General features: G+C 62.1%; 56 protein-coding genes (1 of these 56 running past the window's edge). 32 read left to right on the top strand and 24 right to left on the bottom strand.

Features of this window, described 5'->3' with window-relative positions; translation table 11 throughout:
- Both BFN67_RS02650 and BFN67_RS02645 read right to left on the bottom strand, forming a co-directional pair.
- Positions 1-586, bottom strand: the 5' end (the start) of a protein-coding gene (locus tag BFN67_RS02650) for an FAD-binding domain (protein WP_080918051.1). The gene continues 617 nt to the left of window position 1, outside the view; the window shows 586 of its 1,203 coding nt (coding positions 1-586); it begins with the start codon at positions 584-586; its stop codon lies beyond the left edge, outside the window.
- 3 nt (positions 587-589) lie between these two features.
- The gene (locus BFN67_RS02645) at positions 590-1,159 is read right to left on the bottom strand and encodes a TetR family transcriptional regulator (protein ID WP_080918050.1); all 570 of its coding nucleotides are present in this window, start codon (positions 1,157-1,159) and stop codon (positions 590-592) included.
- A 210-nt stretch (positions 1,160-1,369) separates the two neighbouring features.
- On the opposite strand from BFN67_RS02645, the gene BFN67_RS02640 reads away from it, so the two are divergent.
- The 7 genes from BFN67_RS02640 (at position 1,370) to BFN67_RS02610 (ending at position 7,116) form a co-directional block, all read left to right on the top strand.
- The gene (locus tag BFN67_RS02640) at positions 1,370-2,539 is read left to right on the top strand and encodes an NAD(P)/FAD-dependent oxidoreductase (RefSeq protein WP_080918049.1); all 1,170 of its coding nucleotides are present in this window, start codon (positions 1,370-1,372) and stop codon (positions 2,537-2,539) included.
- 93 nt (positions 2,540-2,632) lie between these two features.
- Positions 2,633-3,238, top strand: coding sequence for a 3-isopropylmalate dehydratase small subunit (leuD, locus tag BFN67_RS02635; RefSeq protein WP_080918099.1), 606 nt, complete (start codon positions 2,633-2,635; stop codon positions 3,236-3,238).
- A gap of 77 nt (positions 3,239-3,315) precedes the next feature.
- Positions 3,316-4,176 (top strand): hypothetical protein, encoded by an 861-nt coding sequence (locus BFN67_RS02630; RefSeq protein WP_080918048.1) that lies wholly within the window; start codon positions 3,316-3,318, stop codon positions 4,174-4,176.
- 44 nt (positions 4,177-4,220) lie between these two features.
- Entirely contained in the window at positions 4,221-4,613 is a 393-nt protein-coding gene (locus tag BFN67_RS02625) for a RidA family protein (RefSeq protein ID WP_080918047.1), read from the top strand.
- Positions 4,610-4,960 (top strand): VOC family protein, encoded by a 351-nt coding sequence (locus BFN67_RS02620; RefSeq protein ID WP_080918046.1) that lies wholly within the window; start codon positions 4,610-4,612, stop codon positions 4,958-4,960. The genes BFN67_RS02625 and BFN67_RS02620 overlap by 4 nt, the downstream gene beginning before the upstream one ends.
- A 74-nt stretch (positions 4,961-5,034) precedes the next feature.
- On the top strand, positions 5,035-6,138 hold the full coding sequence (gene leuB, locus BFN67_RS02615; protein WP_080918045.1) for a 3-isopropylmalate dehydrogenase: 1,104 nt from the start codon (positions 5,035-5,037) through the stop codon (positions 6,136-6,138).
- 93 nt (positions 6,139-6,231) lie between these two features.
- Complete coding sequence (locus tag BFN67_RS02610) at positions 6,232-7,116, top strand: DMT family transporter (RefSeq protein WP_158083461.1); 885 nt, start codon at positions 6,232-6,234, stop codon at positions 7,114-7,116.
- 5 nt (positions 7,117-7,121) lie between these two features.
- Here BFN67_RS02610 and BFN67_RS02605 read toward each other — a convergent pair whose 3' ends face one another.
- Positions 7,122-8,960, bottom strand: a complete 1,839-nt coding sequence (locus BFN67_RS02605; protein ID WP_080918098.1) for a DEAD/DEAH box helicase — start codon at positions 8,958-8,960, stop codon at positions 7,122-7,124.
- Positions 8,961-9,377: 417 nt separating this feature from the next.
- On the opposite strand from BFN67_RS02605, the gene BFN67_RS02595 reads away from it, so the two are divergent.
- The 3 genes from BFN67_RS02595 (at position 9,378) to BFN67_RS02580 (ending at position 11,510) form a co-directional block, all read left to right on the top strand.
- Entirely contained in the window at positions 9,378-10,412 is a 1,035-nt protein-coding gene (locus BFN67_RS02595; RefSeq protein ID WP_080918042.1) for an aspartate-semialdehyde dehydrogenase, read from the top strand.
- Positions 10,413-10,595: 183 nt separating this feature from the next.
- Positions 10,596-11,051, top strand: coding sequence for a GNAT family N-acetyltransferase (locus BFN67_RS02585; RefSeq protein WP_080918040.1), 456 nt, complete (start codon positions 10,596-10,598; stop codon positions 11,049-11,051).
- Between the two features lie 144 nt (positions 11,052-11,195).
- Complete coding sequence (locus tag BFN67_RS02580; RefSeq protein WP_080918039.1) at positions 11,196-11,510, top strand: glycine zipper domain-containing protein; 315 nt, start codon at positions 11,196-11,198, stop codon at positions 11,508-11,510.
- Between the two features lie 73 nt (positions 11,511-11,583).
- Here the strand turns inward: BFN67_RS02580 and rpsP are convergent, their stop codons facing one another.
- From rpsP to ffh, 3 genes are all read right to left on the bottom strand, one after another.
- Positions 11,584-11,979: a 30S ribosomal protein S16 gene (gene rpsP, locus BFN67_RS02575; protein ID WP_080918038.1), complete on the bottom strand. Its 396-nt coding sequence runs from the start codon at positions 11,977-11,979 to the stop codon at positions 11,584-11,586.
- Between the two features lie 73 nt (positions 11,980-12,052).
- Entirely contained in the window at positions 12,053-12,367 is a 315-nt protein-coding gene (locus tag BFN67_RS02570; protein ID WP_080918037.1) for a chorismate mutase, read from the bottom strand.
- A gap of 7 nt (positions 12,368-12,374) precedes the next feature.
- Positions 12,375-13,967 carry a signal recognition particle protein gene (ffh, locus tag BFN67_RS02565; protein ID WP_080918036.1) on the bottom strand — a complete coding sequence of 531 codons (1,593 nt, stop codon included), beginning with the start codon at positions 13,965-13,967 and terminating at the stop codon, positions 12,375-12,377.
- A gap of 302 nt (positions 13,968-14,269) precedes the next feature.
- Between ffh and BFN67_RS02560 the strand changes: the two genes are divergently transcribed.
- Positions 14,270-14,971 (top strand): DUF2270 domain-containing protein, encoded by a 702-nt coding sequence (locus BFN67_RS02560; protein WP_080918035.1) that lies wholly within the window; start codon positions 14,270-14,272, stop codon positions 14,969-14,971.
- Positions 14,972-14,981: 10 nt separating this feature from the next.
- Here the strand turns inward: BFN67_RS02560 and BFN67_RS02555 are convergent, their stop codons facing one another.
- Together BFN67_RS02555 and BFN67_RS02550 are read right to left on the bottom strand one after the other, a co-directional pair.
- Positions 14,982-15,992: a CPBP family intramembrane glutamic endopeptidase gene (locus tag BFN67_RS02555; protein WP_080918034.1), complete on the bottom strand. Its 1,011-nt coding sequence runs from the start codon at positions 15,990-15,992 to the stop codon at positions 14,982-14,984.
- Between the two features lie 127 nt (positions 15,993-16,119).
- Positions 16,120-16,716 (bottom strand): DUF1236 domain-containing protein, encoded by a 597-nt coding sequence (locus BFN67_RS02550; protein WP_080918033.1) that lies wholly within the window; start codon positions 16,714-16,716, stop codon positions 16,120-16,122.
- A gap of 234 nt (positions 16,717-16,950) precedes the next feature.
- Between BFN67_RS02550 and BFN67_RS02545 the strand changes: the two genes are divergently transcribed.
- Positions 16,951-17,766, top strand: a complete 816-nt coding sequence (locus tag BFN67_RS02545; RefSeq protein WP_080918097.1) for a lytic murein transglycosylase — start codon at positions 16,951-16,953, stop codon at positions 17,764-17,766.
- Between the two features lie 123 nt (positions 17,767-17,889).
- Here BFN67_RS02545 and BFN67_RS02540 read toward each other — a convergent pair whose 3' ends face one another.
- Complete coding sequence (locus tag BFN67_RS02540) at positions 17,890-19,113, bottom strand: argininosuccinate synthase (RefSeq protein ID WP_080918096.1); 1,224 nt, start codon at positions 19,111-19,113, stop codon at positions 17,890-17,892.
- Between the two features lie 278 nt (positions 19,114-19,391).
- Between BFN67_RS02540 and BFN67_RS02535 the strand changes: the two genes are divergently transcribed.
- Both BFN67_RS02535 and BFN67_RS02530 read left to right on the top strand, forming a co-directional pair.
- Complete coding sequence (locus BFN67_RS02535) at positions 19,392-20,657, top strand: Glu/Leu/Phe/Val family dehydrogenase (RefSeq protein WP_080918032.1); 1,266 nt, start codon at positions 19,392-19,394, stop codon at positions 20,655-20,657.
- 157 nt (positions 20,658-20,814) lie between these two features.
- Entirely contained in the window at positions 20,815-21,459 is a 645-nt protein-coding gene (locus tag BFN67_RS02530) for a LysE family translocator (protein ID WP_192856751.1), read from the top strand.
- Here BFN67_RS02530 and BFN67_RS02525 read toward each other — a convergent pair.
- The gene (locus BFN67_RS02525) at positions 21,431-21,919 is read right to left on the bottom strand and encodes a hypothetical protein (RefSeq protein ID WP_080918031.1); all 489 of its coding nucleotides are present in this window, start codon (positions 21,917-21,919) and stop codon (positions 21,431-21,433) included. The two genes, BFN67_RS02530 and BFN67_RS02525, sit on opposite strands and share 29 nt — an antisense overlap.
- Complete coding sequence (gene rlmN, locus BFN67_RS02520; protein WP_080918030.1) at positions 21,919-23,148, bottom strand: dual-specificity RNA methyltransferase RlmN; 1,230 nt, start codon at positions 23,146-23,148, stop codon at positions 21,919-21,921. The genes BFN67_RS02525 and rlmN overlap by 1 nt, the downstream gene beginning before the upstream one ends.
- 181 nt (positions 23,149-23,329) lie before the next feature.
- Between rlmN and BFN67_RS02515 the strand changes: the two genes are divergently transcribed.
- Positions 23,330-24,676, top strand: coding sequence for a chloride channel protein (locus BFN67_RS02515; RefSeq protein ID WP_080918029.1), 1,347 nt, complete (start codon positions 23,330-23,332; stop codon positions 24,674-24,676).
- A gap of 11 nt (positions 24,677-24,687) precedes the next feature.
- Here the strand turns inward: BFN67_RS02515 and BFN67_RS02510 are convergent, their stop codons facing one another.
- From BFN67_RS02510 to thpR, 3 genes are all read right to left on the bottom strand, one after another.
- Positions 24,688-25,191, bottom strand: a complete 504-nt coding sequence (locus BFN67_RS02510; RefSeq protein WP_080918028.1) for an invasion associated locus B family protein — start codon at positions 25,189-25,191, stop codon at positions 24,688-24,690.
- A 237-nt stretch (positions 25,192-25,428) separates the two neighbouring features.
- A complete protein-coding gene (locus tag BFN67_RS02505) occupies positions 25,429-25,788 on the bottom strand; it encodes a YkvA family protein (RefSeq protein WP_080918027.1) in 360 nt (119 codons plus the stop codon).
- Positions 25,789-25,894: 106 nt separating this feature from the next.
- A complete protein-coding gene (gene thpR, locus BFN67_RS02500; RefSeq protein ID WP_080918026.1) occupies positions 25,895-26,491 on the bottom strand; it encodes an RNA 2',3'-cyclic phosphodiesterase in 597 nt (198 codons plus the stop codon).
- Positions 26,492-26,939: 448 nt separating this feature from the next.
- Here thpR and BFN67_RS02495 point away from each other — a divergent pair, with 448 nt between their 5' ends.
- Both BFN67_RS02495 and BFN67_RS02490 read left to right on the top strand, forming a co-directional pair.
- On the top strand, positions 26,940-27,719 hold the full coding sequence (locus tag BFN67_RS02495) for a Bax inhibitor-1/YccA family protein (RefSeq protein ID WP_080918025.1): 780 nt from the start codon (positions 26,940-26,942) through the stop codon (positions 27,717-27,719).
- A gap of 107 nt (positions 27,720-27,826) precedes the next feature.
- Positions 27,827-28,411 (top strand): GNAT family N-acetyltransferase, encoded by a 585-nt coding sequence (locus BFN67_RS02490; protein WP_080918024.1) that lies wholly within the window; start codon positions 27,827-27,829, stop codon positions 28,409-28,411.
- 15 nt (positions 28,412-28,426) lie between these two features.
- Here the strand turns inward: BFN67_RS02490 and BFN67_RS02485 are convergent, their stop codons facing one another.
- Both BFN67_RS02485 and BFN67_RS02480 read right to left on the bottom strand, forming a co-directional pair.
- The gene (locus BFN67_RS02485; RefSeq protein WP_080918023.1) at positions 28,427-28,810 is read right to left on the bottom strand and encodes a DUF2794 domain-containing protein; all 384 of its coding nucleotides are present in this window, start codon (positions 28,808-28,810) and stop codon (positions 28,427-28,429) included.
- 396 nt (positions 28,811-29,206) lie between these two features.
- On the bottom strand, positions 29,207-29,995 hold the full coding sequence (locus tag BFN67_RS02480) for a DUF1223 domain-containing protein (RefSeq protein ID WP_080918022.1): 789 nt from the start codon (positions 29,993-29,995) through the stop codon (positions 29,207-29,209).
- Between the two features lie 165 nt (positions 29,996-30,160).
- Here BFN67_RS02480 and BFN67_RS02475 point away from each other — a divergent pair, with 165 nt between their 5' ends.
- Positions 30,161-30,832, top strand: coding sequence for a hypothetical protein (locus BFN67_RS02475; protein WP_080918021.1), 672 nt, complete (start codon positions 30,161-30,163; stop codon positions 30,830-30,832).
- Between the two features lie 60 nt (positions 30,833-30,892).
- Here BFN67_RS02475 and acnA read toward each other — a convergent pair whose 3' ends face one another.
- Positions 30,893-33,595: an aconitate hydratase AcnA gene (gene acnA / locus BFN67_RS02470; RefSeq protein WP_192856750.1), complete on the bottom strand. Its 2,703-nt coding sequence runs from the start codon at positions 33,593-33,595 to the stop codon at positions 30,893-30,895.
- Between the two features lie 263 nt (positions 33,596-33,858).
- On the opposite strand from acnA, the gene ccmA reads away from it, so the two are divergent.
- The 4 genes from ccmA to BFN67_RS02450 all read left to right on the top strand — a co-directional run bounded on the left by ccmA (position 33,859) and on the right by BFN67_RS02450 (position 36,034).
- A complete protein-coding gene (gene ccmA, locus BFN67_RS02465) occupies positions 33,859-34,500 on the top strand; it encodes a heme ABC exporter ATP-binding protein CcmA (protein WP_080918020.1) in 642 nt (213 codons plus the stop codon).
- Positions 34,494-35,159, top strand: a complete 666-nt coding sequence (gene ccmB / locus BFN67_RS02460; protein WP_080918019.1) for a heme exporter protein CcmB — start codon at positions 34,494-34,496, stop codon at positions 35,157-35,159. The genes ccmA and ccmB overlap by 7 nt, the downstream gene beginning before the upstream one ends.
- A gap of 105 nt (positions 35,160-35,264) precedes the next feature.
- Positions 35,265-35,453 carry a heme exporter protein CcmD gene (gene ccmD, locus BFN67_RS02455; protein WP_080918018.1) on the top strand — a complete coding sequence of 63 codons (189 nt, stop codon included), beginning with the start codon at positions 35,265-35,267 and terminating at the stop codon, positions 35,451-35,453.
- On the top strand, positions 35,450-36,034 hold the full coding sequence (locus BFN67_RS02450) for a DsbE family thiol:disulfide interchange protein (RefSeq protein ID WP_080918017.1): 585 nt from the start codon (positions 35,450-35,452) through the stop codon (positions 36,032-36,034). Before ccmD ends, BFN67_RS02450 begins: the two co-directional genes overlap by 4 nt.
- Before the next feature lie 46 nt (positions 36,035-36,080).
- Here the strand turns inward: BFN67_RS02450 and BFN67_RS24465 are convergent, their stop codons facing one another.
- The 6 genes from BFN67_RS24465 to BFN67_RS02425 form a co-directional block, all read right to left on the bottom strand.
- Entirely contained in the window at positions 36,081-36,245 is a 165-nt protein-coding gene (locus tag BFN67_RS24465) for a DUF1127 domain-containing protein (protein ID WP_139788997.1), read from the bottom strand.
- Between the two features lie 159 nt (positions 36,246-36,404).
- Positions 36,405-37,076 (bottom strand): septation protein A, encoded by a 672-nt coding sequence (locus BFN67_RS02445; protein ID WP_080918016.1) that lies wholly within the window; start codon positions 37,074-37,076, stop codon positions 36,405-36,407.
- Between the two features lie 67 nt (positions 37,077-37,143).
- Positions 37,144-38,622: a signal recognition particle-docking protein FtsY gene (gene ftsY / locus BFN67_RS02440; RefSeq protein ID WP_080918015.1), complete on the bottom strand. Its 1,479-nt coding sequence runs from the start codon at positions 38,620-38,622 to the stop codon at positions 37,144-37,146.
- Positions 38,623-38,635: 13 nt separating this feature from the next.
- Positions 38,636-39,934, bottom strand: coding sequence for a tRNA (N(6)-L-threonylcarbamoyladenosine(37)-C(2))-methylthiotransferase MtaB (gene mtaB, locus BFN67_RS02435; protein ID WP_080918014.1), 1,299 nt, complete (start codon positions 39,932-39,934; stop codon positions 38,636-38,638).
- Positions 39,934-40,815 (bottom strand): diaminopimelate epimerase, encoded by an 882-nt coding sequence (dapF, locus tag BFN67_RS02430; protein WP_080918013.1) that lies wholly within the window; start codon positions 40,813-40,815, stop codon positions 39,934-39,936. Before dapF ends, mtaB begins: the two co-directional genes overlap by 1 nt.
- Positions 40,816-40,897: 82 nt before the next feature.
- On the bottom strand, positions 40,898-41,059 hold the full coding sequence (locus BFN67_RS02425) for a DUF1328 family protein (RefSeq protein WP_080918012.1): 162 nt from the start codon (positions 41,057-41,059) through the stop codon (positions 40,898-40,900).
- A gap of 239 nt (positions 41,060-41,298) precedes the next feature.
- On the opposite strand from BFN67_RS02425, the gene BFN67_RS02420 reads away from it, so the two are divergent.
- The 10 genes from BFN67_RS02420 (at position 41,299) to lpdA (ending at position 53,549) form a co-directional block, all read left to right on the top strand.
- Positions 41,299-41,847, top strand: coding sequence for a protease inhibitor Inh/omp19 family protein (locus BFN67_RS02420; protein ID WP_080918093.1), 549 nt, complete (start codon positions 41,299-41,301; stop codon positions 41,845-41,847).
- 12 nt (positions 41,848-41,859) lie between these two features.
- The gene (gene zapE / locus BFN67_RS02415) at positions 41,860-43,065 is read left to right on the top strand and encodes a cell division protein ZapE (RefSeq protein WP_080918011.1); all 1,206 of its coding nucleotides are present in this window, start codon (positions 41,860-41,862) and stop codon (positions 43,063-43,065) included.
- Positions 43,066-43,404: 339 nt separating this feature from the next.
- The gene (gene mdh / locus BFN67_RS02410) at positions 43,405-44,373 is read left to right on the top strand and encodes a malate dehydrogenase (protein WP_080918010.1); all 969 of its coding nucleotides are present in this window, start codon (positions 43,405-43,407) and stop codon (positions 44,371-44,373) included.
- 12 nt (positions 44,374-44,385) lie between these two features.
- Complete coding sequence (gene sucC / locus BFN67_RS02405; protein ID WP_080918009.1) at positions 44,386-45,582, top strand: ADP-forming succinate--CoA ligase subunit beta; 1,197 nt, start codon at positions 44,386-44,388, stop codon at positions 45,580-45,582.
- A gap of 5 nt (positions 45,583-45,587) precedes the next feature.
- Positions 45,588-46,484: a succinate--CoA ligase subunit alpha gene (gene sucD, locus BFN67_RS02400; RefSeq protein WP_080918008.1), complete on the top strand. Its 897-nt coding sequence runs from the start codon at positions 45,588-45,590 to the stop codon at positions 46,482-46,484.
- Between the two features lie 71 nt (positions 46,485-46,555).
- Entirely contained in the window at positions 46,556-49,546 is a 2,991-nt protein-coding gene (locus tag BFN67_RS02395; RefSeq protein ID WP_080918007.1) for a 2-oxoglutarate dehydrogenase E1 component, read from the top strand.
- A 21-nt stretch (positions 49,547-49,567) separates the two neighbouring features.
- Entirely contained in the window at positions 49,568-50,845 is a 1,278-nt protein-coding gene (odhB, locus tag BFN67_RS02390) for a 2-oxoglutarate dehydrogenase complex dihydrolipoyllysine-residue succinyltransferase (RefSeq protein WP_080918006.1), read from the top strand.
- Between the two features lie 34 nt (positions 50,846-50,879).
- On the top strand, positions 50,880-51,371 hold the full coding sequence (locus BFN67_RS02385; RefSeq protein WP_080918005.1) for a hypothetical protein: 492 nt from the start codon (positions 50,880-50,882) through the stop codon (positions 51,369-51,371).
- Positions 51,368-52,123 (top strand): SDR family oxidoreductase, encoded by a 756-nt coding sequence (locus BFN67_RS02380; protein ID WP_080918004.1) that lies wholly within the window; start codon positions 51,368-51,370, stop codon positions 52,121-52,123. The genes BFN67_RS02385 and BFN67_RS02380 overlap by 4 nt, the downstream gene beginning before the upstream one ends.
- Before the next feature lie 22 nt (positions 52,124-52,145).
- Positions 52,146-53,549, top strand: a complete 1,404-nt coding sequence (gene lpdA / locus BFN67_RS02375; RefSeq protein ID WP_080918003.1) for a dihydrolipoyl dehydrogenase — start codon at positions 52,146-52,148, stop codon at positions 53,547-53,549.
- Between the two features lie 63 nt (positions 53,550-53,612).
- Here the strand turns inward: lpdA and BFN67_RS24460 are convergent, their stop codons facing one another.
- The gene (locus BFN67_RS24460; RefSeq protein WP_192856749.1) at positions 53,613-54,020 is read right to left on the bottom strand and encodes a hypothetical protein; all 408 of its coding nucleotides are present in this window, start codon (positions 54,018-54,020) and stop codon (positions 53,613-53,615) included.
- Positions 54,021-54,083 lie beyond the last annotated feature (63 nt).

Genomic DNA, 54,083 nt, shown 5'->3' with positions numbered 1-54,083 from the left:
TGTAGACAAGTTCGTCGCGGGGCCGGTAGCCGTCCACCTGGAAGGCGGCGACGTGATAGCCGAGATAGGTCTCGAACCTGTCTTCCGGTCCGAAAACGAGGCTGCGCACGCGCGAATGCAGTCCGTCGGCTCCGATCAGAAGGTCGAAATCGCGTGGCTCCCCCTTGTCGAATGAAAGGCGCACGCTGTCGGCGCTCTCCTCGATGCCGGCGACGGAGTCGCCGAACACCGTCTCGACCTTGTCCTTGACCGTGCCGTAAATGGCGGCGGCAAGGCCGCTGCGTTCCAGGCTGACGAGCCTGTCGCCGGCGAAATGATCGATAACGGAGGTGGAAAAGCCGCCCGTGCGGTGGCCCTCGGCGTTGACCAGCCGCCATTCGCCGACCTTGTAGCCGATCTCTTTCAGGTGCGGGACAAGACCCATCCTGTCGGCCACGTCATAGCCGACGCCCCAGAAATCGATGACATAGCCGCCGCTTCGCAGCTTCGGCGCCGTTTCGAACAGAACCGGTTCGTGGCCGTAATGGTGTAGCCAATAGGCCAGTGTCGTGCCGGCGATGCCGGCGCCGTTGATGGCGATTTTCATGGCTTAATTCTCCTGTGGAGCGATGCGATCGACAAAACCGCGCCAGGCGGCGTCCTGCTCGGCGGCGCGCTCGGGAAAGAGGTGGCGATGGACCGCCAGTCCGTCGCCGGCAATCAGGATGAGTGAGGCCAGCGCGGCGGTTTCGGCTGGCGTGAAGCGGCCGGGCGCCAGCGCGGCAATGGCGGCGGCAAAGCCCTGTTCGCCAAGCGCCACGGTTTCGGCCATGCGCCGGCGCAGCCGCTCATCGGTCTGCGCGCGGCTGACAAAGGCGAAATAGGCGCCGGTCAGGCGAGGCTGCGCGTCCATCAATGTCACGGTCTCAACGCCGAGCCCTTCCAGCCATGCGCGCAGGGTCATTTCCGGTTTCGGCGCGAAGGCCTCCATGCCGAGCAGGAATTGCTCGAAGGCGGCCAGCACGACATCGTCGAGCGTGCTGAAATGATGAAAGACATTGGCCTTGCTGACGCCGGCCTCGGTTGCCAGCGCGGCGGCCGTCAGGCCGGAGGCACCCTTTGCGGCCATCAGGCGGATGGCGGCATCGATGATGTTCTGGCGCTTGCCGGCGGGAGGCATGACGATCCCTCTTGCGTTGATCGGCTTATTATACTGACTGATCGATCGGTCAGCAACAGAAATTTGTTGCGATGGCTTTGCGGCACTGGTTGTGTCTGTTGCCGGCTGTGCCCGTCTCTGGTCTTCTCGCCTGTCGAAGCTGGCCCTTGCCGGCTGTTGCCGGTGGGTGGCTCAAGCTGCCGTCTGAAAGAATCGCTGCGGGAACCGACCATGACGCATTACGACATCGTGATTATCGGCGGGGCCATCGTCGGCTCGTCCACCGCCTATTATCTGCGCAAGGAAGGGTTTTCCGGTTCCATCGCGCTGGTCGAGCGCGACTCGCAATTCACCCATTCGGCCACCACCCTGTCGGCGGCTTCGATCCGCCAGCAATTTTCCATTGCTGAAAACATCAGGCTGTCGCAGTTCACGCTCGGCCTGTTCCGGCGGTTGAAGGAGGAATTCGGGGACGATGCCGATATCGGCTTTCGTGAGGGCGGCTACCTGATCCTGGCGAGCGAGGACGGGCTGCCGGTGCTTCAGGCCAATCACAAGGTGCAGGTGGCGGAAGGCGCCGACATCGTGCTGGAGGATGCGGCGGCATTGGAAAAGCGGTTTTCGTGGCTTTCAGGCGAAGGCATCGCCGCCGGCGCCTATGGAGTGAGCGGCGAAGGCTGGTTCGACGCGCATGCCTATCTGCATCTTTTCCGCAAGGCGCTGCGCACCATGGACGTGGACCTCGTCACGGCTGCCGCGACCGGCATCGAGCGGCAGGGTGCGCGCGTGACCGCCGTGACACTGGACAATGGCGAAAGGCTGGAAACGGGCCTGGTCGTCAACGCCGCCGGGCCGAATGGCGGCAAGGTGGCGGCGCTGGCCGGGCTCGACCTGCCGGTGGAGCCGCGCAAACGCAATGTCTTCGTGTTCGAGGCGCGCGAGCGCTATGCGGACATGCCGCTGCTGGTCGACCCCAGCGGCATTTATGTGCGGCCCGAAGGCTCGGTCTATATCACCGGCGGTGCCGAGGTCGAGGAGGGCGAGCAGGCTGCCGATCCCGCCGATTTCGACCCGGACTGGGGGCTGTTCGAAAACGAGATATGGCCAGTTCTGGCCACGCGCATCCCGGCTTTCGAGGCGATCAAGATGACGCGTGCCTGGGTCGGCCATTACGATTACAACGCGCTCGACCAGAACGCGGTGATCGGCCCGCACCCGGAAGTGTCGAATTTCATCTTCGCCAACGGGTTTTCCGGCCATGGGTTGCAGCAGGCGCCGGCGGTCGGCCGGGCGCTGGCCGAACTGGTCGTTCATGGCGGCTATCGCAGCATCGACTGTTCGGCCTTTTCCTATCAGCGCATTGCCGAGGGCAGGCCGTTCAGGGAATTGAACGTCATTTGAAGGCCTCTGATCCGGGTTGAGGCAGCCTTTGATTTCAGCGGCCGCTTTGTGTAAAGCGGGATAAAGCATTCTCCAACCGGAATGGGCAAAGCCATGGACAAGTTCACCAAGCTCACCGGCGTCGCGGCTCCGCTGCCGATCGTCAATGTCGATACCGACATGATCATCCCCAAGGATTATCTCAAGACGATCAAGCGCACAGGCCTCGGCAAGGGGCTTTTCGCCGAGATGCGCTACAACGAGGACGGCTCGGAAAATCCCGATTTCGTGCTCAACAAGCCGGCCTACCGGCAGGCGCAGATCCTGGTGGCCGGCGACAATTTCGGCTGCGGTTCGAGCCGCGAGCATGCGCCGTGGGCGTTGCTCGATTTCGGCATACGCTGCGTGATCTCGACGTCCTTCGCCGACATTTTCTACAACAACTGCTTCAAGAACGGCATCTTGCCGATCACCGTCAGCCACGAAGATCTCGACAAGCTGATGGACGATGCCGAGCGCGGCGCCAATGCGACGATCTCGGTCGACCTGGAAGCGAAGGAAATCCGCGGGCCGGATGGCGGCGTCATCAATTTCGACCTCGACGATTTCAAGCGCCACTGCCTGTTGAACGGCCTCGACGATATCGGGCTGACCATGGAAAAGGCCGGCGCCATTGCCAGCTTCGAGAAGCAGAACGCCGAGAGCCGCCCCTGGGCCTGATTCTGGGGCCTGATATTCCGGGCCTGAACCAGAGATTGGCGTCTGCCAGCCGTCAGCAAACAGCGAGGGAAATCGCCATGCGCGTTCCGTCTGCCGCCATATCCGGAGCCGCCGTTTTCGGCCTCTCGCTGCTGGCCGGATTGGCCTGCGCCCATGCCGACGATGCGGACGGCGGCAAGCAGAAGCCTATCCCCTTCGCCGGTGGCGAGTTCACCATCACGCAAAAGGAAGATTATGGCGAGAAGACGCTGGCCTATGACGGCAAGGCGCTCGCCTCCGATTATTTCGTCAACTACACCGGCACCGTGAAGGTGGAAGGAATCGACGTTGCGATGTTCGATGTCGGCAGCGGCGGCAATGCCTGCGGTCCGGCAGTGGTCATGGCATGGAAGCCGGAAGGCAGCGGCATTGAAAGCGTCAGCGTCGGCGAGGACGAATGCGGCGCGCCGCCCGTCGCCATCAACCAGGATGCTATCTATTTCGTGCCATGGCTGATGCCCGGCGGCACCGCGCCGGTGAGGAAATGGTCGCCGATCCACGGGATGACGCTGGCCGGCAACCTCACCTATATGCCCGATCCCGGCACCGGCTGGAAGGACATCAAGCAAAGCTACGAGTACATTCTCGATGCCTTCCATAACGAAGCCGTCTACAAGGCGGCGACGCAGATGCTGGGTGATCGGCTGACCGAAATGACGACCAGCCTTCTGGTCGGCAGCGGTACGGAGAAGACGGCGTCGGGTGTGGTCTATGGCAGCGGTTGCGTGCCGCACAATTGCGGCGGCAATGACGGCTTCATGGCGATCGATGCCAAGGGCGAAAAGCTCTATTTCGCGCGCCAGGGCGATAACGGCAAAGCCGATGCCTGGCCGGCGCTCGACACATGGCCGGCCGATCTTTCCAAGGCGGTGAACAAGGCATTCGCGCCGCCGCAATAGGTTTTCGTCTCCGCCCGCGCTACTCCAATTTCGCCGAGGTCCGCATGCGCAAGCTGATTTCGACCGGTTCGCCATTCGAAAAGACGGCGGGCTATTCGCGCGCGGTCGTGCAGGGCGACTGGTGTTTCGTTTCCGGCACCACAGGCTATGACTACGCCGCTATGACGATGCCGGACAGTGTCACGGATCAGACGCGCAATGCGCTGGCGACCATCGCCGGCGCACTGGAGCAGGGCGGGTTTTCCATGGCCGATGTGGTGCGCGCGCATTACTACGTCACCGACCGCTCCCATGTGGACATCGTCTTTCCGATCCTCGGCGAGACTTTTGGGGAGATCAGGCCGGCGGCGACGATGATCGTGTGCCAACTCAACAAGCCGGAGATGAAGATCGAGATCGAGGTCACGGCGCTCAGGCGGGGAAGCCAACCGACATGACGGTCCGGCGCATCGTCGCCAATATCGAAACACGGGACATTGCCGCGGCAAGACGCTTTTATGGCGACGTGCTCGGCCTCGATGTCCTGATGGACCATGGCTGGATCGTCACCTACGGTTCGCAAGAGAAAATGACCGTGCAGGTAAGCGTCATGGCGGAAGGCGGCTCCGGCACGCCGGTGCCCGATCTGTCCATCGAGGTCGACGATGTCGACGCTACCCTCGTCGGCATGAAGGAAGCCGGCTTCGCCATCGAATACGGCCCGGCCGACGAGCCATGGGGCGTGCGGCGCTTTTATGTGCGCGATCCGTTCGGCCGGCTGGTCAATATTCTCCGGCATGCGTGACGCGAGCGGGCTTGCCTACGCTGCGTCAGGCGTTTAGCAAGGCCGCGTTCATTAATTCCTCGGGAAACACGCTCATGGCGACGAAAAATCTCTTCCTCCTGCCTGGTGACGGCATTGGTCCTGAAGCGATGGGCGAGGTGAAGAAGCTGATCGCGGCGATGAACGATCAAATGAGCGCCGGCTTCGTCACCGATGAGGGGCTGGTCGGCGGTTCGGCCTATGACGCGCACGGCCAGGCGATCTCCGACGCCGACATGGAAAAGGCGCTTGCGGCGGATGCCGTGCTGTTCGGCGCGGTCGGCGGGCCGAAATGGGACGGCGTGCCCTATGAGGTGCGCCCGGAAGCCGGGCTATTGCGCCTGCGCAAGGATCTGGAGCTGTTCGCCAATCTGCGCCCCGCCATCTGCTATCCCGCGTTGGCCGCATCCTCCTCGCTCAAGCAAGAAGTGGTCGAGGGGCTGGACATATTGATCGTGCGCGAACTGACCGGTGGCGTCTATTTCGGCGAACCGAAGCAGATCATCGACCTCGGCAACGGCCAGAAGCGCGGCATCGACACGCAGGTTTACGACACGTTCGAGATCGAGCGCATTTCCGGCGTGGCCTTTGAGTTGGCGCGCACACGGGCCAACAAGGTCTGCTCGATGGAAAAGAACAATGTGATGAAGTCCGGCGTTCTGTGGAAGGAAGTCGTGGCGCAAACCCACAAGGCCAGCTATGCCGACGTGGAACTGACCCACATGCTGGCCGATGCCGGCGGCATGCAACTGGTGCGCTGGCCCAAGCAGTTCGACGTCATCGTCACCGACAATCTGTTCGGCGACATGCTATCCGACGTTGCAGCCATGCTGACCGGTTCGCTCGGCATGCTGCCCTCGGCATCGCTCGGCGCGCCGGACGCCCGCACGGGCAAGCGCAAGGCGCTCTACGAACCGGTGCATGGCTCGGCGCCCGACATTGCCGGCAAGGGCATCGCCAATCCGATCGCCATGATCGCGTCGTTTGCCATGTGCCTGCGCTATTCGTTCAACATGGTGGCCGAGGCCGACCGGCTGGAGAAAGCGATCGCCGCCGTTCTGGACGAGGGCTATCGCACCGGCGACATCATGTCGGAAGGCAAGACTGAAATCGGCACCGCCGCCATGGGCGACGCCATCATCGCGAAGTTCCTGGCCTAGCTCTTTCACCTTGCCGGCAAGGGGTTTCGGAGTGCAATAGCTCCGGAATCCGAGTGACAGGGCAACGACGAGCGACCAGTTATGGCCATGCCCATGAGCAGCCAGCCTTCTCATTCCGCCATGCTGGGCATCGCCCTGATGGCGGCGGCGATGCTGCTCGTGCCCACGGTGGACGGGATCGCCAAGACGCTGAGCGCGACACATTCGCCGCTCTACATTTCCTGGGCGCGCTACGCCTTTTCCTGCATCTTCGTGCTGCCATGGGCGATTGCGCGCCGTGGCCGGCATTTCCTGCCGCGCGAGCATCTCGGCGCGCATGCCTTGCGCACCTTCTTTGCGGCGGCCTCGATGTGCTTCTTCTTCGCCGCCATATCCTTTTCGCCCTTGGCTGACGTGACCAGCGCCTATTTCGTCGGCCCGATCCTGGCGGCCATCCTGTCGGTGGCGTTTCTGGGCGAGGCGCTGACCTTTCGAAAACTGGCGGCGCTGGTGTTGGGCTTCATCGGTGCGATCATCGTGGTCAATCCTGCCGGCGGGCTGAACGCCGGTCTGTTGCTCGGCGTTGCGGCCGGCGTTTTCTTCGCGCTCTATCTCATCACCACGCGCAAGGCATCGCTGGCCAGCGATCCGGTCAGCACGCTGGCTTTCCAGTGCCTGTTCGGGGCCGCGATGCTGTCGCCCTTGGCCGTCTGGAACTGGTCCGTTCCGGTGGGGCAGGAATTGCTGTTCATGCTGCTGATGGGCGCGATTTCGGCGGCGTGCCATTTCATGACCATCAGCGCCTTTCGCCACGCGGAAGCCTCGATGCTGGCGCCGCTCTCCTATCTGGAACTGCTCGGCTCGGTGATTGTCGGCTATCTGGTTTTCAATGACCTGCCCGGCGCCAGGATCGGTATCGGCGCGGCCCTGATCGTCGCCGGCGGCCTGATCCTCGTCCAGCGCCGCAAGGGAGCCGGAAGAAAAACCCAACCCGTATGAAATCCCTATTCGGGCATCTTCTTTTTCCGGGCCTTTGGCACGCGTGACTTGTCCGATTTCGGCGTGCCCGGCTTTGCCGCCCAGGGCTTCTGCTCGGTAGTGGAAGCGCGTTTCGGGCCTGCTCCGTCCTGGTTGGGCTTGGCGAAGTTTCCCTTGCCGCGATGCGGCTTCTTGCCGTGTTTCGGCGGATTGTAGCCGGCCCGCGAAAGATCGGGCTGGCCGTCGAGCCGCTTGACGAGAATATTGCCCTGAACCTTGTGGTCCGGCCCGATCGCCGCGAAAAACCGGTCGGCGCTGGCGGCGGCGATCTGCACGAAGCTTTCTTCCGGCTGCATCCTGATCGCGCCGATCTCGCGCTTGGTGATGCCGCCGGTGCGGCACAGCATCGGGATCAGCCAGCGTGGCTCGGCGTTCTGCCGGCGCCCGACCGATAGCGAGAACCAGACGCTGTCGCTAAAATCGTCGCGTCGGCGGGGCTTTTCGTCCCGCAATGCGCCTCTTTCGCCCCGCTCCGGCGAAGGCTTGAACGGCACGGGTTCCGCCAGATCCTCCGGTGCCGAGCGGCCGGCGCGGCTCAGCCGCAGGAAAGCTGCCGCGATCTGCTCAGCATCGTGCGTTTCCAGCAAAGTGTCGACGAATGCGCGCTCCTCCTCCCGGATCGGCTGGGCAAAGGCAGGATCGGCGAGCATGCGCTCATTGTCGCGCTGCATGACTTCGTCGGCCGATGGCGGACTTGCCCATGCGGGCGTGATGCCGGCGCTGTGCAACAGCCGTTCGGTGCGCCGGCGCGCGGAATAGGGAATGATCAGCGCGCTGACGCCCTTGCGCCCGGCGCGGCCGGTGCGCCCGCTGCGGTGCAGCAGCGTTTCCGGATTGGTCGGCAGGTCGGCATGGATAACCAATTCGAGATTGGGCAGGTCGATGCCGCGCGCCGCCACGTCCGTGGCGATGCAGACGCGGGCGCGCCCGTCGCGCATCGCCTGCAAGGCATGGCTGCGCTCGTTCTGGCTGAGTTCGCCCGACAGCGCGACCACGGAAAAGTTGCGATTGTTGAAGCGGGCGGTGAGGTGGTTGACGGCGGCGCGCGTGTTGCAGAACACCAGCGCGTTCCTGGCTTCGTAGTAGCGCAGCACGTTGATGATGGCGTTTTCGCGGTCGGCCGGCGCGACGGAAAGCGCCCGGTATTCGATGTCGTGATGCTGCTTGTCCTCGCCGGCGGTGGTGATGCGCACCGCGTCGCGCTGGTAGCCCTTGGCCAGCGTGGCGATGGCGCGCGGCACGGTGGCCGAAAACATCAGCGTGCGGCGCTCCGCCGGCGCGGCGTCGAGAATGAATTCCAGATCCTCGCGAAAGCCGAGGTCGAGCATCTCGTCGGCCTCGTCCAGCACGACCGCCCGCAGGCCCGACATGTCGAGCGCATGGCGGGTGATGTGATCGCGCAGGCGGCCCGGCGTGCCGACGACGATATGTGCGCCGCGCTCCAGCGCCCGCCGCTCGGTGCGCATGTCCATGCCGCCGACACAGGTTGCGATGGCCGCGCCGGTAAATTCGTAGAGCCATTCCAGTTCACGCGCCACTTGCAAGGCGAGTTCGCGTGTCGGCGCAACAGCCAGCGCCAACGGCGCGCCCATATGCGAAAAGCGTTCCTCGCCGCCGAGCAGGGTCGGCGCCAGCGCCAGGCCGAAAGCCACCGTCTTTCCCGAGCCGGTTTGAGCCGACACCAGCGCGTCGGCCTGGCCTATCCCGGAATTCAGAACCGCTTTCTGGACGGCTGTCAGTTCCACGTATCCGTGCTTTTCCAGCGCCTGCGCGAGCGCTGGAACGATACCGTCATATTCTGTCATTTTCGTCTTTCGGAATTCTGCTTTCGCCTGCCGGCCACGGGTCATCCATCGCCACGCAATGCCGGGCCGGACGGGCCGCAGGCCAAACGATCTTTGCCGTTCCTACTTCGCGCCGCCGCCAATGTACAGGGCGCGCCCGATTGACTCTTTCTACAAAGCGCGTAAAAGCCGGCCCGAACAGGTTGCCCTTCCCATGCGCGCCCTCTTGATGGCATTTCTGGCGTACAACGCTCCCGGCATGATGTCGGGGCAGGGTTGCGTGCATTCCCGTTCCACCAAAACCACGGCCAAAAAAACGACCACTACGGTCTGACGTCCCTTGGCCTGCTCACCCTCTCCCGGGTCTGGCCGGGGAGCGGAGCCCGCGGGCCGGCGGGCGTTCCAGCAAATGAGCGGAGAGGGCAGGAGTGATCTGAGATGGTATTCAAGGTAGCAGTTGTCGGCGCCACGGGAAATGTGGGCCGCGAAATGCTCAATATTCTGGACGAGCGCGGTTTTCCGGTCAGCGAAATCGTGGCGCTCGCCTCGCGCCGCAGCCAGGGCACGGAAGTGTCGTTCGGCGACAAGACGCTCAAGGTCAAGGCGCTCGACACCTATGATTTCTCCGACACCGACATCGCCATCATGTCGGCTGGCGGCAACGTCTCGAAGGAATGGTCGCCGAAGATCGGCAAGCAGGGCTGCGTCGTCATCGACAATTCCTCAGCCTTCCGCACCGATCCGGACGTGCCGCTGATCGTGCCGGAGGTGAATCCGGACGCCGTCGAGGGGTTCACGAAGAAGAACATCATCGCCAACCCCAACTGCTCCACCGCCCAACTCCTGGTGGCGCTGAAGCCGCTGCATGATGCGGCCACCATCAAGCGCATCGTCGTTTCCACCTATCAGTCGGTGTCTGGCGCCGGCAAGGAAGGCATGGACGAGCTGTTCACGCAGACACGCGCCGTGTTCGTCGCCGATCCGGTCGAAGCCAAGAAGTTCACCAAGCGCATCGCCTTCAACGTCATCCCGCATATCGACGTCTTCATGGAAGATGGTTCGACCAAGGAAGAGTGGAAGATGGTGGCCGAGACCAAGAAGATGCTCGACCCCAAGATCAAGCTCACCGCCACCTGCGTGCGCGTGCCGGTGTTCATCGGCCATTCCGAGGCCGTCAACATCGAGTTCGAAAAGCCGATCACCGCCGACGAGGCGCGTGAGATATTGCGCGAAGCGCCCGGCTGCCTAGTCATCGACAAGCATGAGGATGGCGGCTACATCACGCCGATCGAAAGCGCCGGCGAAGACGCCACTTATATTTCGCGCATCCGCGAGGACCAGACGATCGACAACGGCCTCAATCTGTGGATCGTTTCGGACAATCTGCGCAAGGGCGCTGCGCTCAATGCGGTGCAGATCGCCGAGTTGCTGATCGCGCGCGGCCTGATCCAGCCCAAGAAGCAGGCGGCTTGATCTGTCCTCACGCTGTCGCCGCTTCGCGGCTCGCTCCGGACGGGGCGCGACGCGCGGTCGCGGTTGCGGCCTTTGGCGGTTTTCAGCTCACGGCCGAGCGCGCGCTCTGCTCGCTGATCTCCGCGCGGGCGCCGGATAAGCGGCGGTCCGCGCTTGCGGGCTTTGCCTTCGGCCGTTCTGTCGATGGCCGATAGCAAGTCTGCCGAAATCCGCTTTCGTGCGGCCGGGGCAGCCGATGCCGAGGCAATCGCGGGGGTGCTGCGGGCCTCGCTGTCCTCGCATGGCTGGATGCCTGTCCTTCACACACCGCAGGAGGATCTGGCCTTCATCCGCGACATTGTCCTGCCGCATCAGGCGGTGACGGTCGCGGAAGCCGAGGGTGCCATCGTCGGCTTTATCGCCGTCAAGGAAAGCTGGATCGACCAGTTTTATCTGGCGCCGGACTGGACGGACCAGGGCATCGGCAGTCGACTGCTGGAACAGGCGACGGGAGGCATGGGCGAGGCGAAGCTCTATTGTTTCCAGGCAAATGCCGGCGCGCGGCGGTTCTACGAGCGCCACGGCTTTCGCGTCGCGGCCTCAAGAAGCGGCCTAGCCAATGAGGAAGGATTGCCGGACCTTCTCTATGTGCGCCGATAGGCGCCGCGTGCCTGCACCGGCCCCGCGATCCGGGCGGCTGTCAGTTCGTTATTCGATAATGGTTTCGCTTCGTGGATCGAAAAACGATTTCGTTCGTTATTCGACGGCGGGCGGTTTGCACACCCCGCTTTCGGAGGAGCGACAATGAAGAAATTTGTCATATTGGCGGCATTGTTGTTGCCGCTTGGCGCGTGTTCGCAAACCGAACAGGGCGCGGCAATCGGTGGTCTTGGCGGCGCTGCCATCGGCAGCGCAGTGGCCGGAGATCCAGTGGAAGGCGCGGTGATCGGCGGTGCGATCGGCGCCGTCGGCGGTGCGCTTATCGGCAATGCCAGCGAGCGGGGCGAATGCCGCTATCGTGATCGGCGTGGACGAATCTATGAGGCCCGTTGCCCGCGTCACTACGACAGAAGCCGTTATTATCGCCGTCACCATCGTGATCGCTACTATCGCTACTGAATAGCGAAAACAAAAGACGCCCAGGCGGGTGCGCCGGGCGTCTTCCTTCTCAATCAGCGGAGCCGTAGCGGCCTTATTCCGAGGCGGGCGCCTCTTCCACCGGCGCCGACGCGGCCGCGATGGCGGCTGCGGCGTCTTCCTGTGCCTTCTTCACAAGGGCGGCACGCTCCTGCGCCTTCTTGCCGGGCTCTGCCTTCTTCGGGTTCGAGCGGGCTTCGCGCTTGGCGAGACCGGCGGCATCGAGGAAGCGCAGTACGCGATCGGTCGGCTGGGCGCCGTGGCCGAGCCAATGCTTGACGCGATCCTCATCGACCTTGACGCGCTCGCCATCCTTCGGAAGCTGCGGGTTCCAGAAACCGATCTGCTCGATGAAGCGGCCGTCACGCGGCGAGCGCGAGTCGGCCACGACGATCTGATAGTAAGGGCGCTTCTTGGAGCCCGCGCGGGCCAGTCTGATCTTCAATGCCATTTTGTATCTCCTGGATTTCCATGATTGGGGGGTTGGTATTGCCGGCTTTCATCGGTTTGAGCCGGCGTTTCGTTCATCCGCCGTTTTCGGCGGCGATCTGCTCGTGGTGCCGGATCACTTCCTTGACCACGAAGTTGAGGAATTTCTCCGCAAAGTCCGGATCGAGATGGGCGTCGTGCGCGAGCTTGCGCAGCCGCTCGATCTGCTGGGCTTCTCTGGACGGGTCGGCAGGCGGCAGGCCGTGCGTGGCCTTCAACAGGCCGACCGCCTTGGTGCAGCGAAAACGCTCGGCCAGCATGTGAATGAGGGCGGCGTCGATATTGTCGATCGAGGCGCGATAGCCGGCAAGAACCGATTTCGCGGCTTCCATGTCCTTCACTTCGTCCATTCGCCTCTCACTTCTTCTTGCCCGGTCTCGGCAGGCCGCCGCCAAGGCCGGGAAGCTTCATGCCGCCGGGCAAACCGGGAAGCCCTCCGCTCCCCAGGCTCGGAAGACCGCCCGGCAAGCCATTGCCAAGGCCTGCCGCTTCGGCCTGCTTCTTCAGCGCCTCAAGCTGCTTGGGATCCATCCTGGAAAGGTCGGGCATTCCTCCACCCATTGGACCGCCCATCGCACCACCAAGACCGCCCATGCCCATCTTCGAAGCAAGGCCGCCCATCATGGATCGCATCATGCCGCCGCCTTTGCCCTTGCCGCCCATGGCTTTCATCATGTCGGCCATGCCGCGGTGCATCTTGAGCAGCTTGTTGATCTCGGCGGCATCGGTGCCGGAGCCGGCGGCGATGCGCTTCTTGCGGCTGTGCTTCAGAATGTCGGGGTTGGCCCGCTCCTTCTTCGTCATCGAGGAGATGATGGCGAGTTGGCGGCCGAACATCTTGTCGTCCAACCCGGCGGCGGCCATCTGGTCCTTCATCTTGCCCATGCCGGGCATCAGACCCATGATGCCGCCCATGCCGCCCATCTTCTGCATCTGGCCAAGCTGGTCGGCAAGGTCGTTCAGGTCGAACTTGCCCGACTGCATCTTCTTCGCCATCGCCGCGGCTTTTTCCGCGTCGATGGTTTCGGCGGCCTTCTCGACCAGCGAGACGATGTCGCCCATGCCGAGGATGCGGTCGGCGATGCGCTTGGGGTGGAATTCCTCCAGCGCGTCCATCTTTTCGCCGGTGCCGATCAGCTTGATCGGCTTGCCGGTGACGGCGCGCATCGAAAGCGCCGCACCGCCGCGGCCATCGCCATCCATGCGGGTGAGCACGAGGCCGCTGATGCCGACGCGCTCATCGAAATTGCGGGCCAGGTTCACCGCGTCCTGGCCGGTCAGGCTGTCGGCGACCAGCAGGATCTCATGCGGGTTCGAGGCCGCCTTGATTTCGGCCATCTCGACCATCAGCGGCTCGTCGATATGGGTGCGGCCGGCGGTGTCGAGGATGACGACGTCATGGCCGCCGAGCTTCGCCGCCTGGACAGAGCGTTTGGCGATATCCACCGGCGACTGTCCGGCGACGATGGGAAGCGTGGCGACACTCACCTGCTCGCCGAGCTGACGCAACTGCTCCTGCGCGGCAGGCCGCCGCGTGTCGAGCGAGGCCATCAGCACCTTCTTGCCCTGGCGCTCGACAAGGCGTTTGGCGATCTTGGCGCTGGTGGTGGTCTTGCCGGAGCCCTGCAGGCCGACCATCATCAAAACAACCGGAGACGGCGCATTGAGGTCGATCGCCACACCTTCCTCGCCGAGCATGGAAACAAGCTCGTCATGGACGATCTTGACCACCATCTGGCCGGGCTTGATCGACTTCAGAACAGCCGCGCCAACGGCTTTCTCACGCACCTTGTCGGTGAAGGCGCGCACGACCTCCAGCGCCACGTCGGCTTCCAGAAGCGCACGACGCACTTCGCGCAATGCCGCAGAGACATCCGCCTCCGACAACGCGCCACGGCCGGTCAGGCCGTTCAATATGGAGCCTAGGCGTTCCTGTAAGCTCTCGAACATTCGTCTTCCTTCATTCTCGAACCGTCAGGCCCGAGACGTAGTGCCTTTGCGCCGAAGGTCCAAGCAAAAGCCGCATGGGCAATGCCCAAAGCCGAAAAGCACCCGGGGGCGCATGGCGCTGCCGGGTGTTGGCCTCCGGGATCGATTTACACCTCTAGGGGTCCCGGTCAGCGTGCTCGGAGTTCAACTCGTCGCGAGAATTCGCGGCTTCTAGACAGGAAATGCATGAAAGAGTCAAGGCAAACCGGCGAAAAAGCATGGATCGGGCGTATAGTGGAGCCATTGAAGCAAAGGGTCGCGCCATGCCGGGGAGCAAAGCCGAAATCCTGAAGTCGCCGATGCCGGAAAGCCACTCCGAGACGGTCACCGCGGTGGTTCACTATTACCGCGCCGAACTGGCGCGCATGGCCGGCTGGCGCGACCGCATCGACCGCACGTCGAACTGGGCGATCACCGTTGTCGCGGCACTGCTGTCGGTGTCGCTATCCTCGTCGTCGGCGCATCATGGCGTGCTTCTGTTCGCCATGCTGCTGATCTATCTGCTGCTGATGATCGAGGCGCGGCGCTACCGCTTCTTCGACGTCTATCGCTTCCGTGTGCGCCAGCTCGAACGGCATTATTTCGCGCAGATATTTTCTCCGGCCGAGGATTTTTCCGCCAACTGGACGCATGTGCTCGGCCAGAACCTGCGCGAGCCCAATTTCTTCATCTCCTATGGCGAGGCGCTGTCGCGGCGGCTGAAACGCAATTATATCTGGCTGTTCCTGATCCTGCTGCTTGCCTGGGGACTGAAGATCTCGACGCCGAAATCGCAGCAGGAAGGCAGCAGCCTTTCCATAGCCCAATCACTGCATGAGGCGGTGTCGAACGCCAATCTCGGCTCGATCCCCGGCTGGGCGGTGCTGGCGGTCGTGACGGCGTTTTATCTCTGGCTACTGTTTGCTGCGCTGCATGCGCATAGGGGCGACGACGATGAAAGCGGTTTCGGCCAGGTGCATGTGTGACGAGCCGGCTTCAGGCCGCGGCCGAGGACGAGATGACCTCATCCGGCGCCCGGCAATCTTGCCGGCCGCGATCCGGGGTCAGCCTCAATGGCGAGCGCGGATGCAGCAGAAGCAATGCCGTCAAAAGGCAGGAGGCAAGGCCGATGCCGGAGATGACCACGGCGTCGGAGAGTGACCAGCCGGCACTTTCCAGCGGCCGGGCACTGAACAGGGCGAAGGCGTTATAGTTTTCCTGATGCGAGATCAGCAGGAAGCCGAACAGATTGTTGCCGAGATGCGCGCCGAAGGCGGCGCCGAGATTGCCGGTGGCATAAACGGTCAGCGTCAGAACAAGCGCGAAAGCCGCAATGGATAAAATCACGCTGGCATTGATTGCCAGGCTCGAGGACGGACTCCAGTGCAGCACGGCAAATGCCAGAAGCGGCAGCAGGCCCCAGACGAGCGGGTTGCGGCAGCGGGCGGCGAGACCCCGCGTCAGGTAGCCGCGAAACAGGAGTTCCTCCGCCGAGGTCTGCAGGAGGACCAGAGCGGCGACGGGAACCAGCATGGCCACCCAAACCGAAAAGTCGATCGTGCCGCGCTCGATCTCGGGCTCCATGGCATAGAACAGCAATTCGGAAAACAGCGACGTGATGAACACCGCTGCCAATCCCTTGAAAAAACCGGTCCAGGCGATGCGGCGGCCATTGCCGAAGAGCACGTCAAGAGGCGTGCGGTAAAGTCCGCGCATGACGATCCATGTGCCGACCCAGATGCCGGCAAAGGAAAGCAGGGCAGTGAGAATGCCGACGGGCGAGGCGATGAAGGTGTGTATGTCCTGTGGCCGACCGCCGCCAGCCAGAACCCAGTCATCCGGCACCCAGCGGCTCGAGACGGCATAGACACCGCCGAACAGCACGGCCACCGTCGCGACCGCCCAGAAGGCGACGATGACGGCCGTGCCGGTCAACAGGCGCGGCAAGCCGGACCTGCCGGGCAGTGCCTTCCGATAATTTTCAAAAGCGGCCGCGTCGATTTTCATTGCCTGTCCCCGTTCGCCAGCAGGACATAACTATGAAACCGCGCGCCGACCCGCAATCGCGGCGAACAATCTGGGTAAACGTCTTCCGCCGTCAGGCCGCAGCGGGTCTGACGGCGGAATCGGCCGCTCAACGCATCACGTAGACGATGCGCCGTGTCGCCGGATCGATCACGGCCGGCTGACCGTTCACATAGACATAGCGATAGTCGTAATCAGGAATTTCCTGGAGATCGACCGTGTCGGGCAGAATGGCTCCAGAGACGACTTCGCCTTCAAGGTAAACCGGTTCAAGGCGATGGCTGGTGACATATGTGCGCACGGCGGTCGGCGGTTCGGGAAATACCTCGGCCGGGCTTCCCGGTTCGATGGCGCCGGTATAGACCGCGTCGGTTTGAAACTCGGCCGGCGGCTGGACGATGGCGATATCGGCATCGGAGGGGCGCTCGGTCAGAACGATGGTTCTGCCGCCGAAATCAGCGGTGAGATAGTCGGAGTAAACCCATCCCTGGCCATCGGCTTCGGCAATGGTGCACCATTTCGAATTTTCCAGGCAGCCGCTCAATGTTGCCGACTGACCGGCAGTCAATACGCCGATAACCGGATATTGCGGACCTGGACCGGCGCGGACGTTAAGGTCGGCGGTTGCCGATACAGGTGTTTCGGCAAGAGCGGTGCCACCCATGAGGACCAGGGCTCCAGCCATGGCCGACAATAGAAGTTTCATCGTCTTTCTCCCTTTTCTGCTTCTTCGCATGTGAAAACGAGAAGGCGAGCCGCCCGTTCCCGACATGTGCTCACGATTTGTTCCAGAACCGCGCAATCCCGGCACCCCCCATGCGGTCTTCGTGCGGCGGCGGCGTTTGCCAGCACGGCCTGGAGCGTGTAAACGGCGATGACAAATGCGGCATGCGCTGGCAAATGCGCGGCAAGGCCGTCTCGAGGCAACCAGGAGAACAGAATGGCATTTCCCGCCAAGGCAAAGATCTTCGCGGCCGTGCTTGTGACGGCATTTGCAACGGCCACGGCGGCACAGGCGGCCGGCAAGTGTGGCAATGACAGCAGCGGTTTTCCCGCATGGCTGGAAGCCTACAAGGCCAATGCCGAGGCGCGCGGCATCGACACCGGTCCGCTGGCCGGCGTCAAATACGACCGGGGCACCATCCGTATCGATCGCGGCCAGCACAAGGCCTTCCGTGGTACGGTTGAGCAGTTCATGCAGCGCCGCGCGCCGGCTTCCTATGTCCGCAAAGCCAAGGGTTATATGAAATCGCAGGCATCGTTGCTGCGGCGCATCGAATCCCGCTATGGCGTGCAGCCGGAAGTGCTGCTCGCGATCTGGGGGATGGAGACCGGTTTCGGCGCCAATTCAGGCAATAAGGGCGTGTTCGCCCCGCTGGCAACACTTGCCTATGACTGCCGCCGCTCGGCCTTTTTCACCAATGAGCTGGATTCGGCGCTGGAGATTGCGCAGAAGGGCTATATTTCCGCCTCGAAAATGCGCGGCGCCGGCTTCGGCGAGCTTGGCCAGACGCAGTTCCTGCCGTCGAAATATCTGCAATTCGCCGTCGATTTCGACGGAGACGGCCGCCGCGACCTGATCCATTCGCGCGCCGACGTGTTGGCTTCGACGGCCAATTTCCTGCGTGGTCACGGCTGGAGGCCGGGCGGCGGTTACGGTCCGGGCGAGGTCAATTACCCCGTCTGGAACGACTGGAACCGCGCGTCGATCTATCAGAAGGCGTTGGCCGAGTTCGCCCGCCGCATCGCGAATTGATCGTTTCGGTTTCTGCTACGAGCGCAAAACCCGGCCTTGCGCCGGGTTTTTTGACGAGGCGCACGGCCTTGGAACACCCTTTGATGGATAACCCGAAAACCGGGTTCCGTTTTTGGGTCCGATTTAGCGGCCCCGATTGCGAGCCGCCAGCGTGCGCAAACGCAGCGCGTTGAGCTTGATGAAGCCTGCCGCGTCCTTCTGGTCGTAGGCGCCCTGGTCGTCCTCGAAGGTGACGAGTTTGTCGGAATAAAGCGACTTTTCCGATTCCCGGCCCGTGACGATGACATTGCCCTTGTAGAGCTTGAGCGTGACTTCACCCTCAACATGGCGCTGGCTCAGATCAATGGCGGCTTGCAGCATTTCGCGTTCCGGCGAGAACCAGAAACCGTAATAGATCAGCTCCGCATAGCGCGGCATCAGCTCGTCTTTCAGGTGCGCTGCGCCGCGATCGAGCGTGATCGATTCGATGGCGCGATGCGCGGCGAGCAGGATCGTGCCGCCGGGCGTTTCATAGACGCCGCGCGACTTCATGCCGACGAAGCGGTTTTCCACCAGATCGAGACGGCCGATGCCATTGTCGCGGCCATAATCATTGAGCTTTGCCAGCAGCGTTGCCGGGGAAAGACGCTCGCCATTGATCGAGACGGCATCGCCCTTCTCGAAGCCGATCTTGATGATGGTCGGCTTGTCGGGGGCGTTTTCCGGCGAGATCGTGCGCATATGCACATATTCGGGCGCTTCCAGGGCAGGATCTTCCAGAACCTTGCCCTCGGAAGACGAGTGCAGCAGATTGGCATCGACGGAGAAGGGGGCCTCGCCCTTCTTGTCCTTGGCGACCGGGATCTGGTGCTGTTCGGCGAATTCCAGCAGATGGGTGCGGCTCTTGAACGACCAGTCGCGCCACGGGGCGATGATCTTGATGTCCGGGTTCAGCGCATAGGCCGAAAGCTCGAAGCGGACCTGATCGTTGCCCTTGCCGGTCGCGCCGTGCGCAATGGCGTCGGCGCCGGTCTTTTCGGCGATTTCGATCAGGTGCTTGGAGATCAGCGGACGGGCGATCGAGGTGCCGAGCAGATAGACGCCTTCGTAGACGGCATTGGCGCGGAACATCGGAAAGACGAAATCGCGAACGAATTCCTCACGCAGATCCTCGATGAAGATTTCCTTGATGCCCAGCATCTCCGCCTTCCTGCGGGCCGGCTCAAGCTCCTCACCCTGGCCGAGATCGGCGGTGAAGGTCACCACTTCGGCGTTCAGTTCCGTCTGGAGCCATTTCAGGATGATCGAGGTGTCGAGGCCGCCGGAATAGGCGAGAACGACTTTCTTGACGTCTTTGGGTGCGGGCATCGGTGTTTCCGTTGGCATTCGGTGCTTGGAATTAAGCGCACTCATAAGCAGGAAAGCGCCGAACGACAAGCGCCGCAAGATTCACTTCCGGCGCGGGCCGCCTGCTCCGAAAATTTCGGTGCCAGGGACACATGACGCCAGAAAATTTCACGTCTGATCTCTCAAGCCCGATTCCGGCATTGTTATATGGTCCGGTTTTGTGCAATTCAGTGCCGGGCCGCCTGGCCCCTCCCGCGACTCCCCGCCACAAAAAGCAGGTAATTCATAAAGGAACTCTGATGCCGGAAGACAACCTTCTCGATAGCGCCCTCACTCGTCTCGACGATGCGGCCAAGCACATCAATGTCGACGCGGACGTGATCGAGAAACTGAAATTTCCGCGAGAGACCACCAAGGTCCGGCTGATGATCCGCATGGATGACGGTTCGCGCAAATCCTTCCTGGCGTGGCGATGCCGCTATGACGACACGCGCGGGCCGACCAAGGGCGGCATCCGCTACCATCCCGACGCCACCGCCGAGGAGGTCGAGGTGCTGGCCTTCTGGATGACCTTCAAATGCGCGGTCATGAATCTGCCTTATGGTGGCGGCAAGGGTGCGGTTCAGGTTGATCCGCGCACGCTCTCAAAGGCCGAACTGGAACGTCTGTCGCGCGCCTATATGCAGGCCTTTTCGCGCATCATCGGGCCGGATCGCGACATCCCGGCACCCGACGTCTACACTAACGCCATGATCATGGGCTGGATGGCCGACGAATACAGCCAGATCGTCGGCCAGGCTTCGCCTGCTGTCATCACCGGCAAGCCCATCGCGCTTGGCGGCTCGCTCGGGCGCGGCGACGCGACGGCGCGCGGCGGCTATTATCTGGTGCGGCACCTTGCCAGGGATCTCGGCATGGACGGCCGGCTTCGGGTCGCCATCCAGGGTTTCGGCAATGCCGGGCAGTATATCGCCTCGCTGCTGGCCAGCGACGGTCATAAAATCGTCGCGGTTTCCGATTCAGGCGGCGCGGTGCAGGCTGCCGAAGGCCTCGACCTTGAGGCCTTGCAGGCCGCCAAGAGCGACGGCCATTCGGTGGTCGTCACCGCAGGCAAGAACGGTCATGAGGCGATTCCGGCGGAGGATCTGGTCGGCGTCGATTGTGACCTGCTGGTGCCGGCGGCGTTGGAAAACATGATCCACAGGGGCAATGCCGCCTCGCTCAAGGCTCGGCTGGTGCTGGAACTCGCCAATGGACCGGTGACGCCCGAAGCCGACGACATATTGGCGCAGCGCAACGTCGTCGTGCTTCCCGACATTCTGGCCAATGCCGGCGGCGTTACCGTCTCCTATTTCGAATGGGTGCAGAACAAGCAGGGCTATTACTGGGAGATTGAGGAGATTCACGCCAAGCTGCGCACCATCATGGAGCGCGAGGGCCGCGCGATCTGGAAACTGGCGCAGGAGCGCGACGTCACCATGCGCACGGCCGCCTATGTGCATGCCCTGAGCCGGCTGGCGGAAGCCATCGAAGCGCACGGCACCCAGGCCGACTTCATTTCCTGATCGAAAGCCGACACCTGGATCGAGCATCGGAATAACCGAAAACCGATTTCCATTTTTCGGTCCGATGCTCCGGCGGCGCATGAAACGGGTTGCCAAGGCTTCTGCCAAGGCGGATCATGCGCCGCGTTCCATTTCAAATTTTCATCCGAGGCCGATCATGTTGCCTTTCGTCCCAGACGTCAGCACGCTGTTGCAGTTCGCCGTCGCGACTTTCATTCTGGCGATCACGCCCGGCCCCGACATGACGTTGTTCGTCGGCCGAGCCCTCTCCGAAGGGCGGGCCGCAGGCTTCGCCTGCATGTCCGGCGCACTGAGCGGCATCGTCATTCACACCAGCCTTGTGGCACTTGGTCTGTCGGCACTGATCGTCGCCTCCCCGCAGGCCTTCATGGCGCTCAAGATTGCCGGGGCCGGCTATCTGGTGTGGCTGGCATGGCAGGCGGTGACCAAGGGATCGGCCTTTTCGCCGGAGACGGGTAAGCGTGCGCCGCGCTCCCTGTTCCGCAACTGGCTGACCGGCCTTGGAATCAATCTGCTCAACCCGAAGATCGTGCTGTTCTTCATGACCTTCCTGCCGCAATTCGTCTCCGTTCATGATCCGCATGCGCCGGGCAAGCTGTTCTTCCTCGGCATGATGTTCATTGCATTGTCCATTCCGATCACTGCGCCGATGGTCGTGGCTGCGGATGGCTTCGCCGCCATGTTGCGGAGCAGCCCGCGCGTTACCCGCATTCTCGATTATCTGTTCGCCGGTGTGTTTTCGGCCTTCGCGCTCAAGATCCTGACGGCTCACGCGAAATAGGCGGCTCGGATGGGCGCGGATCGCGCCAGTTTCCGGCGGAACGGCCGGCGATCAGCCAATAGGCAATGCCGCCGACAATGCCCGCGCCGAGGGCTGTGGCGAACAGGACAAGGTCCACGTGCAGGAATTCCGGGTCGGGATAAGGCATGACGAAGGCCATGCAGACCAGCCCGACGCCACCGCCGCCGAGCGCGTGAAACAGCCAGTCGCGCTTGCCGAAAAGTTCGGCTGCGGCAATGGCCGCCAGCGCCGGCACGAAGGCGAAATAGCCAATGAACAAGGCCATGACGGGAACCGAGACGAGCATTGTCAGATCACCCTGCCAGGGCATCATGTCATGCGGGAAACCGACCCAGCCCATGGCGAGAAACTGGATGAAGGCGCTGGCGGTGAGCGTTGCGAGAGCATAGCCGGCAAGGATTCTCACGCAGCGCACGATCAGGTTGACGACGGCGCCCATCAGGCCTCGCCATGGCCGGCGATCATCATGGCCTCCAGCGCCAGGCGCTCGGATTTGCGCATCCGCTCCGATTCCGACTTCAACTGGCCGCACGCGGCGAGAATGTCGCGGCCGCGCGGCGTGCGGATCGGCGAGGCATAGCCGGCGGCATTGATGAAATCGGCGAATTTCTCGATGTGCTCCCAGTCGGAGCACTGATAATTCGAACCGGGCCACGGATTGAAGGGGATCAGATTGATCTTGGCTGGAATGCCCTTGAGCAGTTTCACCAGCGCGCGCGCGTCGTCGAGACTGTCGTTGATGTCCTTCAGCATCACATATTCGAAAGTGATGCGCCTCGCATTGGAAAGGCCGGGATATTTGCGGCAGGCTTCCATCAATTGTTCGAGGGGGAATTTCTTGTTGATCGGTACGAGCAGGTCACGCAGATCGTTGTTGGTGGCATGCAGCGAAATCGCCAGCATGACGCCGACCTCCTCGCCGGTGCGGTAAATCTCAGGCACCACGCCGGAGGTGGACAGCGTGATGCGACGCTTGGAAAGCGCCAGCCCGTCGCCGTCCGACGCGATCAGCAGCGCCTTCTTGACCGCTTCGAAATTATAGAGCGGCTCGCCCATGCCCATCATCACGATGTTGGAAACCTTGCGGCCCTCGCTCGGCACGATGGCTCCGGCCGGCGTATCGCGATCAGGAAAATCGCCTAGCCTGTCGCGGGCGGTGAGCAATTGAGCGAGAATTTCCTCCGTCGTCAGGTTGCGCACCAGCTTTTGCGTGCCGGTGTGGCAGAAGGAGCAGGTGAGCGTGCAGCCGACCTGGCTGGAAATGCAGAGCGTGCCGCGCCCTTCCTCGGGGATGTAGACGGTTTCGATCTCGACGGGACGCCCGGCTCCGCGCGGCGGAAACCGGAACAGCCATTTGCGCGTGCCGTCGGTGGAAATCTGCTCCTCGACGATTTCCGGCCGCGCGACAGTGAAATGCCCGGCCAATGCAGCGCGCAGATCCTTGGAGATGTTGAACATATGGGCGAAGTCGGAGACACCGCGCACATAGAGCCAGTGCCAGAGTTGACTGACGCGCATCTTCGCCTGGCGTTCGGGCACGATGCCGGCTTCGATCAGGCTCGTCGCCATCTCCTCACGGGTGAGGCCGATCAACGACGGCTTTTCAAGGGTGACGGGGCGCAGCGCATCGCGCGCGCTCTGGGCGGTGAGATCAAGCGAAAGGGTCATGGCTGCGCCAATATAAGCGTTTTGCGGCTGAATTCATTACGCCGCGTGCGGTCAAGCGCGGCGCATAGCACAGGATGGCGGCGGAGTCATGTACGGGGGCCGCCAGTGGAGCGCTCCGGCAGTTTCTCCGGACGCGCTGCCATGTTACGGCAAGCCGTCTCACGTTTCGAGGACGTTTTTCATGGCCGGCGCGCTGACACGATATCCCATCTTGCGGCGTTCGCGCGCTTTGTGGGGCTCGCGACGAGTGTGGCGGCCCCGGCTGGTCTTCTGGAGCGGGGCCGTTGCGGTCGGCGTGATCAGCGTGGTGTTTGCGAGGCTCGCAGATGTCGCCCAGACGGGGTTTCACGCGCTTGTCGGCAACGGCACCGGCTGGCGCAGCCTGCTGCCGCTGGTGATGACGCCGGCCGGCTTCGTCGTCTGCGCCTGGCTTGCGCATATCTATTTTCCCAACTCGCAGGGCAGCGGAATTCCGCAGGCTATTGCGGCACGTCACCTGCGCGATGAAGAAGAGCGTGTGCGCCTGCTCTCGCTGAAAATGATCGTCGGCAAGATCGGCCTCACCTTGGCCGGACTGCTTTGCGGAGCTTCGATCAGCCGCGAGGGACCGACAGTACAGGTGGGAGCCTCGGTGATGTTGCAGGTCGCGCGATGGGGCGGTATCACCCAGGCTAAGGGCCTGATATTGGCTGGCTCCGCCGCCGGTGTCGCTGCCGCCTTCAACACGCCGCTCGCCGGCATCGTCTTCGCGATCGAAGAGATGGGCCGCACCTATCAGGCGCGCACAAACGGGCTCGTCCTCACGGCGGTGATCTTCGCCGGCCTTGCCTCGCTCGGCCTGAGCGGGAACTACACCTATTTCGGCGTCTCGAAAGAAACCGTCTCTTTCTCCTCGCAATGGCCGCTGATCCTCGGCTGCGGGGTCGTCGGCGGCGCATTCGGGGCGCTGTTCTCGTTGCTCGTTCTGAAGGCGACACGTCGCATAAGACGCTGGAACACGCTGCAACCTCTGAAACGTACATTGATCGTTGCCGCGGCATGTGGACTGGGCGTCGCGATCATCGGTGTCGCCTGTGGCGGCCTGACTTTCGGCACCGGTTACGACCAGGCGCGCGGCGCCATAGAAGGCACGCCCTTGCCCTGGTATTTCTTCGTCGCCAAGTTGGCGGCGGGCGTCCTGTCCACGATTTCCGGTATTCCCGGTGGATTGTTTGCGCCTTCCCTGGCAGTCGGCGCCGGAGTCGGCAGCGCGCTGGGCCTGCTGTTCGGAGGCAGCGCCGGCATTGCCGCGCTGCTCGGCATGGCCGGCTATTTCGCAGGTGTCGTGCAGGCGCCTATGACGGCCTTCGTCATCATCCTCGAGATGACTGGCAATCACGATAATGTCATTGCACTGATGTGCGCTTCGATGCTCGGCTATGGCACGGCGCGATTGATCTCACGCGAGCCGCTCTACCATGCGCTATCGCGCATCTTCATCGCCGAGTCGATTCGTCGCCGGCGTGCGGAGAGCGACACGGCACGTTGATGTTGGATCCGTCACTTGCACTTGGCGATGGAGTCCAGCGCGGCGGTGATTCCCTTCAGCGAGAAGGTGTAGCTGGTGTCGTTGCCGCGGCCGGATTTGGCCTTCACCTTCATGTCCGCCCCGGCTTTCATGGCGGCGATCAGCACCGGTTCCTGGGCGGCGTTCTCCACCCAGGCCGACTTGCCGCGTGTGAACATGGTGAAGGATTTGTCGCCGACCGTGGCGGTCACCTTTGAATTGGCCTGCAAATCGTAACCGGCAATGAATTGCGGCTCATATGAAACCTGCTGACCAGGCCGCTGCGAGACGAAGAAGAAAATGTCGCCATGGTCGAGACTGGCCGGAAGCTTTTCCGTGGGCACCGTCAGCACATAGCAGACTTTGCCGCCCGATGCCTGGTAGCTGTAGGTGCCCCAGGCATTGTGCTGGCCGATTTTGGTCGCCTGCTGCGCCAGCGCCGGCGCCGCCGTTGCGATCAGGGCCAGGCTTGAAATTGTAGCAATTAATCCGCGCATCAAACTTTCCCGTATTCCCAAATGGTGCGGGAGGCAGATCGTGTCCCGTCCCGCCCTTCCGCTTCATTTTGATTTAATCTGGGTTACCAAAGGATGAAGTTCCGCCAGAAAAGGCGAACGACCAAAGGAAACCCCGCCATCTCCGTGCCGCCGCTTCATTGCGAAGGCACGATGTCCCTGACCGGAAAGGAGAGGACGAAAAAGGCGAGAATTTGACTTCTTGCCGATAAGCGCCGGTCAGCCGCGTTCGGCGAGTGCTTCTTTGGCGGCGAGGCGGTGCGCCGGCGTGATATGAGCACGCACGGCGGCGACGGCGGCGCTCAGCACGGCAATGTCGTCAGTAAAGCCGATGCCGAGGAGAATGTCGGGGACAGCGTCCGCCGGCAGCACGAAATAGCCGAGCGCGGCCAGCAATATGGCCTTGGCGCGCAGCGGCGTGTTTCTGTCGAGAGCGCAATAATAGGCGGCGACCACATCCTCCATGAAGGGGATGGAGCGCGTGGCCTTCTTGGCCGTGTGCCAGAATTTGGCGCGCACTTCGCTCTCATCGGCTTTGGCGCCGCGTGCGAAAAAATCGAAATTGCCTTGTCCTGCCATATCCGCTCACCCTTGGAGCCAATCGTCCTTATTCCGGGGAAATGTGGGAAGCGGCGGGCGCCGCCGCAAGTGCTCCGCCGAAATGCGACTGGATCACGCCGGCATTTCACCGCATGAAGCGAGGCATGTCCAAGGCGGGGCCTGGACTGACCCTGCCGCGCATGTCGGTTCCGGCCAGCGGCCACGCTTCCTCGATAACATAAGGGCCGCCGCCGACCGACTCGCGCGAAGACATCAGGACGAAGCGCGAAACCCGGAACGGCATGGCCGAGAAATTGCCGCGCCCCGAGAGATACTGCGCAACATCGAGGGGGCTGGTGTTGCGCAATCTTGCAAGCGTGACATGCGGCATGAACTTGCGCGGATCGGCGATAACGCCCAGGCGCTGGCAGATACGATCGATCTCTCCTTGCAAGGCGCAAAGATCGGGCGAAGCCGTTACGCCGGCCCATACTGCATGCGGCTTCTTTCCGCCGAAAGCGCCGACTCCCGATAATGTCAGCATGAAGGAATGGCGCCGTATGCGGTCGAGCGCATCGGCGATCTCGTCGGCGACATGGCCTTCGACGTCACCAATAAAGCGCAGCGTGATGTGATAATTCTCCACATCGATCCAGCGGGCACCGGGCAATCCGCCCCGCAGCAGCGAGAGCGATAGCGCGGCATCACGCGGAATTTCGAGGGCGGTGAAAAGACGCGGCATATAGAGCCTCCCTTCCTCGAATCGAACCGTATCCCCAGCGAATCATCGAAAGGCGGTAAGGGCAAGTGCTTTTGTCGGACATGGCATCGGCCGGTGGATAAGCGATCCAACGGGCAAGTCGACGTCTGGTTCCTGCGTCTGTTGCCGCCTGCCGCAGCCGGCGTCATTCCGTGATATCTTGTCGCATGACCCTTGCGGGCCTTGTGCATGACACCTGCTTCAGGCCGCCCAGCCGCGATTTTTGGATTAATTCGCGTTAATCTTTGCCGGAAAATCCCGGCAAAAGCAGATTTTGGGTCGTTTCACGATACATTGCAGCCGGTTACGGCCTTGTTCTTCAACGAAAGAAGCATCATATTTTGCCACAGGCATGCTGGAGCCCCGCCAGCGGCGCCTGGGTCGAGCGAAAACCCGACACCGGACGGGGCAGAAGCAATAGAGGAATTCCATGGCTGAACCCCTTCGCAATACCCAAACCCGGACGGTGCCCTATAGCCGTTCGGACGCGGCGATTGATGAGGGCCTGCGCGCCTACATGATCAGGGTCTACAACCTGATGGGCCTTGGCCTTCTCATTACCGGCCTTGCTGCCGTCGCCACGATCATGATGGCAACGACCAGCGACCCGTCGGCGGCTGTCGCCACGCTGCCGAGCGGCGAGATGCTCACCTCCTTCGGCTACGCGATCTTCGCTTCGCCGCTGAAATGGCTGGTGATCCTGGCGCCGCTGGGCGCTGTCTTCTTCCTGTCGTTCAAAGTGCAGACGATGAGCGTTTCGGCGGCGCAGACCACGTTTTGGGTTTATGCCGGCCTGGTTGGCCTGTCGCTGTCGTCGATCTTCCTGGTCTATACGACCGCCAGCATCACGCAGACCTTCTTTGCCACGGCGGCCGCTTTCGGCGCGCTGTCGCTTTATGGCTACACCACCAAGCGCGACCTGACGGCGCTGGGCTCGTTCCTGATCATGGGCGTGTTCGGCCTCATCATCGCGATGGTCATCAACATCTTCCTCCAGTCTTCCGCGCTGTCGTTTGCCGTGTCGGCGCTCGGTGTGCTGATCTTCGCCGGCCTCACCGCCTACGACACGCAGAAGATCAAGGAAATGTATTTCGAGGGAGATGACCAGGCCGCCGCCGGCCGTAAGTCGATCATGGGCGCGCTGACGCTCTACCTTGATTTCATCAACCTGTTCATGTTCCTGTTGCAGTTCATGGGCGACCGTCGCTGACACAGCGCAGGACCGAGGAAAGTTCGGGAGGGCGGCAGCAATGCCGCCCTTTTCTTTTGGTTCGGCATCTGCTGTACTGACAGGCAGAAACCAGATTTGCCAAAACTATGAGCAAAGTGACTGCCGACGCGATCATCATAGATAGGGCGGCGGCGGCGGATCTTGGTCGTATCACCGCCATCTACGCGGAAGCCGTGACCAGTGGCACCGCCAGCTATGAATTGGAGCCGCCGGACCGTGCCGAAATGCAGGCTCGCTACGAAGCCCTTGTTTCGGGCGGTTTCCCCTATCTGGTGGCCCGCGACACGGCAGGGATGGTTCTGGGCTATGCCTATGCCGGATCGTTCCGGCCGCGTCCCGCCTACCGCTTCATTGTTGAGGATTCCGTCTATGTCGCGCCGGAGGCGAAGGGGCAGGGTATCGGCCTGGCCCTGATGCGGCGGCTGATCGAGGCAGCGCAGGAATCGGGCTTTCGCCAGATGATTGCGGTGATAGGCGATGGGCATGCGCAAAGCCCGTCGGTGAGGCTGCACGAAAAGCTGGGCTTCAGCCATTGCGGGCGGCTGGAAGGCTCCGGTTACAAGCATGGCCGATGGCTGGACACCGTGTTCATGCAGTTTGCGATGAATGGTGGTACGGCGACGCCGCCCGATCCTGCGTCACTGCCGGAGCGGAGGTTTCGGGGCCGGTGACGGTCAGAAGGCCGGTCAGGCTTTGATCAGCTTGAGATGGCTGTCGAAGACGCCGAGCACGCGCGTCAGTTCGTGGCCGCGCTTGAGAATGCGGCCGCCAGCGGCGATGACGCTGAATGCGCCCTGCTTGCGGGCGAGCTTCGGATCCTTCACGATCTGGAAAAGCGGCACTTCGCTGGCGCGGCGAAAGACTGAAAAGACGGCCCGGTCGGCCAGATGGTCAATGGCGTAATCGCGCCATTCATTGGCCGCGACCATACGCCCGTAGAGCCTCAGGATAAGATCAAGTTCGCGCCGGTCGAAGGCTATCGGCGGATCGGCCCGCTCGCGCCCGGCGGGGTGAAGCGGGATCAATATTGCGGATGCGTCTGCGTCCTCCGCGCCGCCGCGATCGGTCATGCCTGACCTCCGAATTGCTCATCGATTCAGAAATTGGCCTTTTCAGCCGCCGAATGCAAGAGGAGGGCCGACGACCGGATTTCAGCTGTTCTCCCGGCCGGCATGTCACGTTTGCGAACGCACTGTTGGAATTGGTGATTCCCTGCCACATTCCTGCCGTCTTTTACCCGCGCTCTCGCCTCAATGTCCGACGACTTTGCGCGTGTTGCCTGAGACGGTTCGGTCCGGCACTGGCTCGTAAACCCCAAGCCCCCCGCCCACGGGTCTGAGTCGGATCGAACCAACCTCGGTTCCCACACGAAGGGACCGGGAGCGGCAATCCCACAATAAGCGATCCGCAAGTGCCGGTGTCGAATGCGACGCCGGCTTTTTCGTTCCGGCATTACCCCTTCGACATCATGGCTTATGTACGAACGCCGCGCCGATGATGGGGCCGGGCAAGCCATCCTTGCTGACCGCTTGCAACAGCACCGCGCACCCGCCCTTGCGCGTGACTTCGCTGGTCGGCAGTTCATACCGCTGCGCTCTGCCGTGCCACATGCCGGCGGTCTGGATATCGGAGACGGCGTTCCAATAGGTCAGCCGGCGGCCGCTGTTTTCGCCCTTGCCGATCCGGATCGTCTGCGGTGCGTCGAAATAGATCACGATGAGATGGGCGTCCGTCGGCATGGCCGGACCGGGTGCGGCATCGCCGGCGTCGATAACGATGCCGTCGCCTGCGCGCGCCACCTTGATCGGCACGCGCATGCCCTGGCCGGATTTTTCCAGAGTATTCAGCGCACCGTCCACGGCCGCGCGGTTGGCGCCGTTGACATGGGTGCGGCCGTTTATGATCGCCTGCGGCGTATAGACCGAACGGCTGCGGAAGGCGCGCATATAATCATACTGGCGCTCGGTGTTTTTTTCGCTGCTCAACGTATCGGGCCAGCCGAGATAGTCCCAGTAATTGACGTGATAGGCCAGTGCCACGACATCGTTGCGGGCAGCGATATCGGCGAAGAACTCGTCTGCCGGAGGGCAGGAATTGCAGCCTTGGCTGGTGAACAGTTCGACCACGCCAACCGGCATGGCCGACATGCCAGTACCGGATCCAGTCTGATCGGACTCGCCAGCAAATGACGGACCAACAATCGCCGTGGCAGCCACCGCAATGGCAACCAGCCGCAATATCCTGAGAAACGCCATGACCGCTTCTATTCCCGCCGGTGATACCGGCTTTTATTCTGGTTGACAGACTATGTGGCAGAAGCGGCAGTCAACCGGAAGTCACGTTGCGGTGAAATTTTTCTTGGCCCTGCCTTTATTTTTCGATTAGCGGAGATTGATAATGCGCCAGCATAGGGGGCGGGCATGTGGCAGGGCTTTTTTACGCCTATCGACCTTTACTGCGAACGCACCGGCCCGGAATTGTTGTCCGAGCCGGTCAATCTTTTGACCAATCTGGTGATCGTTGCCGCCGGATTTTGGGGGCTTTTCCAGGCGCGACGATTCAATGCCGGGGCGGCCGTCAGTGTCCTTTCGTGGTGGGTGGTCGCCATTGGCATCGGCTCCGGCATTTTCCATCTTTTCGCGACGCGCGGCACCATCTGGTTCGACGTGTTGCCGATCGCCGGTTTCGTGCTGGCCTATACGCTGTTCAGCATGCGTCGTTATCTGGCCCTGCCATGGGACAGGGCCATCGCCCTTGTCATCGGGTTCTATGTCGTTGCCGGCCTGCTTGCCTGGTCGCTGCCCGGATGGCTGCGCGAGGCCTCCAACGGCACCACAAGCTATCTGCCGCCCTTTCTGGGCTTGGCGCTGCTTGGCGCAATGATCGCTTTCAAGGGTTGCCTCGCCGGGTGGTATGTGCTCGGCGCATTCCCTGTGTTCCTGTTAGCCATCATCTTCCGGATGGTCGACCCGATGGTGTGCGCCGGCTTTCCGCTCGGCACACATTTTCTGTGGCACGTCTTCGACGGGCTGACGCTTGGCATCCTGCTGGCCGCGGCGGCGCGCTATGGTGGGCCAAAAGCGACCCGCTGACATAAAGAAAAAGCCGCCGGGCGAACCCGGCGGCTTCGGTTTCAGGCTTGGACAGCCGGCCTATGCCGCCAGATCGCGCAGCACATATTGCAGGATGCCGCCGTTCTTGAAGTAGTCCAACTCGTCCAGCGTATCGATGCGGCAAAGGATCGGTACGTTCTTCACCGCGCCGTCGGCATAGGTGATCTTAGCCACCATTTTCTGGCGCGGTTTGATTGTCTCCAGCCCGTCGATTTCGACCAGTTCGTCGCCCTTGAGATTGAGCGAGGCCCAGGAAGTGCCTTCCTCGAAGACGAAGGGGATGACGCCCATGCCGACCAGATTCGAACGGTGGATGCGCTCGAACGACTGGGCGATGACCGCGCGGACACCAAGAAGATTTGTTCCCTTGGCCGCCCAGTCGCGCGACGAACCGTTGCCGTATTCGACGCCGGCAAAGATGACCAGCGGTACGCCATCCTTCCTGTACTCCATGGCGGCGTCGTAAATCGACATTTCCTCCTTGGATGGATAGTGGATGGTGTAGCCGCCTTCGCGCCCGTTTTCGCCCAGCATGTGGTTGCGGATGCGGATATTGGCGAAGGTGCCGCGCATCATCACCTCATGGTTGCCGCGCCGCGTGCCGTACTGGTTGAAGTCGGTGACGGCGACGCCATTGTCGGTGAGGTATTTGCCGGCCGGCGAAGCCGCCTTGATCGAACCGGCCGGCGATATGTGGTCGGTGGTGATCTTGTCGCCGAACAGGCCGAGCACGCGCGCGCCCTTGATGTCGCCGATATGGCCGGGCTTCTTGCCCATGCCGGCGAAATAGGGCGGGTTCTGCACATAGGTAGAGCTGTCGTCCCAGGCATAGGTCTGGCCGCTCGGCGCCTGCACCTTCTGCCAGTTCTCGTCACCCTTGAAGACGTCGGCATATTTGCGGGCGAAGAGTTCGCGCGTGACGTTCTTTTCGATGAATTCCTGAATCTCCGCGCTCGAGGGCCAGATGTCCTTGAGGTAGATCGGCTTGCCGTCCTTGCTCTCGCCAAGCGGCTCGGTGGTGAGGTCCTTCGTTACGGTGCCCGCCAGCGCATGCGCCACCACCAGCGGCGGCGAGGCGAGATAGTTCGCCTGCACGTCGGGCGAGACGCGGCCCTCGAAGTTGCGGTTGCCGGAAAGCACCGCCGCGCCGATCAGGCCCTTGTCGTTGATGGTTTTGGAGATCGGGCCAGGCAGCGGGCCGGAATTACCGATACAGGTGGTGCAGCCGAAGCCGACAAGATTAAAGCCGATCTGGTCGAGTTCTTTCTGCAATCCGGATTTCTCCAGATACTCGGCAACGACCTGGCTTCCAGGCGCCAGCGAAGTCTTGACCCATGGCTTCTGCTTCAGGCCGAGGCGGTTGGCGTTGCGCGCCAGCAGGCCGGCGGCGATCAGGACGGACGGGTTTGAGGTGTTGGTGCAGGAGGTAATGGCGGCGATCACCACGTCGCCATGGCCAAGATCGTAATCGGCACCCTCGACGGCATAACGCCTGTCGATTTCTGCGGCCTTCCGGTATTCGGTTTCCATCGCCTTGGCGAAGCCGGCCGGAATGTCTTCCAGCGCCTGCCGGCCTTCCGGCCGCTTCGGCCCGGCCATGGAGGGCACGACGTTGCCGAGGTCGAGTTCAAGCGTGTCGGTGAAGACCGGATCGGCCGAGGAATCCTCACGCCACAACCCTTGCGCCTTCGTGTAGGCCTCGACCAGTGCGAGCCGCTCTTCGGCGCGGCCGGACATGGTCATGTAGCGGATGGTTTCTGCATCGACGGGGAAGAAGCCGCAGGTCGCGCCGTATTCGGGCGACATGTTGCCGATGGTGGCACGGTCGGCCAGCGTCATGTTGGAGAGGCCGGGGCCGAAGAACTCGACGAACTTGCCGACGACACCCTTCTTGCGCAGCATCTGGGTGACAGTGAGCACCAGGTCGGTGGCGGTAACGCCTTCCTTCAGCCTGCCGGTCAGGCGGAAGCCGATGACCTCGGGAAGAAGCATGGAAACGGGTTGGCCGAGCATGGCGGCTTCGGCTTCGATGCCGCCGACGCCCCAGCCCAGCACGCCAAGGCCATTGATCATGGTGGTGTGCGAATCGGTACCGACGCAGGTGTCGGGATAGGCGGTGGTCTCGCCGTCTTCATCGTTGGTCCAGACGACCTGGCCGAGATATTCGAGATTGACCTGGTGGCAGATGCCGGTGCCGGGCGGCACGACACGGAAATTGTGGAACGCTTGTTGGCCCCATTTCAGGAATTTGTAGCGCTCGCCATTGCGCTCGTATTCCAGTTCGACATTGCGAGCGAAGGCCATGGGCGAGCCGAATTCATCGACGATGACCGAATGGTCGATGACGAGATCGACGGGAACCAGCGGGTTGATCTTTTGCGGATCGCCGCCAAGAGCGGCGATGCCGTCGCGCATGGCGGCGAGATCGACGACGGCGGGAACGCCGGTGAAGTCCTGCATGAGAACGCGCGCCGGCCGATAGGCGATCTCGACACCGGCGGTACCCTTGTCGGCCAGCCAGCCGGCGACCGCCTTGATCGATTCCTTGGTAACGGAACGGCCATCCTCATTGCGGAGGAGGTTTTCCAGCAGGACCTTCATCGAGTAGGGAAGCCGGGCGATGCCGGCAAGGCCGTTCTTCTCAGCCTCGGTGAGGTCGAAATAGGCGTAATCCGTACCTTCCACGGTCAGGGTACGGCGGCAATTGAAACTGTCGAGTGATTTGGACACGTTGGACCCCATCTAGTCTGTTGCCTTCCAGGAAACGGACTCCGATGGGCATGCAATCACGCGCAAAGGTGCGGGTACGGCCATTTCCGCTGTCCGCTCCCGAGCGCACCATTGTTAGGGGCGCGCTGGTCCGGCACGATAAAGTTTGCCTTCCCCGACCGCTGGGGTTGGTACTGGTGGATATAGAGAAACTTGTCGGATAGTTCTAGACACGGAATCGGCAATTTTGCTGCATCGCATCGCGGTGCTGTCCGACTTTCGGCGAAGGAGTGAAGATGCGGCTGATCGCCGATGAACTTGGCGGGGAACGCGGCGGCGAGTCGGTCTTTTCAGGCATCGGGTTCACGCTTGGGGTGGGCGAACCGCTGACCGTTACCGGCCCGAACGGATCGGGCAAATCGACGCTATTGCGTGTCGTTGCCGGCTTTCTGCCGGTCGCCGAGGGTCGCATTGCGCTGGAAGGCGGTGGCGAAGATTACCCGACCGTTGCCTCTGCCTGTCATTATCTGGGCCATAGCAATGCGATGAAGACGGCGCTTACGGTGGTCGAGAACCTGGCCTTCTGGCGCGATTTTCTCGGCGAGACGGATCGCGACCTGCCAGTATCGGAGGCGCTGGAGCAGGTCGGTCTGGGCGGCATCGGCCATTTACCCTTCGCCTATCTCTCAACCGGCCAAAGGCGGCGCGCGGCAATCGCCAAACTGCTCGTCGCGCATCGCCCGCTGTGGTTGCTCGATGAGCCGACCGCGGGGCTGGACAAGGCATCGGAAGCGCGGTTTGCCGGCTTGATGCAGGCACATTGCGCGGCCGGCGGAATGATCGTGGCAGCCACCCATTTACCGCTGGGACTGGAAGGCGCGCGGGAATTGCGGATGGGTTTTAAGGAGAGGACCGTCATCGCGGGTGGCATATGCTAGCCCTTTATCTGCGCGATCTCAGCCTTTCCATCCGGGCCGGCGGCGGGGCGCTGACCGGCATCATCTTTTTCCTTGCCGTTGTCGTTGCCGTGCCGTTCGGCGTCGGGCCGGACCTCAACCTGCTTTCCCGCATCGGCCCGGCAATCCTGTGGATCGCGGCGCTTCTGGCTTGCCTGCTCGGCCTTGACCGCTTGTTCCAGGCAGACCGCGAAGACGGTTCGCTCGATCTGCTGGTGCTCTCGGCCGACCGGCACTTTTTGGCGCTGACCGTGCTGGTCAAATGCCTGGCGCACTGGACCGGCAGCGTGCTGCCGCTGGTGATTGCCGCGCCGCTGCTCGGCCTGTTCATGAATATCGCGCCTGTCGGCATCGGCGCCGCCATGCTGACGCTGGCCGTCGGCACGCCGGCCATCACTTTCATCGGCGCGGTGGGTGCCGCCGTTGCCGTGGCGCTGCCGCGTGGCGGCTTGCTGATTTCGGTTCTGGTGCTGCCGCTGACCATTCCGGTACTGATCTTCGGCGTGTCGGCCAGCTATGGCGCGGTGCATGATCCCGACCCGTTCATGCAGCCTTTCCTCATTCTCGCCGCGCTGACACTGTTTCTTGCCGTCATCGGTCCGGTCGCGGCGGCCCTGGCGCTGCGCCATGGTGCGGATTGAGCCTGCGGCGCGGCGCCCGATTGCACGGCGGCAAAGGCGCGGTTAAGGAAGGGCAATGATCGATTTCAGCGGCACGATTGTCGATTGCATGGCAGGAGACGACGCATGAGCGCACATGCGCTTTACGTGACGGCAGCCTATGGCATCACGGCCGTTGTTCTGGCCGGGCTGGTCGGATGGATTCTGCTCGACCAGCGCCAGCGCCGCAAGGAACTGGCCGAATTGGAAGCCGCCGGTGTGCGCCGGCGTTCTGACAAGAAGCCAGGCCCGGTCAAAGGGAGCACGAAGCCGTGAGCACGGAGACCGAAACGCCGACGCCGGTTCGTCGCAGGCGCGTTCTGGTGCTGGTGCCGCTGCTGGTCTTTCTGGGACTGGCCGGCCTGTTTCTTTCGCAATTGATGTCGGGCCGCGACATTACGGCAGTGCCGTCGGCGCTGATTGGCGAGAGCGCGCCGGCGGACAGCCTGCCGCCGCTGGAAGGCACCGGCCTGCCGGGCCTGGACCCGAAGGCGTTTTCGGGCCGGGTAACGGTGCTGAACGTGTTCGCGTCATGGTGCGCGCCGTGCCGCGAGGAGCATCCAGTGTTGCTCGGACTCTCGCGTGACTCGCGCTTTGTACTGGCCGCGATCAACTACAAGGACAAGCCGGAAAACGCACGCCGTTTCCTTGGCAGCCTCGGCAATCCGTATCGCGAGATCGGCGTCGACAAGGCCGGCCGCGCGGCCATCGACTGGGGTGTCTATGGCGTGCCGGAGACGTTCATCGTCGGCAAGGACGGCAAAATCGCTTACAAGCATGTCGGGCCGTTGACGCCGGATTCGGTGCGAACCCGGCTTCTGCCCGAAATAGAGAAAGCCCTCAACGCACAAGGCTGATCGCACGGACAGCGGGATGCCTGATCAGCCGAGTGCGCTTTCCTGCTCAGCCGTAAATCTGCTTGCGAGCCTGATAGAGCATCTCGGAACGGCTGGCGCGGAAATCGGCCAGGTCGCGATCCGACAGGCCCTGGATTTCATTGACCAACTGGTTGTAACGGCGGCGCTTGTCGAGGCTGTTGCGAGCGCGGGAAACAAGATCGAGGATCATGGCGAAGTTCTCTTTCGCTAGGGCCGCATTGCTGCGGCGGTTGTTCCTCCCTTTCCTTTACGCAACATGACATAATCAGTGTGCGATGCAAAACAATATGCTGCAACGCAGCATTGCACCTTGCGCATGGCCAAAGCCCATCGGAGCGTGCGAGATCGTCTACTCGCCGGGCCTGCTCGCCTCCTCCGCCTTGTCGTCGAGCGAATGTCGCATGATCAGCGGCATCTGGCTTGCGGTGAACAGAACAGTGATCGGGATCGTTGCCCAGACCTTGAAGGCAACCCAGAAATCGGTCGAGAAATTGCGCCACACCACCTCATTGAGTACGGCAAGAAACAAAAAGAATACGCCCCAGCGCAGGGTGAGCTTGCGCCAGCCTTCGACATCGAGACGAAAGGCGCTGTCGAAGACGTAGCCGAGCAGGGATTTGCCGAAGGCCAGTCCGCCGAGAAGTGCGGTACCGAACATCGTGTTGATGATGGTCGGCTTCATCTTGATGAAGACGTCATTGTGCAGATAGAGCGTCAGGGCGCCGAAGACGATGACGACAACGCCCGACACCAGCGGCATGATCGGCAGCGTGCGCACCAATAGCCACGAAATCGCCAATGCGATGACAGTGGCCACCATGAACAGGCCGGTGGCGATGAAGATCGGCTCGCCCAATGTGGAAAGCGCCGGAAAGGTCTCGGCCAGCCATGCGCCGCGCGCGTTGGCGAAGAAGAAGACCATCAGTGGACCAAGCTCCAGCGCCAGTTTCAGCACCGGATTGATCGCTTCCTTCTTCTCCTTGCGGGGATCGGCGGGATCGCGTTCAAGAATGGGGTTCATGGGCGGGTTCCTGAACGATGAATTGGGCAAGCTGGAGGACAGGCGATAAAAACAGGCGCATTCGGGCTTATTCCACCCCTGCGATGGCCTTGGCGAATTCGTTGGCTGAAAATGGCTCCAGGTCGTCCACCTGCTCGCCGACGCCGATGAAATAGACCGGCAATTTATGCTTGGCGGCGATGGCGACCAGAATGCCGCCGCGCGCCGTGCCATCCAGCTTGGTCATCACCAGTCCGTTGACACCGGCGATATTGCGGAAGATCTCGACCTGGTTGAGTGCGTTCTGGCCTGTGGTGGCGTCCACCGTCTGCAACACGGTGTGCGGCGCTTCTGGGTCCAGCTTGCCCAGCACACGCACGATCTTTTCCAGTTCGGCCATCAGTTCGGCCTTGTTCTGCAACCGACCGGCGGTGTCGATGATGAGCACATCGGAACCGGCAGCTTTCGCTTTTTCAAAGGCGTCATAGGCGAGGCCGGCAGCATCCGCGCCGAGTTGTGTGGCGACGACCGGCGAGCCGGTCTGCTCTCCCCATATCTTCAACTGCTCGATGGCCGCCGCGCGGAACGTGTCGCCGGCGGCTAACATTACGGAAAGGCCGCCTTCGGTGAGCTTGGCGGCGAGCTTGCCGATGGTGGTGGTCTTGCCGGTGCCGTTGACGCCGACGACCAGCACGACATGTGGTTTGTGAGAAAGGTCCAGTTCCAGCGGCAATGCCACCGGGCCGAGCACCTTTTCCACTTCCTGCGCCATGACGGCGCGCACTTCGGCGTCGGACACGTCCTTGCCATAGCGGCTTGCGGCCAGCGTATCGGTAACGCGCAGCGCCGTCTCGACGCCGAGATCGGCGCGGATCAGCACGTCTTCGAGATCCTGCAGCGTATCGTCATCCAGCTTGCGCTTGGTGAAGACGCCGGAAATGTTGCCCGAAAGCTCGCGCGAGGACCGTGCCAGCCCTTCGCGCATGCGCTGGAACCAGGATTTTCTCGGCGGCGCTGGTTCGGGCGCTTTTTGCGGCTCGGCCTTCTGCTCGACTTTTTTGGTGACCGTGACCCTGCCGGCCCTGCTGTCTGCTTTGGGAAGCTCGGCTTTCGCCTCGCTATCCTCCCGCTGCGGGAAGGGAGACGATTCCGATGCCGGCAAAGGCTCAGCCTCGGGCGGTGCGGGCGGAATCTCCGGCGGCACAGGCTCCGGTTCCGGTTGAGCCGCCTCTGGTGCGGGAATTTCCGCTGGTTTGGGCTCCGTTAAGGATTGGGGCTCGGACGCCGGCGAGGGTGGTGGTTCAGCCGGTAACGGCACTCCCTGCGGAGCCTGTTCGGGCACCTCGACAGGTGGTTCAACCGGTAGCGGCTGTTCTGCGGGCCGTTCAGGCTCTATCTCAGGCGTCGGGGTTGGTTCGATGTCCGGTTTCTTCGGTTCGACCCGCTCGGCAGGTGGGTTCAGCGCCTCAAGATTGAGCGGCGGTAGGGGTGCCGTCTCGTCGGGCTTTTCCTCGACGATGTCCTTCTTGCCGAACGAAAAGACCTTCTTGATGAAGCCGAATGCCATGCGCTCGCTATCCTCAGGCCGCTTGCGCGGCGGCTGATGCTGCCGTCAACTTCTCGCCGTCATGGCCGGTGACGGTCGCGACAACGATTTCGCTGGGCTGGCCGGCAGCAACGGTTGCCAGCGTGAAGTCTTGCGTGCGGCCGATTCCTTCACGCTCGATCAATATCGATTGGCGTGTGCCGACAAGTGTCTCGAGGTGCCGGCGATAGGCGGTGTCGCCTGCGGCGCGCAGGCGTGCCGCGCGTTGCTTGACGATTTCTCGCTTCACTTGCGGCATGCGGGCGGCTGGCGTTCCCTCACGCGGGCTGAACGGAAAGACATGCAAATGGGTAAGCCCACATTCCTCGACGATTTTCAGCGAGTTTTCGAACATTTCTTTTGTTTCGGTCGGGAAGCCGGCGATGATGTCGGCGCCAAAAACGATGTCGGGTCGCAGCTTGCGCACGTCTTCGCAAAAACGAATTGAATCGGCGCGCAGATGGCGGCGCTTCATGCGCTTGAGGATCATGTCGTCGCCCGATTGCAGCGACAGATGCAGATGCGGCATCAGTCGGCTTTCGGTGGCGATGGCGTCCAGCAGATCTTCGTCGGCCTCGATGGAATCGATGGAGGAAAGGCGTAGCCGCTTCACCTCGGGTACCTGTTTCAGAATGGTTTTGACCAGTTTGCCGAGGCGTGGCGCTCCCGGCAGGTCGGCACCGTAGCTGGTCATGTCCACGCCGGAGAGCACGACTTCCGCATAGCCGTTCTCGATCAGCCGCCTGCTCTGCTCGACCACGGCGCCCATCGGCACCGAACGGGAATTGCCGCGTCCAAAAGGAATGATGCAGAACGTGCAGCGATGGTCGCAGCCGTTCTGCACCTGCACGAAGGCGCGCGCGCGGCCTTCGATGGCATCGACCATATGGCCGGCTGTTTCGCGTACGGAGAAGATGTCGTTGACGCGTACCTTCTCGAAATCGTTGACGCCGAAATCCGGTAGGGCGCGGTAATTATGCGCCTTCAGCTTCTCCTCATTGCCGAGCACGAGATCGACCTCGCCCATGGCGGAAAAGTCCTGCGGCGCGGTCTGGGCGGCGCAACCGCTGACGATGATGCGGGCGTTTGGGTTTTCACGGCGCGCCTTGCGTATCGACTGCTTGGCCTGCCGCACCGCTTCGCCAGTGACGGCGCAAGTGTTGAAGATGATGGCGCCGCCATCCAATTCGCCAAGCCCGGCTGATTGCGCTTCGCGCCGCATGACCTCAGATTCATAGGTGTTGAGGCGGCAGCCGAAAGTGACGATCTCTATGCCTTTTGCGTCGGTGCCCATCAGGCTGCGCTTTCGGTGTCGCGTGACCATGCGCCGGTGGCAGGGTCGAAGGTGCCGGAAAATTCCCATTCGGCGGCGCCCGTCAGCACGACATGGTCGTCGCCGCGCCATTCGATATGCAAAGGGCCGCCCGGCGCCGTGAGATCGACGCTGCGGCCGGTGCGCTTGGTGCGCGCGCCGGCAACTGCGGCGGCGCAGGCTGCGGAGCCGCAAGCTTTTGTCAGCCCCGCGCCCCGTTCCCAGGTGCGGATCACCATGCTGGATGGTGATGTGACCTGCGCGATGGTGATGTTGGCGCGTTCGGGAAAGATCGGATGGTTTTCAAGCAGCGGGCCGAAACGTCCCAGTTCGTAGGACCATACATCGTGATCCACCCAGAAGACGGCATGCGGGTTGCCCATCGAAACGACTGAAGGTGAATGCAGGACCGGCGCGTCGATCGGGCCGATTTGCAATTCGATCATGCGGGTGTCGGGGAACTCCTCGGCGAGCGGAATATCCTGCCAGCCGAAGCGCGGCTTGCCCATGTCGACCGAGATCAGGCCGTCTTCATGCTGGCTGGCATTGAGAATGCCGGCGAGCGTTTCAAAGGTGAAGCTCTTGCGGCCAGTTTCCGCAGCCAGCGCCTGCACCACGCAACGCGTGCCGTTGCCGCAGGCCTGCGCCGCCGTGCCGTCGGAATTGAGGATGACGATATAATGGTCGGTGCCCGGCGTGCGTGCGTCGTGGATCGCCATGATCTGGTCGAACTTTGTTGCCGGATCGGCATCGAGCGCAAGAGCCGCCTCCGGCGTCACCTTGTCGGCACGACCGCGCATGTCGGCAACGAGGATTGCGTTGCCGACGCCGTTCATGCGGGCGAAGGGGGCCATGCCTGCCATTGCAAGGGGCGTTTCCGTTAGCGTTGGGCGCTATATGGCGGAAACGGGCAGGAATTACCAGTGTGGCTGCGGAATACGGGGTTCACGTCAGTGCGAAGACGCCCAGCGCGATCAGCAGGAAGATGATCAGGACGATGCCAATCAGGATGCGCGCGCCTGTCGCGGCCGCGCCTGCCAGAGACGGCATGCCGAGAAGGCTGGCGACGGCAGCGACGATGAGCAGAATGATGATCCATTTGAGCATGCGACGGAACCTTGAGACAGATGTTGGATACCGATCCCAAACGCCGAATTGCAAAGCCGGGTTCCATGTTATGCAACCGCACGATCCGGTGGCTCGGTTCGGTTGCGATAAAAATGCAACAGAAGACATTGCAAACCCTATTTTAATCATATCGGGTTGAAATTCTGTCGCCATCGCCTTCTTTGTTGGAGGTGTCGATTTTTCAGGACGGCGTCCATGATGGACGCGCGGAGGTTGCTATGACACTTTTCAGCAGGGGAACGTTTTCGGGAACAGGGTTGGCGGCTGTAGTGCTGGCCGTGCTGCTCGCAAGTGGCTGTTCCAGCTCGCGCTTTTCCTCATTGGATTCCACCCAGCCGGCGCCGCTCCCGGCTGCGCCCTCGGGTCAGGTGACGAGCAACCAGTTGCCGCCGCCTGCCGCGCCGGATTCATCGCAATTCCCGACAGCGCCCCAGAACACCCAGATGGCATCGCTCCCGCCGGATGGTTCTGCGCCGGCAGGGTCGCAGGACATCACCGCTTCCAGCGTGGCAGGGGTGTGGAGCGCCAGCGTCTCGGGTCAGAATTGCAAGATTGCGACGCCGCAGACCAAATACGGCCAGGGTTATCGCGCCGGGCCTCTGCATTGCCCGCCACCGCTCGAGAGCATCAAGTCGTGGGCTGTCAACGGCAAGCAACTCGTGCTTTACGATCAGGACGGCGTGACGCTTGCCCGCCTCTATTCATCGGGCGCCTCGAAGTTCGACGGCCAGACGTCGACCGGATTGCCGATTTCGCTGAGCCGATAACAGTTTAGAACGATGCATCTGCGTGACGGCCTAGAAACCCATGTGACCGTCAGGCAGCGCTACGAGCATCTGGTCGACACCGGGGCGATCGAGCGCGACACGGCGCAGGAACGCATTGTCGCAAGGCTCGACCGGCTGATCGACCAAATCGCCGCCAGACGTCTTGCCGACAAATCGAGCGCGCTCGGCTGGCTGTTCGGCAAGAGACGTTCGACGCGTGAAGGTGTGCGAGGGCTTTACATTCACGGTGCCGTCGGTCGCGGCAAGACGATGTTGATGGATATGTTCTTCGAGCTTGTGCCGGCCCGCGCCAAGCGTCGAGTTCATTTCAACGATTTCATGACTGAGGTGCACGACCGTATCCAGAGGCATCGGCGCGCGCGCAAGGACGGCACGGTCAAGGAAGACGATCCGATTCCGCCGGTGGCACGCGCGCTGGCCGAGGAAGCCTGGGTATTGTGCTTCGACGAGTTCACCGTCACCGACATCGCCGACGCGATGGTGCTGTCGCGCCTGTTCTCGGCGCTGTTCGCGGCGGGTGTGGCCCTGGTCGCCACCTCCAATGTCGCGCCACAGGACCTTTACCGCGACGGGCTCAATCGCCAGCTTTTCCTGCCCTTCATTCCGATCCTCGAACGCAATACCGATGTGCTGTCGCTGGATGCCGAGAAGGATTACCGGCTGGAAAAGCTGGGCCGCATGCCGGTTTATATCACGCCCTTGGGTGAAGAGGCCGATCGGCGGATGGATGAAGCGTGGAAAGCTGCAACCGAAGGCCGTCCGGAAAATACGACCGATCTAGCCTTGATGGGGCGTGAGCTGCATATCCCACGGGCTTGCGGACAGGCGGCCCGCTTCACCTTCACTGAGCTGTGCGACAAGCCGCTTGGCGCACGCGACTACCTGGCACTCGCCAAGCGTTTCGACACGCTTTTCATCGACCGCGTCCCCGTACTCGACCAGACACGCCGCAATCCCGCCAAACGCTTCATCCTGCTGATCGACACGGTTTACGACCGCAAGATGCGGCTGGTGGTGAGCGCCGATGCGGCACCGGACGCGCTTTATGCCGGGCGCCCCGGCGTGACGGAAGCGTTCGAGTTCGAGCGCACCGCCTCGCGGCTGATCGAGATGCGGAGCCGGGACTGGCTTGAAGACTGGATGGAACGGCGCCAGCTTCACTCCGAGACGAACGCGGCCGAACAGGCACAAGCATAAGCCATTCGATGTTTCATCCAGAATGTTGGAGCGTCATTTGTACGCTCATTGAACGCACGACGCTTTAGGCGTAGCCATCACAAGCACGTCATCGTACGGTCTTGTTCTTCTGGTTTCGTTCCAGCCAAGGTGGAGGTTCTATGTGAGGCTGAAAAATTTTTACGTTTACGTAAATCCCACATGATCTAACCGATTGAAAATAAAGGGCTGGAAATAATCGGTTGAACTTCATTCAAGGCAGGGCTAATGGGTGCGGCGAAATCTCGCGCCCCGCCGCGATGTTCGACCCTCTTCGGCGCCAATCATGGCCCCGTCACAGCAAAGGGAATTGATCCTGACATGGCACGCAACAAGATAGCGCTTATCGGCTCGGGCATGATCGGCGGCACGCTCGCTCATCTGATCGGTCTCAAGGAACTCGGCGACGTGGTGCTGTTCGACATTGCCGAGGGCATTCCGCAGGGCAAGGGTCTCGATATTGCCGAATCTTCACCGGTCGAAGGCTTCGATGCCCGCTATGTCGGCGTTAACGATTATGCCGGCATCGAGGGCGCGGATGTGTGCATCGTCACCGCCGGCGTGCCGCGCAAGCCCGGCATGAGCCGCGACGATCTTCTGGGCATCAACCTCAAGGTCATGGAGCAGGTCGGCGCCGGCATCAGGAAATATGCGCCGAAGGCCTTCGTCATCTGCATCACCAACCCGCTCGACGCCATGGTCTGGGCACTGCAGAAGTTCTCCGGCTTGCCGAAGACGCATGTTGTGGGCATGGCGGGCGTGCTGGACTCAGCCCGTTTCCGCTATTTCCTCGCTGACGAATTCAAGGTTTCGGTCGAGGACGTTTCGGCGATGACGCTCGGCGGGCACGGCGACGATATGGTGCCGATGGTGCGCTATTCGACCGTTGCCGGCATTCCGTTGCCCGATCTCGTCAAGATGGGCTGGACCAGCCAGGACAAGCTCGACGCCATTGTCGAGCGCACCCGCAAGGGTGGCGGCGAGATCGTCGGCCTGCTCAAGACCGGTTCCGCCTTCTATGCGCCGGCGACGTCCGCCGTCGCCATGGCCGAAAGCTACCTCAAGGACAAGAAGCGGGTGCTGCCCTGTGCGGCGCATCTTTCCGGCCAGTATGGCGTCAAGGACACCTATGTCGGCGTGCCGGTGGTGATCGGCGCCGGCGGCGTCGAGCGTGTCATCGAGATCGATTTCAACAAGGCCGAGCAGAAGATGTTCGACAAGTCCCTGGCGGCCGTGCAGGCGCTGAAGGAGGCGTGCGCCGGCATCGCCCCGCAACTCGGCAAGAACTGATCGGAGCCTGCCATGAACATCCATGAATATCAGGCCAAGCAGGTCCTCAAGGGATTCGGCGCGCCGGTGGCCGACGGCGTGCCGGTGTTCAGGGCGAGCGAGGCGGAAGCGGCGGCCAACAAGCTGCCCGGCCCGCTCTATGTTGTGAAGAGCCAGATCCACGCCGGCGGCCGCGGCAAGGGCAAGTTCAAGGAACTGCCGGCCGATGCCAAGGGCGGCGTGCGCCTGGCCAAGTCGGTCGCCGAAGTCGTGGCCAATGCCAATGAGATGCTTGGAAACACGCTGGTGACCAAGCAAACCGGCCCCGCTGGCAAGCAGGTCAATCGCCTTTATATCGAGGATGGCGCCGACATCGAGCGCGAGCTTTATCTGTCGATTCTGGTCGACCGCTCGGTCGGCCGTGTCGCCTTCGTCGTCTCCACCGAAGGCGGCATGGACATCGAAACGGTGGCGCATGATACGCCGGAAAAGATCGTCACGCTGGCGATCGACCCGGAAAAGGGCGTGACGGCACAAGATGCCGGCAAGTTGAACGCGGCGCTGAACCTTTCCGGCAATGCGGCGAAAGACGGCGAGAAGCTCTTTCCGCTGCTCTACGATGCCTTCACGACGAAGGATATGAGCCTGCTTGAGGTCAATCCGCTGATCGTGATGAAGAACGGGCATCTGCGTGTGCTCGACGCCAAGGTGTCGTTCGACAACAACGCGCTCTTTCGTCATCCCGATATGGTCGAGTTGCGCGACACCACCGAGGAGGACGCCAAGGAAATCGAAGCCTCGAAATACGACCTCGCCTATGTCGCGCTCGATGGCAATATCGGCTGCATGGTCAATGGCGCGGGCCTTGCCATGGCGACCATGGACATCATCAAGCTCTATGGCGAGGAGCCGGCAAACTTCCTCGATGTCGGCGGTGGCGCATCCAAGGAAAAGGTTACGGCGGCGTTCAAAATCATTACTGCCGACCCGAATGTGAGAGGCATTCTGGTCAACATCTTCGGCGGTATCATGAAGTGCGATGTCATCGCCGAGGGCGTGGTTGCGGCGGTCAAGGAGGTCGGCCTCAAGGTTCCTCTGGTGGTGCGCCTCGAAGGCACCAATGTCGAACTCGGCAAGAGAATCATTCGCGAGAGCGGGCTCAACGTGACGCCGGCGGACGATCTCGACGATGCTGCGCAGAAAATCGTCCAGGCCGTGAAGGGGAACTGAGCGGGATGTCCATTCTCATCGACAAGAACACCAAGATCCTGGTTCAGGGCCTGACCGGCAAGACCGGATCGTTTCACACCGAGCAGGCCCTCGCCTATCACGGCACCCAGATGGTCGGCGGCATCCACCCCAAGAAGGGCGGCGAAACCTGGGACGGCAGCGCGCCGTTGCCGATCTTCGCCACCGTCGCCGAAGGCAAGGAAAAGACCGGGGCTACGGCTTCGGTGGTCTATGTGCCGCCGGCAGGTGCGGCAGGCGCCATCATCGAGGCGATCGACGCGGAAATTCCGCTGATCGTGTGCATCACCGAGGGTATCCCGGTGCTGGACATGGTCAAGGTCAAGGCGCGGCTCGAAAAGTCGAAATCGCGGCTGATCGGGCCGAACTGTCCCGGCATCGTCACGCCGGACGAATGCAAGATCGGCATCATGCCCGGCAACATCTTCCGCAAGGGTTCGGTGGGCGTTGTTTCGCGCTCAGGAACGCTTACCTATGAGGCCGTGTTCCAGACCACCAATGCGGGGCTGGGGCAGTCCACGGCTGTCGGCATCGGCGGTGATCCGGTGAAGGGTACCGAGTTCATCGACGTGCTGGAAATGTTTTTGGCCGACGACGAGACGAAGTCGATCATCATGATCGGCGAGATCGGCGGTTCGGCGGAAGAAGATGCCGCGCAGTTCCTGAAAGACGAGGCCAGGCGCGGCCGAAGCAAGCCGATGGCAGGCTTCATTGCCGGGCGCACGGCGCCGGCCGGCCGCACCATGGGCCATGCTGGTGCCGTAATCTCCGGCGGCAAGGGCGGCGCGGAGGACAAGATCGCGGCGATGGAAGCCGCCGGTATCAAGGTTTCGCCGTCTCCGGCGCGTCTCGGTACGACGCTGGTGGAAGCGATCAAGAATTAGGCAGTCGGCAGTCGTTCTTTCCGGTTGTCGACTGCCGCGATAGGAGACGGAGCCGAAGCTCCGGTGGTAATATGGCTCGACAAGATCAAACCAACGACCAATTCTCCCTCACGTCCTTTCTTTATGGCGGCAATGCCGACTATATCGACGCGCTCTATGCCGCCTATGAGGACGATCCGGCCTCGGTCGATCCTGAATGGCAGAGCTTCTTCGCCGCGCTGAAGGACGACGCAGCCGATGTGAAGAAGAACGCGCGCGGCGCCTCCTGGGCGCGGCCGTCATGGCCACTGATCGCCAATGGCGAACTGGTCTCGGCGCTCGATGGCAATTGGGGCATGGCCGAAAAGGTCATCGAAAAGAAGATCAGGGACAAGGCCGCGATCGGTGACGGCACGCCTCAGTCGGAGGCGGATGTGCATCAGGCGACGCGCGATTCGGTGCGCGCCATCATGATGATTCGCGCCTTTCGCATGCGCGGCCATCTTCACGCCAAGCTCGATCCGCTCGGCATTGCTTCGCAGCTCGAGGATTATAATGAGCTGTCGCCGGAGAATTACGGCTTCACCGAAGCCGATTACGACCGGCCGATCTTCTTGGACAATGTTCTGGGCCTGGAATTCAGCACGGTGCGGCAGATGCTGGACATTCTCACCCGCACCTACTGCTCGACGCTTGGCGTCGAGTTCATGCACATTTCCGATCCGGAGGAAAAAGCCTGGATCCAGGAACGTATCGAAGGCACCGACAAGGAAATCAGCTTCACCGCCGAAGGCAAGAAGGCGATCCTGTCGAAGCTGATCGAGGCCGAAGGCTTCGAACAGTTCCTCGATGTCAAATACAAGGGCACCAAGCGTTTCGGCCTCGATGGTGGCGAGTCGCTGATTCCGGCGTTGGAGCAGATCGTCAAGCGCGGCGGCCAGATCGGTCTCAAGGAAATCGTGCTTGGCATGGCGCATCGCGGCCGCCTCAACGTTCTCAGCCAGGTGATGGCCAAGCCGCACCGCGCCATCTTCCATGAGTTCAAGGGTGGTTCCTATGCGCCCGACGATGTGGAAGGCTCAGGTGATGTGAAGTATCATCTTGGCGCTTCCTCGGATCGTGAATTCGACGGCAACAAGGTGCATCTGTCGCTGACGGCGAACCCTTCGCATCTGGAGATCGTCGATCCTGTCGTGATGGGTAAGGCGCGCGCCAAGCAGGATCTGCTGTATAATCGCGGTCGTGAGGAAATGGTGCCGCTGGAGGAGCGCGCCAGGGTGTTGCCTCTATTGCTGCATGGCGATGCCGCCTTTGCCGGCCAGGGCGTGATTGCCGAAATACTCGGCCTGTCCGGCCTGCGTGGGCATCGTGTTTCCGGAACGTTGCATTTCATCATCAACAACCAGATCGGCTTCACCACCAATCCGCGCTTCTCGCGCTCGTCGCCCTATCCTTCGGATGTGGCCAAGATGATCGAGGCGCCGATCTTCCACGTCAATGGCGACGATCCGGAAGCCGTGGTCTTCGCCGCCAAGGTGGCGATCGAATTCCGCATGAAGTTTCACAAGCCCGTGGTGGTGGACATGTTCTGCTATCGCCGCTTCGGCCACAATGAAGGTGACGAGCCGGCCTTTACCCAGCCGATCATGTATCGCTCGATCCGTGCTCACAAGACTACGGTACAGGTCTATGCCGACCGGCTGATCGCCGAGGGCCATATCAGCCAGGCCGATTTCGACAAGATGAAGGCGGACTGGCGTGAACGCCTGGAGGGGGAATGGGAAGCCGGCCAATCCTACAAGCCCAACAAGGCCGACTGGCTGGACGGCGCATGGTCGGGTTTGCGGACTGCCGACAATGAGGACGAACAGCGGCGCGGCAAGACCGCCGTGCCGGTCAAGGTTCTGAAGGATATCGGCAAGAAACTGACCGAAGTGCCGAAGGATTTCGAGGTTCACAAGACGATCCGGCGATTCCTCGATCATCGCCGTCATGCTATCGAGACGGGCGAGGGGATCGACTGGGCTACCGCCGAATCTCTGGCCTTCGGCTCGATTCTGCTCGACGGCAATCCGGTACGGCTTTCCGGCCAGGATTCGGAACGCGGTACCTTCTCGCAGCGCCATTCTGTGCTTTACGATCAGCGCGACGAGAACCGCTATATTTCACTCAACAATCTCTCGGCGGCGCAGGCCGGCTACGAGGTCATCAATTCGATGCTCTCGGAAGAGGCTGTGCTCGGCTTTGAATACGGCTATTCGCTTGCCGCCCCCAAGGCGCTGACCCTATGGGAGGCGCAGTTCGGCGATTTCGCCAATGGCGCGCAGGTCCTGTTCGACCAGTTCATCTCGTCGGGCGAACGCAAATGGCTGCGTATGTCCGGCCTCGTCTGCCTGTTGCCGCATGGCTATGAAGGCCAGGGGCCGGAACATTCCAGTGCCCGGCTGGAGCGTTTCCTGCAGCTTTGTGCCGAAGACAACATGCAGGTCGCCTATTGCTCGACGCCGGCCAATTATTTTCACATATTGCGCCGGCAGTTGAAGCGAGATTTCCGCAAGCCGCTGATCCTGATGACGCCGAAATCGCTCCTGCGTCACAAGCGGGCGGTCTCGACCATTGCCGAAATGTCCGGCGAGAGCACGTTCCACCGGCTTTTGTGGGACGATGCGCAGATGCTGCCCGATCAGGCGATCAAGCTGGTGAAGGATTCCAAGATCCGCCGCGTCGTCCTGTGCACGGGCAAGGTCTATTACGATCTCTACGAAGAACGCGAAAAGCGTGGCGTCGACGATATCTACCTGCTGCGTGTGGAACAGCTCTATCCGTTCCCGGCCAAGGCACTGATCAACGAACTGTCGCGCTTCCGCAATGCGGAGATGGTGTGGTGCCAGGAGGAGCCCAAGAATATGGGGGCCTGGTCATTCATCGACCCGTATCTGGAATGGGTACTCGCCCATATCGACGCCAAGCATCAGCGGGTGCGCTATACCGGGCGTCCGGCTGCGGCATCGCCCGCCACCGGATTGATGTCGAAGCACCTTGCGCAGCTTGCGGCGTTCCTCGAAGACGCACTCGGCAAATAAACCAAGAGAACGGACAGGCACATGGCTACCGAAATCCGCGTTCCCACACTTGGCGAATCCGTCACGGAGGCAACCATCGGCAAATGGTTCAAGCAGGTGGGCGATGCCGTTGCCGTCGATGAGCCGCTGGTCGAACTCGAAACCGACAAGGTGACGATCGAGGTGCCGGCCGCAGCAGCCGGTACGCTTGCCGAAATCGTTGTCAAGGAAGGCGAGACGGTCGAGGTCGGTGCGCTGCTGGGCAGCATCGAGGCCGGATCGGGCACTGCCAAAGCTGCGGCGCCCGAACCAAAGCAGGAAACCGCCGTGGCGCAAGCTTCCGCGCCCACCGCCGCAGCGACATCCAAGGAAGCGGCGGCGCAAAGCGCCAAGATCGCAGGCGAAGGCCCGATCGAAGAGCGCAAGATGCCGCCGGCGCCTTCGGCGGCCAAGTTGCTTGCCGAACACAACATCTCGGCTGACCAGGTGACGGGTTCCGGCAAGCGCGGGCAGGTGCTCAAGGGCGACGTGCTGGAGGCCATCGCCAAGGGTGCGCCTTCACAACCGGCAGAGGCGCCGGCGCCGGCCGCTCCGCGTACTCCGCCCTCTCCCGCCGACGCGCCGCGCGAGGAGCGCGTGCGCATGACCCGACTGCGCCAGACGATCGCGCGCCGGCTGAAGGACGCACAGGCGACAGCCGCCATGCTCACCACCTTCAACGAGGTGGACATGACGGCGGTGATGGACCTGCGCAAGAAATACAAGGAGTTGTTCGAGAAGAAGCATGGCGTGAAACTCGGCTTCATGGGCTTCTTCACCAAGGCCGTCACGCATGCGCTGAAGGAAATTCCTTCGGTCAATGCCGAGATCGACGGCACCGACATCATCTACAAGAACTACGCCCATATCGGCGTGGCGGTGGGCACAGATAAGGGGCTGGTCGTGCCGGTGGTGCGCGATGCCGACGCTATGTCGATTGCCGAGATCGAAAAGGAGATTGGCCGGCTGGGACTGGCCGCGCGCGATGGCAAGCTCTCTGTCGCCGACATGCAGGGCGGCACCTTCACCATCTCCAATGGCGGTGTTTACGGCTCGCTGATGTCGACGCCGATCCTGAACGCGCCGCAGTCGGGCATCCTCGGCATGCACAAGATTCAGGAGCGGCCCGTGGTTGTCGGCGGGCAGATCGTGGTGCGGCCGATGATGTATCTGGCGCTTTCCTACGATCACCGCATCGTTGACGGCAAGGAAGCCGTCACTTTCCTGGTGCGCGTCAAGGAAAGCCTGGAAGACCCCGAACGCCTGGTCCTGGACCTGTAGTGTCATCGTGTGGGTCCGTTCCCTTGGCGATCACATGCGCCCGGCTGCCGTCCGGCTGGCTCTGGCAGTCTGCGCCGTGGTGCCGGCAGCGCCCGCGTTCGCTGCCGGCCCGATCGAACTTGCCGTTTATGACGATCGTGATGGCGTGGCCGAGATCGATTTCACGCCGGTCGATCAGTCGGCCACCATCACCAATCGATTCCGCATGATCTTTGCCGATGCCGTCATTCTCGACGGACGGGTGGAGTGGAGCGACAATGCAGCGCGGCCCTATGGCACGCTGACGAGGAACTGCCCGTCGGGAGACGTCACCGACGACGAACTGGCTGCTTGTACGCTGTGGAGCGGCGTCGTCTATACGGCGGATGAAATGGGCGCGGTCGGCCTGCTGCCGAGGCAAGGCGAATCTGCTCCGCGGAACCTGATTTTCTCCGGTTTGGGGCCGGCTCTCGCGAATGGTCGCGGCGATGCCGCACCGGCAAAGACCCCATGGGACGTCTTTTTCCTGAAAGGCTGTCAGGAATGAGTGAAGCGAAAAAATCCCTGCTCGTCACTGGCGGCAGTCGCGGTATCGGGGCCGCAATCTGTCGGTTGGCGGCAAAACGCGGCTATCGCGTGGCCGTGAACTACGCCTCGAACGAGGCGGCGGCTTTGGCGCTGGTGAAAGAGATCGAAAGCGGCGGCGGCGAGGCTTTTGCCATCAAGGGCGATGTCGGCAACGAAGCCGATGTACTGGCCATGTTCGCGGCGGTCGATAGCCGCTTCGGCGGCCTCGATGTTCTGGTGAACAATGCCGGGGTGGTCGATCAGAAGGCGCGGGTCGATGAGCTGATCATGGCGCGGCTGGAACGCATGATGCGCATCAATGTCATCGGCTCGATCCTTTGCGCCCGTGAAGCGGTCCGGCGCATGTCCACGCTGCATGGCGGCAAGGGCGGCGCCATCGTCAACATATCCTCCGCCGCCGCGCGGCTCGGCAGTCCCGGCGAATACGTCGATTATGCTGCTTCTAAAGGCGCTATCGACACATTTACGATCGGGCTAGCGTGCGAGGTGGCCACCGAGGGCGTGCGTGTCAATGCGGTGCGACCCGGCCTGATCGACACCGAAATCCATGCATCCGGCGGTCAGCCGGACCGGCTGGAGCGGATTCGCGGAGCAATCCCGATGAAGCGCGAAGGCAAGGCCGCGGAGATCGCCTCGGCCGTGCTGTGGCTGCTATCGGACGAAGCATCCTATACGACCGGCGCGCTGCTTGATGTGAGCGGTGCACGGTAAGACCGGAAGGAAGGGAAGAAAAATGGCATACGATGTCGTAGTGATCGGTTCCGGGCCGGGCGGCTATGTATGCGCCATCAAGGCGGCGCAGCTCGGTCTGAAAGTGGCTGTGGTCGAGAAGCGTGCAACCTTTGGCGGCACCTGCCTGAACATCGGCTGCATCCCGTCTAAAGCTCTTTTGCATGCGTCGGAGATGCTGGCTGAAGCCAGCCATTCCTTCGATACGCTGGGCGTCGAGGTGCAGCCCAGGCTCAATCTGAAAAAGATGATGGCGCACAAGGACTCGACCGTCGAGGCGAATGTCAAAGGGGTCGAATTTCTGTTCAAGAAGAACAAGATCGACACGTTCCGAGGCACCGGCAAGCTGCTTGGCACCGGCAAGGTGGGCGTTACCGGTGAAGACGGCAAGAGCCAGGAGATCGAGGCGAAGAACATCGTTATCGCCACCGGTTCGGATGTCGCCGGCATTCCCGGTGTAGCGGTCGATATCGACGAGAAGGTGATCGTGTCGTCCACCGGGGCGCTGGCGCTGGAAAAGGTGCCGGAACGTCTCGTCGTGGTGGGCGGCGGCGTTATCGGGCTGGAGCTTGGCTCGGTCTGGGCGCGGCTTGGTGCCAAGGTCACAGTGGTCGAGTTCCTCGACACGATTTTAGGCGGCATGGACGGCGAGGTGTCGAAACAGTTCCAGCGCATGCTGGCCAAGCAGGGATTCGACTTCAAACTCGGTGCCAAGGTGACGGGCGTGGCCAAGGCCAAAAAGGGCGCGTCGGTGACCTTTGAACCAGTGAAGGGCGGCGATGCGGAAACCATCGACGCCGAAATCGTGCTGATCGCGACCGGGCGGCGTCCCTATTCGGATGCGCTTGGCTTAAAGGAAGCCGGCGTCGAGATTGACGAGCGCGGCCGGGTCAAGACCGACGATCATCTTCGCACCAATGTGCCCGGCATCTGGGCCATTGGCGATGTGGTCGCAGGTCCGATGCTGGCTCACAAGGCGGAAGATGAGGGTGTGGCGGTTGCCGAGCGCATAGCCGGTCAAGCCGGCCATGTGAACTACGAGGTGATTCCCAGCGTGGTCTACACCAGCCCCGAAGTGGCTTCGGTCGGCAAGACCGAGGAGGAATTGAAAAAGGCAGGCGTTGAATACAAGGTCGGCAAATTCCCATTCACCGCCAATGGCCGCGCGCGTGCCATGCTGCACACCGACGGGTTCGTGAAGATCCTTGCCGACAAGAAGACCGACAAACTGCTGGGCGCTCATATCGTCGGCTTCGGCGCCGGCGAGATGATCCATGAGGCAACCGTGCTGATGGAGTTTGGCGGGGCGGCGGAAGACCTTGCCCGTACCTGCCATGCGCATCCGACCATGTCGGAAGCGGTCAAGGAAGCGGCGCTGGCGACCTTCTTCAAGCCGATCCATCTCTGATCACGGCAAATCGCCAGATCGGATGAAAGGCCCGCAGGGATGCGGGCCTTTCTATTCTCAATACTATTGAGCCGGAGCGGGCGTTGCCGGAGCCGGATTGGCTGGTTCCGGAGTGGTTGGGGCAGGTTCTGCCGGCGCAGCAGGCTCTGTCGACTCTGCCGGTGCGGCAGGTTCCGCTGGCGCCGGCGTAGCAGGCGCGGTCGGTTCAGCAGGCGCGGTCGGCGCGGGAGCCGTCTCGGTAGCAGTCGGCTGCTCGCCGGGGGGCGTTGTCTCTGTCGGGCCGCGAGCGAAGATGTAATAGGCGACGATCGCCAGAATGACCACGACCAGCGCGATCAGCCACGGGCTGCCCCCTCCTGAACGGCCGCGCGGAGTGTTCGCCGGCGGGTCTTGCGTCAGAGGCGGGGTAGGATTGAGCGGATCGTTGTGCAACGGATCGGTAGGGTCCGGTCTGTTGGGCGGATTTGCCATAATCAAGTCCTCCATGAATGAACAGCATCAATCAACACCCATCAACGCGCGAGGCGCGGTTGG

Source organism: Manganibacter manganicus, assembly GCF_002075885.1.
Classification (GTDB): domain Bacteria; phylum Pseudomonadota; class Alphaproteobacteria; order Rhizobiales; family Rhizobiaceae; genus Mesorhizobium; species Mesorhizobium manganicum.
Note: the sequence above shows the minus strand (reverse complement) of the source record. Positions and strands in the feature narration are given on the sequence as shown.

What these genes read in the sequence shown, in the direction of transcription:
- BFN67_RS02595 (WP_080918042.1), top strand. Translation starts at nt 9,378, where the DNA reads ATGGTATTCAAGGTAGCAGTTGTCGGCGCCACGGGAAATGTGGGCCGC.
- BFN67_RS02605 (WP_080918098.1), bottom strand. Translation starts at nt 8,960, where the DNA reads ATGACAGAATATGACGGTATCGTTCCAGCGCTCGCGCAGGCGCTGGAA.
- BFN67_RS02480 (WP_080918022.1), bottom strand. Translation starts at nt 29,995, where the DNA reads ATGGCGTTTCTCAGGATATTGCGGCTGGTTGCCATTGCGGTGGCTGCC.
- BFN67_RS02620 (WP_080918046.1), top strand. Translation starts at nt 4,610, where the DNA reads ATGACGGTCCGGCGCATCGTCGCCAATATCGAAACACGGGACATTGCC.
- BFN67_RS02625 (WP_080918047.1), top strand. Translation starts at nt 4,221, where the DNA reads ATGCGCAAGCTGATTTCGACCGGTTCGCCATTCGAAAAGACGGCGGGC.
- BFN67_RS02570 (WP_080918037.1), bottom strand. Translation starts at nt 12,367, where the DNA reads ATGGACGAAGTGAAGGACATGGAAGCCGCGAAATCGGTTCTTGCCGGC.
- BFN67_RS02445 (WP_080918016.1), bottom strand. Translation starts at nt 37,076, where the DNA reads ATGAACCCCATTCTTGAACGCGATCCCGCCGATCCCCGCAAGGAGAAG.
- ccmB (WP_080918019.1), top strand. Translation starts at nt 34,494, where the DNA reads ATGCTAGCCCTTTATCTGCGCGATCTCAGCCTTTCCATCCGGGCCGGC.
- BFN67_RS02485 (WP_080918023.1), bottom strand. Translation starts at nt 28,810, where the DNA reads ATGACCGATCGCGGCGGCGCGGAGGACGCAGACGCATCCGCAATATTG.
- BFN67_RS02535 (WP_080918032.1), top strand. Translation starts at nt 19,392, where the DNA reads ATGCCGGAAGACAACCTTCTCGATAGCGCCCTCACTCGTCTCGACGAT.
- lpdA (WP_080918003.1), top strand. Translation starts at nt 52,146, where the DNA reads ATGGCATACGATGTCGTAGTGATCGGTTCCGGGCCGGGCGGCTATGTA.
- BFN67_RS02560 (WP_080918035.1), top strand. Translation starts at nt 14,270, where the DNA reads ATGCCGGGGAGCAAAGCCGAAATCCTGAAGTCGCCGATGCCGGAAAGC.
- BFN67_RS02630 (WP_080918048.1), top strand. Translation starts at nt 3,316, where the DNA reads ATGCGCGTTCCGTCTGCCGCCATATCCGGAGCCGCCGTTTTCGGCCTC.
- BFN67_RS02420 (WP_080918093.1), top strand. Translation starts at nt 41,299, where the DNA reads ATGACACTTTTCAGCAGGGGAACGTTTTCGGGAACAGGGTTGGCGGCT.
- BFN67_RS02530 (WP_192856751.1), top strand. Translation starts at nt 20,815, where the DNA reads ATGTTGCCTTTCGTCCCAGACGTCAGCACGCTGTTGCAGTTCGCCGTC.
- BFN67_RS02525 (WP_080918031.1), bottom strand. Translation starts at nt 21,919, where the DNA reads ATGGGCGCCGTCGTCAACCTGATCGTGCGCTGCGTGAGAATCCTTGCC.
- BFN67_RS24465 (WP_139788997.1), bottom strand. Translation starts at nt 36,245, where the DNA reads ATGATCCTCGATCTTGTTTCCCGCGCTCGCAACAGCCTCGACAAGCGC.
- sucD (WP_080918008.1), top strand. Translation starts at nt 45,588, where the DNA reads ATGTCCATTCTCATCGACAAGAACACCAAGATCCTGGTTCAGGGCCTG.
- BFN67_RS02640 (WP_080918049.1), top strand. Translation starts at nt 1,370, where the DNA reads ATGACGCATTACGACATCGTGATTATCGGCGGGGCCATCGTCGGCTCG.
- BFN67_RS02490 (WP_080918024.1), top strand. Translation starts at nt 27,827, where the DNA reads ATGAGCAAAGTGACTGCCGACGCGATCATCATAGATAGGGCGGCGGCG.
- thpR (WP_080918026.1), bottom strand. Translation starts at nt 26,491, where the DNA reads ATGCCGCGTCTTTTCACCGCCCTCGAAATTCCGCGTGATGCCGCGCTA.
- BFN67_RS02425 (WP_080918012.1), bottom strand. Translation starts at nt 41,059, where the DNA reads ATGCTCAAATGGATCATCATTCTGCTCATCGTCGCTGCCGTCGCCAGC.
- ccmD (WP_080918018.1), top strand. Translation starts at nt 35,265, where the DNA reads ATGAGCGCACATGCGCTTTACGTGACGGCAGCCTATGGCATCACGGCC.
- BFN67_RS02540 (WP_080918096.1), bottom strand. Translation starts at nt 19,113, where the DNA reads ATGCCCGCACCCAAAGACGTCAAGAAAGTCGTTCTCGCCTATTCCGGC.
- odhB (WP_080918006.1), top strand. Translation starts at nt 49,568, where the DNA reads ATGGCTACCGAAATCCGCGTTCCCACACTTGGCGAATCCGTCACGGAG.
- BFN67_RS24460 (WP_192856749.1), bottom strand. Translation starts at nt 54,020, where the DNA reads ATGGCAAATCCGCCCAACAGACCGGACCCTACCGATCCGTTGCACAAC.
- ftsY (WP_080918015.1), bottom strand. Translation starts at nt 38,622, where the DNA reads ATGGCATTCGGCTTCATCAAGAAGGTCTTTTCGTTCGGCAAGAAGGAC.
- BFN67_RS02395 (WP_080918007.1), top strand. Translation starts at nt 46,556, where the DNA reads ATGGCTCGACAAGATCAAACCAACGACCAATTCTCCCTCACGTCCTTT.
- BFN67_RS02585 (WP_080918040.1), top strand. Translation starts at nt 10,596, where the DNA reads ATGGCCGATAGCAAGTCTGCCGAAATCCGCTTTCGTGCGGCCGGGGCA.
- BFN67_RS02550 (WP_080918033.1), bottom strand. Translation starts at nt 16,716, where the DNA reads ATGAAACTTCTATTGTCGGCCATGGCTGGAGCCCTGGTCCTCATGGGT.
- BFN67_RS02515 (WP_080918029.1), top strand. Translation starts at nt 23,330, where the DNA reads ATGGCCGGCGCGCTGACACGATATCCCATCTTGCGGCGTTCGCGCGCT.
- ccmA (WP_080918020.1), top strand. Translation starts at nt 33,859, where the DNA reads ATGCGGCTGATCGCCGATGAACTTGGCGGGGAACGCGGCGGCGAGTCG.
- BFN67_RS02580 (WP_080918039.1), top strand. Translation starts at nt 11,196, where the DNA reads ATGAAGAAATTTGTCATATTGGCGGCATTGTTGTTGCCGCTTGGCGCG.
- BFN67_RS02495 (WP_080918025.1), top strand. Translation starts at nt 26,940, where the DNA reads ATGGCTGAACCCCTTCGCAATACCCAAACCCGGACGGTGCCCTATAGC.
- BFN67_RS02505 (WP_080918027.1), bottom strand. Translation starts at nt 25,788, where the DNA reads ATGGCAGGACAAGGCAATTTCGATTTTTTCGCACGCGGCGCCAAAGCC.
- leuB (WP_080918045.1), top strand. Translation starts at nt 5,035, where the DNA reads ATGGCGACGAAAAATCTCTTCCTCCTGCCTGGTGACGGCATTGGTCCT.
- ffh (WP_080918036.1), bottom strand. Translation starts at nt 13,967, where the DNA reads ATGTTCGAGAGCTTACAGGAACGCCTAGGCTCCATATTGAACGGCCTG.
- mdh (WP_080918010.1), top strand. Translation starts at nt 43,405, where the DNA reads ATGGCACGCAACAAGATAGCGCTTATCGGCTCGGGCATGATCGGCGGC.
- leuD (WP_080918099.1), top strand. Translation starts at nt 2,633, where the DNA reads ATGGACAAGTTCACCAAGCTCACCGGCGTCGCGGCTCCGCTGCCGATC.
- BFN67_RS02475 (WP_080918021.1), top strand. Translation starts at nt 30,161, where the DNA reads ATGTGGCAGGGCTTTTTTACGCCTATCGACCTTTACTGCGAACGCACC.
- rlmN (WP_080918030.1), bottom strand. Translation starts at nt 23,148, where the DNA reads ATGACCCTTTCGCTTGATCTCACCGCCCAGAGCGCGCGCGATGCGCTG.
- zapE (WP_080918011.1), top strand. Translation starts at nt 41,860, where the DNA reads ATGCATCTGCGTGACGGCCTAGAAACCCATGTGACCGTCAGGCAGCGC.
- BFN67_RS02610 (WP_158083461.1), top strand. Translation starts at nt 6,232, where the DNA reads ATGAGCAGCCAGCCTTCTCATTCCGCCATGCTGGGCATCGCCCTGATG.
- BFN67_RS02555 (WP_080918034.1), bottom strand. Translation starts at nt 15,992, where the DNA reads ATGAAAATCGACGCGGCCGCTTTTGAAAATTATCGGAAGGCACTGCCC.
- BFN67_RS02645 (WP_080918050.1), bottom strand. Translation starts at nt 1,159, where the DNA reads ATGCCTCCCGCCGGCAAGCGCCAGAACATCATCGATGCCGCCATCCGC.
- mtaB (WP_080918014.1), bottom strand. Translation starts at nt 39,934, where the DNA reads ATGGGCACCGACGCAAAAGGCATAGAGATCGTCACTTTCGGCTGCCGC.
- rpsP (WP_080918038.1), bottom strand. Translation starts at nt 11,979, where the DNA reads ATGGCATTGAAGATCAGACTGGCCCGCGCGGGCTCCAAGAAGCGCCCT.
- BFN67_RS02380 (WP_080918004.1), top strand. Translation starts at nt 51,368, where the DNA reads ATGAGTGAAGCGAAAAAATCCCTGCTCGTCACTGGCGGCAGTCGCGGT.
- BFN67_RS02510 (WP_080918028.1), bottom strand. Translation starts at nt 25,191, where the DNA reads ATGCGCGGATTAATTGCTACAATTTCAAGCCTGGCCCTGATCGCAACG.
- acnA (WP_192856750.1), bottom strand. Translation starts at nt 33,595, where the DNA reads ATGGGGTCCAACGTGTCCAAATCACTCGACAGTTTCAATTGCCGCCGT.
- BFN67_RS02385 (WP_080918005.1), top strand. Translation starts at nt 50,880, where the DNA reads ATGCGCCCGGCTGCCGTCCGGCTGGCTCTGGCAGTCTGCGCCGTGGTG.
- BFN67_RS02545 (WP_080918097.1), top strand. Translation starts at nt 16,951, where the DNA reads ATGGCATTTCCCGCCAAGGCAAAGATCTTCGCGGCCGTGCTTGTGACG.
- sucC (WP_080918009.1), top strand. Translation starts at nt 44,386, where the DNA reads ATGAACATCCATGAATATCAGGCCAAGCAGGTCCTCAAGGGATTCGGC.
- dapF (WP_080918013.1), bottom strand. Translation starts at nt 40,815, where the DNA reads ATGGCAGGCATGGCCCCCTTCGCCCGCATGAACGGCGTCGGCAACGCA.